The 57671-nt window shown below is 70.8% G+C and carries 43 protein-coding genes and 3 pseudogenes (2 of these 46 running past the window's edge); 32 read left to right on the top strand and 14 right to left on the bottom strand.

The annotated features are described in order from the left end of the window. Positions 1-985, top strand: the 3' portion of a protein-coding gene (locus tag LV75_RS12585) for an aldo/keto reductase (RefSeq protein WP_253887050.1). 20 nt of this gene lie to the left of the window's left edge; the window shows 985 of its 1005 coding nt (coding positions 21-1005); its start codon lies off the left edge, out of view; it ends in the stop codon at positions 983-985. Between the two features lie 227 nt (positions 986-1212). Beyond that, positions 1213-2184: a LysR family transcriptional regulator gene (locus LV75_RS12580; RefSeq protein ID WP_253887049.1), complete on the top strand. Its 972-nt coding sequence runs from the start codon at positions 1213-1215 to the stop codon at positions 2182-2184. Between the two features lie 99 nt (positions 2185-2283). On the opposite strand, the gene LV75_RS12575 is transcribed toward LV75_RS12580, so the two are convergent. Then, positions 2284-4155: an FAD/NAD(P)-binding protein gene (locus tag LV75_RS12575; protein WP_253887048.1), complete on the bottom strand. Its 1872-nt coding sequence runs from the start codon at positions 4153-4155 to the stop codon at positions 2284-2286. A gap of 363 nt (positions 4156-4518) precedes the next feature. Here LV75_RS12575 and LV75_RS12570 point away from each other — a divergent pair, with 363 nt between their 5' ends. The 3 genes from LV75_RS12570 to LV75_RS12560 all read left to right on the top strand — a co-directional run bounded on the left by LV75_RS12570 (position 4519) and on the right by LV75_RS12560 (position 6800). Then, positions 4519-5037 carry a hypothetical protein gene (locus LV75_RS12570; RefSeq protein WP_253887047.1) on the top strand — a complete coding sequence of 173 codons (519 nt, stop codon included), beginning with the start codon at positions 4519-4521 and terminating at the stop codon, positions 5035-5037. Between the two features lie 558 nt (positions 5038-5595). Then, positions 5596-6264: a CobW family GTP-binding protein gene (locus tag LV75_RS12565; protein WP_253887046.1), complete on the top strand. Its 669-nt coding sequence runs from the start codon at positions 5596-5598 to the stop codon at positions 6262-6264. Positions 6265-6374: 110 nt separating this feature from the next. Further along, positions 6375-6800, top strand: a complete 426-nt coding sequence (locus LV75_RS12560) for a hypothetical protein (RefSeq protein WP_253887045.1) — start codon at positions 6375-6377, stop codon at positions 6798-6800. Here LV75_RS12560 and LV75_RS12555 read toward each other — a convergent pair. The 3 genes and pseudogenes from LV75_RS12555 to LV75_RS35875 all read right to left on the bottom strand — a co-directional run. Further along, entirely contained in the window at positions 6784-8754 is a 1971-nt protein-coding gene (locus LV75_RS12555; RefSeq protein WP_253887044.1) for a hypothetical protein, read from the bottom strand. The genes LV75_RS12560 and LV75_RS12555 overlap by 17 nt on opposite strands. A gap of 156 nt (positions 8755-8910) precedes the next feature. Beyond that, positions 8911-9870 (bottom strand): annotated as a pseudogene (locus tag LV75_RS12550) (chitinase); the annotation flags it as partial. A 183-nt stretch (positions 9871-10053) separates the two neighbouring features. After that, positions 10054-10332, bottom strand: a pseudogene (locus tag LV75_RS35875) (carbohydrate-binding protein); the annotation flags it as partial. A 324-nt stretch (positions 10333-10656) separates the two neighbouring features. Here LV75_RS35875 and LV75_RS12545 point away from each other — a divergent pair. Then, positions 10657-11343: a response regulator transcription factor gene (locus tag LV75_RS12545; protein ID WP_253887042.1), complete on the top strand. Its 687-nt coding sequence runs from the start codon at positions 10657-10659 to the stop codon at positions 11341-11343. Then, positions 11336-12451 (top strand): sensor histidine kinase, encoded by a 1116-nt coding sequence (locus LV75_RS12540; protein WP_253887041.1) that lies wholly within the window; start codon positions 11336-11338, stop codon positions 12449-12451. The genes LV75_RS12545 and LV75_RS12540 overlap by 8 nt, the downstream gene beginning before the upstream one ends. A gap of 931 nt (positions 12452-13382) precedes the next feature. Here LV75_RS12540 and vanX read toward each other — a convergent pair. From vanX to LV75_RS12520, 4 genes are all read right to left on the bottom strand, one after another. Beyond that, entirely contained in the window at positions 13383-13991 is a 609-nt protein-coding gene (gene vanX, locus LV75_RS12535) for a D-Ala-D-Ala dipeptidase VanX (protein WP_253887040.1), read from the bottom strand. Next, positions 13988-15022 (bottom strand): D-alanine--(R)-lactate ligase, encoded by a 1035-nt coding sequence (gene vanA / locus LV75_RS12530; RefSeq protein ID WP_253887039.1) that lies wholly within the window; start codon positions 15020-15022, stop codon positions 13988-13990. The genes vanX and vanA overlap by 4 nt, the downstream gene beginning before the upstream one ends. Before the next feature lies 1 nt (position 15023). Continuing rightward, entirely contained in the window at positions 15024-16016 is a 993-nt protein-coding gene (locus LV75_RS12525; RefSeq protein WP_253887038.1) for an NAD(P)-dependent oxidoreductase, read from the bottom strand. Between the two features lie 396 nt (positions 16017-16412). Then, on the bottom strand, positions 16413-17378 hold the full coding sequence (locus LV75_RS12520; RefSeq protein WP_308210933.1) for a helix-turn-helix domain-containing protein: 966 nt from the start codon (positions 17376-17378) through the stop codon (positions 16413-16415). A 121-nt stretch (positions 17379-17499) separates the two neighbouring features. Between LV75_RS12520 and LV75_RS12515 the strand changes: the two genes are divergently transcribed. Continuing rightward, a complete protein-coding gene (locus LV75_RS12515) occupies positions 17500-18399 on the top strand; it encodes an XRE family transcriptional regulator (protein WP_253887037.1) in 900 nt (299 codons plus the stop codon). Positions 18400-18591: 192 nt separating this feature from the next. Here the strand turns inward: LV75_RS12515 and LV75_RS12510 are convergent, their stop codons facing one another. Continuing rightward, positions 18592-21468 carry a S8 family serine peptidase gene (locus tag LV75_RS12510; RefSeq protein ID WP_253887036.1) on the bottom strand — a complete coding sequence of 959 codons (2877 nt, stop codon included), beginning with the start codon at positions 21466-21468 and terminating at the stop codon, positions 18592-18594. A gap of 337 nt (positions 21469-21805) precedes the next feature. On the opposite strand from LV75_RS12510, the gene LV75_RS12505 reads away from it, so the two are divergent. Next, positions 21806-23881, top strand: a complete 2076-nt coding sequence (locus LV75_RS12505) for a tetratricopeptide repeat protein (RefSeq protein WP_253887035.1) — start codon at positions 21806-21808, stop codon at positions 23879-23881. On the opposite strand, the gene LV75_RS12500 is transcribed toward LV75_RS12505, so the two are convergent. Both LV75_RS12500 and LV75_RS34895 read right to left on the bottom strand, forming a co-directional pair. Continuing rightward, the gene (locus tag LV75_RS12500) at positions 23859-24935 is read right to left on the bottom strand and encodes a ThiF family adenylyltransferase (protein WP_253887034.1); all 1077 of its coding nucleotides are present in this window, start codon (positions 24933-24935) and stop codon (positions 23859-23861) included. The genes LV75_RS12505 and LV75_RS12500 overlap by 23 nt on opposite strands. Positions 24936-24950: 15 nt before the next feature. Continuing rightward, positions 24951-25073, bottom strand: a complete 123-nt coding sequence (locus LV75_RS34895) for a hypothetical protein (protein WP_301319100.1) — start codon at positions 25071-25073, stop codon at positions 24951-24953. Positions 25074-25204: 131 nt separating this feature from the next. Between LV75_RS34895 and LV75_RS12495 the strand changes: the two genes are divergently transcribed. The 3 genes from LV75_RS12495 (at position 25205) to LV75_RS12485 (ending at position 30879) form a co-directional block, all read left to right on the top strand. Beyond that, complete coding sequence (locus LV75_RS12495) at positions 25205-29467, top strand: nSTAND1 domain-containing NTPase (protein ID WP_253887033.1); 4263 nt, start codon at positions 25205-25207, stop codon at positions 29465-29467. Positions 29468-29859: 392 nt separating this feature from the next. Continuing rightward, positions 29860-30501, top strand: coding sequence for a DUF998 domain-containing protein (locus tag LV75_RS12490; protein WP_253887032.1), 642 nt, complete (start codon positions 29860-29862; stop codon positions 30499-30501). Positions 30502-30528: 27 nt separating this feature from the next. Beyond that, positions 30529-30879 (top strand): DUF1801 domain-containing protein, encoded by a 351-nt coding sequence (locus LV75_RS12485; protein WP_253887031.1) that lies wholly within the window; start codon positions 30529-30531, stop codon positions 30877-30879. Positions 30880-30929: 50 nt separating this feature from the next. Here the strand turns inward: LV75_RS12485 and LV75_RS12480 are convergent, their stop codons facing one another. Continuing rightward, positions 30930-31574, bottom strand: a complete 645-nt coding sequence (locus LV75_RS12480) for a hypothetical protein (RefSeq protein WP_253887030.1) — start codon at positions 31572-31574, stop codon at positions 30930-30932. Positions 31575-31880: 306 nt separating this feature from the next. Here LV75_RS12480 and LV75_RS12475 point away from each other — a divergent pair, with 306 nt between their 5' ends. The 8 genes and pseudogenes from LV75_RS12475 to LV75_RS35870 form a co-directional block, all read left to right on the top strand. After that, complete coding sequence (locus LV75_RS12475; RefSeq protein WP_253887029.1) at positions 31881-32573, top strand: hypothetical protein; 693 nt, start codon at positions 31881-31883, stop codon at positions 32571-32573. 92 nt (positions 32574-32665) lie between these two features. Next, positions 32666-33610: an NAD-dependent epimerase/dehydratase family protein gene (locus LV75_RS12470; RefSeq protein ID WP_253887028.1), complete on the top strand. Its 945-nt coding sequence runs from the start codon at positions 32666-32668 to the stop codon at positions 33608-33610. 31 nt (positions 33611-33641) lie between these two features. Next, positions 33642-34205 carry a TetR/AcrR family transcriptional regulator gene (locus tag LV75_RS12465; protein WP_253887027.1) on the top strand — a complete coding sequence of 188 codons (564 nt, stop codon included), beginning with the start codon at positions 33642-33644 and terminating at the stop codon, positions 34203-34205. Between the two features lie 174 nt (positions 34206-34379). Further along, positions 34380-35579 (top strand): FAD-dependent monooxygenase, encoded by a 1200-nt coding sequence (locus tag LV75_RS12460; protein WP_253887026.1) that lies wholly within the window; start codon positions 34380-34382, stop codon positions 35577-35579. A 73-nt stretch (positions 35580-35652) separates the two neighbouring features. Further along, on the top strand, positions 35653-36273 hold the full coding sequence (locus LV75_RS12455; RefSeq protein ID WP_253887024.1) for a VOC family protein: 621 nt from the start codon (positions 35653-35655) through the stop codon (positions 36271-36273). A 332-nt stretch (positions 36274-36605) separates the two neighbouring features. After that, positions 36606-39788: a CHAT domain-containing protein gene (locus LV75_RS12450; RefSeq protein WP_253887022.1), complete on the top strand. Its 3183-nt coding sequence runs from the start codon at positions 36606-36608 to the stop codon at positions 39786-39788. A gap of 243 nt (positions 39789-40031) precedes the next feature. Further along, the gene (locus tag LV75_RS12445) at positions 40032-40964 is read left to right on the top strand and encodes a GNAT family N-acetyltransferase (RefSeq protein WP_253887021.1); all 933 of its coding nucleotides are present in this window, start codon (positions 40032-40034) and stop codon (positions 40962-40964) included. A 1195-nt stretch (positions 40965-42159) separates the two neighbouring features. Next, positions 42160-42454: pseudogene (locus tag LV75_RS35870) on the top strand (histidine phosphatase family protein); the annotation flags it as partial. 186 nt (positions 42455-42640) lie between these two features. On the opposite strand, the gene LV75_RS12440 reads toward LV75_RS35870, so the two are convergent. Beyond that, entirely contained in the window at positions 42641-43507 is an 867-nt protein-coding gene (locus LV75_RS12440; RefSeq protein WP_253887019.1) for a LysR substrate-binding domain-containing protein, read from the bottom strand. 335 nt (positions 43508-43842) lie between these two features. Between LV75_RS12440 and LV75_RS12435 the strand changes: the two genes are divergently transcribed. From LV75_RS12435 to LV75_RS12385, 11 genes are all read left to right on the top strand, one after another. Next, positions 43843-45228: an LLM class flavin-dependent oxidoreductase gene (locus LV75_RS12435; RefSeq protein WP_253887018.1), complete on the top strand. Its 1386-nt coding sequence runs from the start codon at positions 43843-43845 to the stop codon at positions 45226-45228. 50 nt (positions 45229-45278) lie between these two features. Beyond that, positions 45279-46820, top strand: coding sequence for an ABC transporter substrate-binding protein (locus tag LV75_RS12430; RefSeq protein WP_253887017.1), 1542 nt, complete (start codon positions 45279-45281; stop codon positions 46818-46820). Continuing rightward, the gene (locus LV75_RS12425) at positions 46810-47835 is read left to right on the top strand and encodes an ABC transporter permease (protein WP_253887016.1); all 1026 of its coding nucleotides are present in this window, start codon (positions 46810-46812) and stop codon (positions 47833-47835) included. The genes LV75_RS12430 and LV75_RS12425 overlap by 11 nt, the downstream gene beginning before the upstream one ends. A gap of 3 nt (positions 47836-47838) precedes the next feature. Then, positions 47839-48711 (top strand): ABC transporter permease, encoded by an 873-nt coding sequence (locus LV75_RS12420; RefSeq protein ID WP_253887015.1) that lies wholly within the window; start codon positions 47839-47841, stop codon positions 48709-48711. Continuing rightward, positions 48708-49613 (top strand): ABC transporter ATP-binding protein, encoded by a 906-nt coding sequence (locus tag LV75_RS12415; protein ID WP_253887012.1) that lies wholly within the window; start codon positions 48708-48710, stop codon positions 49611-49613. The genes LV75_RS12420 and LV75_RS12415 overlap by 4 nt, the downstream gene beginning before the upstream one ends. Next, positions 49610-50428 carry an ABC transporter ATP-binding protein gene (locus tag LV75_RS12410; RefSeq protein ID WP_253887011.1) on the top strand — a complete coding sequence of 273 codons (819 nt, stop codon included), beginning with the start codon at positions 49610-49612 and terminating at the stop codon, positions 50426-50428. The genes LV75_RS12415 and LV75_RS12410 overlap by 4 nt, the downstream gene beginning before the upstream one ends. Positions 50429-50441: 13 nt before the next feature. Beyond that, positions 50442-51782 (top strand): NtaA/DmoA family FMN-dependent monooxygenase, encoded by a 1341-nt coding sequence (locus LV75_RS12405; RefSeq protein WP_253887010.1) that lies wholly within the window; start codon positions 50442-50444, stop codon positions 51780-51782. 104 nt (positions 51783-51886) lie between these two features. Beyond that, positions 51887-53536: an FAD-dependent oxidoreductase gene (locus tag LV75_RS12400; protein WP_253887009.1), complete on the top strand. Its 1650-nt coding sequence runs from the start codon at positions 51887-51889 to the stop codon at positions 53534-53536. After that, positions 53533-54546: an LLM class flavin-dependent oxidoreductase gene (locus LV75_RS12395; RefSeq protein ID WP_253887007.1), complete on the top strand. Its 1014-nt coding sequence runs from the start codon at positions 53533-53535 to the stop codon at positions 54544-54546. The genes LV75_RS12400 and LV75_RS12395 overlap by 4 nt, the downstream gene beginning before the upstream one ends. A 1-nt stretch (position 54547) precedes the next feature. Further along, positions 54548-55297, top strand: coding sequence for an alpha/beta hydrolase (locus LV75_RS12390; RefSeq protein WP_253887005.1), 750 nt, complete (start codon positions 54548-54550; stop codon positions 55295-55297). Positions 55298-55520: 223 nt separating this feature from the next. Then, positions 55521-56186 (top strand): S1 family peptidase, encoded by a 666-nt coding sequence (locus LV75_RS12385; protein ID WP_253887003.1) that lies wholly within the window; start codon positions 55521-55523, stop codon positions 56184-56186. Between the two features lie 43 nt (positions 56187-56229). Here the strand turns inward: LV75_RS12385 and LV75_RS12380 are convergent, their stop codons facing one another. Then, entirely contained in the window at positions 56230-57108 is an 879-nt protein-coding gene (locus LV75_RS12380) for a helix-turn-helix domain-containing protein (protein ID WP_253887002.1), read from the bottom strand. A 155-nt stretch (positions 57109-57263) separates the two neighbouring features. Here LV75_RS12380 and LV75_RS12375 point away from each other — a divergent pair, with 155 nt between their 5' ends. Then, a protein-coding gene (locus tag LV75_RS12375) for a hypothetical protein (protein ID WP_253887001.1) crosses the window boundary here: on the top strand, positions 57264-57671 show its start. Its footprint extends 1209 nt past the window's final position; the window shows 408 of its 1617 coding nt (coding positions 1-408); the start codon lies at positions 57264-57266; its stop codon lies off the right edge, out of view.

The following is a 57671-nucleotide window of genomic DNA, read 5'->3' as shown; positions in this document are numbered from 1 at the left end:
CACCAGCGGCCTGGTGGTGAGCGAGGTCGGGTTCGGCAACTGGCTCACGCACGACGGCGGGGAGAGCGAGGCGTGCGTGCGCACCGCGGTCGCGGAGGGGGTGACGCTGTTCAACACCGCCGCGGCGTGGGGAGGTGGCGCGGCCGAGGAATCGCTGGCGCGCGGACTCGCGGGCACACCGCGCGACGACGTCGTGATCAGCACCGGGGCGTTCTGGCCGGAGGAGAGCGGCGCGGCGCGCGGCGGGCTCAGCCGCAAGAGCCTGTTCGCCTCGCTGCACGGGTCGCTGCGCAGGCTGAACACCGACTACGTCGACCTGTACCACCTGCTGCGCTTCGACTACCACACACCGCTGGAGGAGACGTTCACCGCGCTGTCGGACCTGGTGCGGCAGGGCAAGGTGCACTACGTCGCCACCTCGGAGTGGACCGCCGAGCAGATCCAGCAGGCGGCGGGACTGGCCGAGCGGCACCGGGTTCCGCTGGTGGGCAACCAGCCGCAGTACTCGATGCTGTGGCGGGTACCGGAATCACAGGTCATCCCGACGTGCGAACGGCTGGGCATCGGGCAACTGGCAACGGCGGCACTGGCCCAGGGCGTGCTCGCGGGCCGCTACGGCGCGGGCGTCTTCCCCGCCGACTCGCGCGCGGCGGGCGGCGGGCTGGCCAGGGCGCTGATCTGGCCGCTGCTCACCGAAGACCTGCTCGCCAGGGTCGAGCCGCTGCGCGGTGTCGCCGGGGCGTGCGGGCTGACCATGGCGCAGCTCGCGCTGGCCTGGGTGTTGCAGAACCCGCTGGTGGCAACGGTCGTGGTGGGCGCTTCACGGCCGGAGCAGGTGCGCGAGGACACCGCGGCGGCGGGTGTTCGGCTCGACCTCGACGTGCTCGGCCAGATCGATCAGCTATTGGGAACTTTCGTGCAAACAGACCCAAGACTGACATTTGCGCCACCGCAATACCGATCAGCCGACCCGCTCACGCTATAGCGCTTCGCTATGCAAGATTGAGATAGACCACAGTGTGGGAAATGGCCTTATAGTGGACCAGCGGTCCGACCGGCCGTGATTTCTTCCTGCGAGCGGCGAATCCACCCCCCGCCCCCGGCACGCGCGTCGGGGGCACTGTCCCGGGGCGGCCGCCGTTCCGCCACGGGCGCGTCGTGCCGACCGGTCCGGCCGGGCGCGGCGCCCCGCCCTGCGGACGGAGAGAGCACATGGAGGTCGAGATCCGCCACCTGCGCGTGATCGTGGCCATCGCCGAGTCCGGCAGCCTCAACCGCGCGTCGAAGGTCCTCGGACTTTCCCAACCCGGGCTCACCAGCCAGTTGCAGCGGATCGAGAACAGACTCGGCGGTCAGCTGTTCTTCCGCGCCGAGGGGGGATCCAGTCCGACCCCGTTCGGCCACAACGTGCTCGCCGAGGCCCGCGCCGTGCTGCGCGGGCTGCAGGGCATCTGCAGCCGGGCCGAGTCGCAGGCCCGCGCCGCCACCGCCCCACCGACCAGGATGGGCGGCAACGGCGGGTTCCTGCACCTGGCGCTGAGCCGCTGGCTGGCCGGGCGGCCCTGGGTGCGCGGCATCCGGCTCACCGAGGAGACCGACCCGCGCGCCAGCATCGACATGGTCACCAACGGGTCGCTGGACCTGGCGATCGTCTACGAGTGGCCCGGCTTCACCCAGTCGCTCGGCGACAACGTCCGCGGCCAGGTCATCGTCCGCGACGAGCCGGTGCTGGTCATGGTCTCCCCCGACCACCCGCTGGCGGGCGAGCGCACCGCGCGGCTGGAGGCGGTCGCGGAGTACCCGTGGGTGGACGAACCGCCGGACATGAGCCAGTGGCCGGTGTACCTGCGCCAGGTCTGCCACCGCTACGGCGTGTCGATGGACCAGCAGCACGAGGTCCTGTTCCCGCCCACCGCGCACGAGCTGGTGGCGACCCGCGCCGCCATCGGCCCCGCCCTCATCACCGGCCAGGACATCGCGGGCCGCATCCGCCTGCGCGGTCTCGCGGGCAGCCCGCTGCGCCAACGCCTGCGGGTCGTCTACCGCCCGGACACCCCGGTGGGCGGGCACATCGAGGAGGTCTGCGCCGAACTGGTGGCCATCTACCACCGGCACGGTTCCCGCAACGACTACTTCCCCACCTGGTGGGCCGACGAGGGCAGCCACACCACCCCGACCTTCTGATGTCCACTGTGGACTCATCGGCGCGCGGTGACGAACGCCACCGTCACCCTCCGTGCCGTCGCGCACCGGCCCGGTGCCGCTGGATCACAGTGCTCAGAGTTACCCCCGGGCGGGAACGGCACCCGCGTCGGCGTCGAGAGCGAGACTGGATCGCAACTCCCGGGGCGTGACGGACACGTCGGTCAGGCGCTCGACCGCGGCCTCGTTGAGGCGCGCGACCCACCGCCGGTCCCCGGGGACGCCTGTCGCGTCGGCCAACTCCGCCTCGAACCGCGCCAAGAGCTCGTCGCGGCCCTGCAGGCCCCGTGCCGCGAGGCGGCGGACTTCCAGGTCCACCAGCGTGGACCACCGCCGCCTCAGCGGTTCCGGTAAGAGCTGCTCGGTGGGCGCCGGGTCGCTGGCGTAGCGGGTCTCCAGCTCGCGCAGGACACCCGCGGCCACCCCGATCGAATGGTTCTTGATGGCGGCCAGGTTGAAGCCGAATGCGCCGGTGCGGCCGAAGCGGACGATCTCGTCGCCCTCGCGCGGGGCACCCACCACGAAGATCGATCCGACCGGCGGCCCCGCCGCGGTGCGCAGCGCGCCGCCTTCGGTGATCTCCACGCCCCGCTGGGTCCTGCGGTGCGGGGTCGCCAACCCGGCGTCCAGCAGGCGCCGCCAGAGGGTGGAGCCGGTGTGCGCGTAGTCGGACAACCGGGCGAAGTTCGCGATGACCAGGTCCGCCAGCACCTCCTGCCCCGCCTGCCCTGCCTGCCCGTCGGAGGTCTTGACCGTCAAACGACCGCCGTCGGCGGCGCGCAGGTCCACCACCCGGCCCTTGTCCAACCGGACCTGACCGGTCCCCACCCTGGCCGAGTCGACGATCTCGGTCGTGTACGCCATCGCGCTGACCCGCAGGGTCGCGATGAGACTGCCGTACCTGTCCAGGACCGCGCGCAGATCGGCGTCGGACAGGCGCTGCACGATCGCGGGCAAGTGCTCTTCCCACGCCTTGGCCACCCGCTCGGAGATCACCGAGGGGTGCTCGTCGGGGTACTTCAGCGCCACGAACCGGCACGCCCGGTTCCACTGCACGGCCCACTGCCGCAGCAGGTCCGCGCCGCCGCGCGACGGGTCGATCACCGGCGCGGGGACGTGGACCACGCGGTGCTTGTGGTCGGCGGGATAGGGCTTCGGCGTGAGCCGCGACCGCGAGATCAGGTGGATCGCGCCCCGGTGCCCGCGGCGCAGGAGCATCGCGGCCATGTCGTACGCGCTGAGCAGACTCCCGATGACGACGACCGTGGCATCCGGACGCACCGCGTTGATCCGATCGACCGCGTCGCGGCTGTACGGGTGGCGCACATAGGCGCTGTGGTCGAGAACCGCGTCCGCGTACCCCGGGTGGCGCGACTCGGGACCGGTCGCGAGCACCACGCGATCCACCTCGAGGGTGACCACCCCGGGCGCCGGTTCCCCGCCCAGCCAACAGAACCGCTCGAACACCGCGGTCGTCCCGGTCGCCCCCGGCACCAGGTCCACGACGTCGGCATCGGCTTCGCGCAGCACCACCCCGGCGCGCGCGTCGGCGGCGGCTTCGGCCAACCGCTGGGCGAGGTAGTCGGCGAACACCCGGCGCGGGGCCGGTCCCGATTCGGTGAATGCGAAGGCGCGCCAGTGCGGCGGCCACGCGGACCGGTCCGCCTCATGGTTGCACCAGGACAGGAAATCGTCCACGTCCTCGCGGAAAACAGACATCCGCCCGGCTTGGATATTGAACACGTGGTGCCAGGGGTTGCCGTCGGGGTGATAAGCGGGCCCGGCGTGCCGGTGCGCGGGCTCGCGGTCGACCAGCACCACTTCCACCGGTTCGGTGGCGAACCGGAGCAGCCGAATGGCGGTCGCGGTACCCGCCAAACCGGCTCCCACGACGAGGATCCGACGACGCGGGGAGTCGTCCGGGTTCGGAACGCGTTTGTCATCGGTGCACATGGGATTCTCCGGCGGTACAGGCGACATCGGCCCGGTCATCAGATCGAGGGGTTTGCTGAACCTGTTACTGACCACACGACACAACAAAGACTCTCAACGCGCCGCCACATTTGGCAAGCCTTCCCACCGGCGCCCGCCACCGACCCCCGCGACCGCGGCGCTCACTGTGAGCGACGGCGGACCACCCCACTTCCACCGCGCGGCCCGCGCCGGATGATCACAGACAGTTGACCCCGCCGCGTGGCCGGATTCCGTTGGCGGACACCGCACAGGGGCCGCTGGCGTCCAACGTGGAGACGTGCTAACGGCCGCCACCGCCCGCCCGGCGGCGCGGCGGCGCGAGCGCGTCGCTACGGTCTGGTCATGACCTCGACCGGACCGTGGTGGGCCGCTCCGCTGATCGCTGTGATCGGCACGGTGAGCGGCGTCGTGCTGACCTTGCTCGTCTCCGGCCGCCGCGAGAACCGCTCGCGCTTCGGCGAGCAGAGGCGGACCGTATACGCGGAATTCCTGTCGGCGTGCGATGAACTCGCGCGAGTTGTCGTGTGGCCGACGCCGCGGGTCGCGCAAGCGGTGGACACCACGGCCGTGGTCGAGCGGATCAGGGCCGCGGCGATGCACACCGTGTTGGTCGCGCACGGCACGGTCACCAAGCGGCTCACCGCTGTCCTCGCGGCCGCCGAAGCGTTGGCGGGCACCATCGAGCAGATCCGCGCGACCGGTAAGCCGGGCCACCAGGGCGCCGTCGACGAACACCACCGCCCGCGCCACACCGAGGCATCGACGGCCTTCTTCGCCGCGCTCAACGAGTTCGCGAAGGCGGCGCGGGCTGACATCGACGTCCGCACGCCCTTCGAGCCCGTGTTCCCCATCGCGGGCTAACGGTCGGGCCAACGTTGACCGACCTGACGGACCCGGCGGCCGACCAGCCGGAATCGAGCTGGCTCACGCATGTGCCGACCCACGCCGTTCTCTTCGTCGTGCACAACGTGACATCGGCGAACCGCCTCCTCGACCTCGTGGCGATGTTCGACTCCGACCTTTCCGTGCAATTGGCCTTCACCTGTCCGGACACGGCGAAGGTGCCCAACGGGGTGAGCGATCTGCTCCGCGCGGAAGGGGCACTGGTCATCGATTGGCGCACCGCGAACCAACGGCGGTGGAATCTCATCATCACCGCAAATTCCAGCGGCGATGTGCACCGGTTGAACGGCCCCACCATCTTCGTCTCCCACGGCACTGGGTACAGTAAGACGATTCACGCCGGAAAGCCGGAAAGCCGGAAAGCCGGAAAGCCGGAAAGCCGGAAAGCCGGAAAGCCGGAAAGCCGGAAAGCCGGAAAGCCAGAAAGCCAGAAAGCCAGAAAGCCAGAAAGCCAGAAAGCCGGTCTACGGGCTGTCGGCCGAGTCGTTGGTCGTCGACGGCCGGGTGGTGCCGACGGTGGTCGCGTTGTCGCACGAGGTGGAGCGGGGGCGGTTGGCCGTCGCGGTGCCCGGGGCCGTCGACCGGGCGGTGGTCATCGGGGATCCGCGGTGGGATCGGATGCTGGCGAGCGTCGCGCACCGGCCCCGGTTCCGCGCGGCCCTGGGGGTGGGCGAGCACCAGGACCTCGTCGTCGTGTCCTCGACCTGGCGCGCGGAGTCGTTGTTCGGCAGTTGGCCCGACCTGCTCCGGCAGTTGCTCGCCGAGTTGCCGGTCGACCGGTACCGGGTGGCGGCGGTGCTGCACCCGCACCTCTGGTTCGCCCACGGCCCGCACCAGGTCCGGCTGTGGCTGGCCGATTGCCTGCGGTCCGGTCTCGTCCTGATCCCGCCCGCCGAGGGGTGGGCGGCCGCCCTGATCGCCGCTGACGTCGTCGTGGGCGACCACGGCGCGGTCACCTGCTACGGGGCCGCTCTCGACAAGCCGGTCGTGCTCGCGTCGTTCCCCGCTGAGGAGGTCGCCGTCGGATCGGCCGCGGACCGGCTCGGCTCGCTGGCCCCCGTGCTCCACCGCCGCGCGAGCTTGCGCACTCAACTGGAGAGCGCCCAGGCCGGGTTCGCACCGGGCCGGTTCGACCCCGTGGCGGAGTTGGTCACCTCGGCCCCCGCGAGGCGATCGCCCGGCTGAGGACAGCGGGCTACCGGGTGCTCGGATCGCCCGAACCCGTTGTCCCAGCGCCGATCCACCCGTTGGCACCGCCGGTCCCCGCAGTCGAACCCGACTGTCGGGGGTACCGCGTGTCCGCGACGCTGGTCGACAACCGCGTCACCGAGGTGGCCAGGTATCCCGTCGACGCCCTGCAAGCGCGGTCCACCCCGTGGCCACGGCAGTCCGACTCACACCTCGTCGTCGCGGCCGACCACCCCGTGCCCGCCCTCCGGAGTGCGGCGGACATCGTGTTCGCCCGGTGCGCGGACCCCACATGGCCCCGGACCGCCCTAAGTGGACACCCGTTCGCCGCGATGGCCGCCGCCGTGGCCGAAGACTGGTGCGTGGTCGCGCTCCGCGACGGCCCAACCCTGCGGTTGACCCACAAGGACGGCGCCGCGCTCGATCCGCTGCTAGCGGTGTCCGCCCTGTACCTGTGGCCAACGGACTGCCCGCCGACGACCTTCCACGTGGAGACCGGGCGGGCGACCGCGACCTTCACCCTGGGGAGCTGAGCCCGCGCGGGTCACCGAGCCGCAGGTAGAGCTCGAGCACCCGGGCCTGGTCCGCCTCCGCGGCGGCGCCGCACTCGATCACCGTGGCCAGCGCCGACGCCTCACCGCGGGGCGAGTCGTCGGCACGGAACAGCTCGGCCGCGCGTCGGGCGTTGTCCGAAGCGTCAGGTGCTCCGGCGAGCCGCTGTGCTTCGGCGAGCTCGTAAAGCGACTTGGCCAGGTTGTCCGACTCAGCCGTCCCGGCGAAGTACCGCAACGCCTCCGACGCGGCGGCGACAGCGGCGTCAGCGCGGCCGGCACCCCGGTGCGCTCGCGCGCGCTGCAACCAAAGCAGGGCGAGCATCCGGGGCCGCCACTTCTCGGCCACTTCCTCTGCGGCCACCTGCCAAGACCGGTCGTACCAGGACAGGGCCTCGTCCCAGTCACCGCGGCGGGCGGCGACCTTGCCGGACCACTCGAGCGCGCTCTGCTGACCGACCGGATCCGGCGCGAACCGGTACGCCTGCACGAAACACCGACCCGCCTCGTCGAGGTCGCCGACGGCGAGCAGCGCCGACCCGAGCTGCGACCACACCCGCATCCGGGCCGCGGGTTCGGCGACCTGCATGGCGGAGTCGACGCCCGCCCGGTGCGTGGCGATCCAGTCGTCGTAGTGGCCGTGCAGGTGCAGCACGCCCCACATGGCCTCGCACAGCTGCCACACCAGGTCGTGCAGCTCGAACCGGTGGGCGAGCAGGACCGCCGCGCTCAAGGTCTGCCGGTGCGACTCCAACCAGGCCAACGCCTCCGCCCGCGACGGCCCGATCGACGCGCCGTCCTGCAGCGGCGGCGGTTCCTGGTACAGCGGGCCGCTGCGGGGACGGGCGGACAGCACGCGGTCGTGGCGCACCGCCGCGGCCAGGTACCACCCGACGATCCGCGCCACCGCGGCGCGCTGGTCGGCCCGCGCCTCGCCGATGTCGGCGGACTCGCGCGCGTGCCAGTACGCGACGTCGTGGAACTCGAACCGGTCGGCCGCGACCTGGGTCACCAACTGGGCACCGGCCAGCTCCACCAGCGCCGCCCGCACCTCGGCCGCGTCCGTCCCGACCGTGGTCGCGGCGGCCTCCGTGGTCACGCTCCGGCCCGGGTGCAGCCCGACGACCAGCCGGTACACCCGCGCTGCGGCGGGCGCGACCCGGTTGTAGGCGCGGTCGAAGCTGTCGCGCACGTACTCCTGGGCGTCGCGGTCCAGCGCGCTGAGGCCGCGGCGCGACACGTCGCGCACCAGGTCGGCGACCTCCCACTCGCGCGCACCGGCGATCTGGGCGGCCGTGGTGGTGATCGCCAGCGGGTACCCGCCGCAGGCCCGGACCACCGACTCCGGCGTGACACCCGCCGCCGAGTACCACGAGGGTCCCAGCGCCTGCTCGAACAGCTCGACGCCGAACCGGTCCTCCAGCGGCTCCACCGGGGCGAGCTCGAACCCCAGGCGGCGCAACTGCGCCAACGGGGACCGGCACAGCGCCACCACCGCCGAGGTCGGCGAGTTCACCAGGAACCGCTCGACCTGCGCGGCGGAGGACACCTCCTCCAGGACCACCAGCACGCTCATGCGGTAGGTCACCGTCTTCAGCCGTCGCGCCCGCGCCTCCTCGGACACCGGCAGATCACCCGCGGGCACGCCGAGGTCGACCAGCAGGTCGCCCAGCGCCTCCCCCACCGGGTCCGGGGTCCCCGCGACGCCGTCGCCGAGCCGCACCCGCACCGAGCCGTCGGCGAAGCGCTCCGGCGCGTCCCAGAAGCACTTGTGCACCATGCTGCGCAGCCCGACCCCCGGCGGCCCGTGCAGTGCCAGGAACGCAGGCCGCCCAGCCGCCCGGGCGGCGTCCAGGCGGGCGGTCATCCACTCCAGCACGGGCACCCGGTCGACGAACACCGCGGGCGGCACGGGCAATTGCTGGACCTGCACCATGGGCCGACCCCTCCCCTCATCCCCGGGGCCCGACCCTACACAACGGCCATCACCGCCCGCAGTCGATCAGTCACCGGCCCGCGACAGCGCGGAGCCCGTCCGGCCACTGGTGTTCGGGCCGGACGGGCCCTCGGCGTCGGCACGGTCGCTACCGGGTCAGCGACCCTGCAGGGACTTGACGTTGTCGCCGAAACTCCAGCTCTTCGACCCGTCCCAGTTGAGCGACCAGGTCATCAACCCCTTGAGGTTGCCGCCGAAGCTGCCCCACGCCTGCGAGACCAGCGACGGGCTCATGTAGCCACCGCCTGCACCGGGCTGCGCGGGAAGGCCGGGGACCTGCTTGTCGTAGGGCACCTTGATGGTGGTGCCCTGGATGACCAGGCCCGCGTTGAGGCACTCGGTCTGCTTGACGAAGCCCTGGACGGTGCCGGCCTGGTACGAGTCACCCGAGCAGCCGTACATGCTTCCGTTGTAGTACTGCATGTTCAGCCACCACAGCCTGCCGTTGTCCGCGTACTTCTTGATGATCGGCAGGTAGGCGCCCCAGATGGAGCCGTAGGTGACGCTGCCGCCGGTGACGTAAGCGGTCTCCGGTGCCATGGTCAGGCCGAAGTTCGACGGCATCTGGGCCAGCACGCCGTCGATGATGCGGATGAGGTTGGCCTGCGAGGCGGAGGGCTGGTTGATGTTGCCCGCGCCCGCGAGACCGGTCTCGATGTCGATGTCGATGCCGTCGAAGTTGTACTTCTTCAGGATCGGCACGATGGTGGCGACGAACTTGTCGGCGACGGTGGCCGAGTTCAGGTCGATGCCCGCGGTCGCGCCGCCGATCGACATCAGGATCGTCTGGCCCTGCGCCTTGGCCGCGCACATCTCGGCGGGCGTGGCGACCTTGACCGTGCTGTCCATGCCGTCTTCCCACAGCGCGGTGCCGTCGGAGCGGATCACCGGGAACGCGGCGTTGAGCACGTTGTAGCCGTGCTGGCGGATCACCGGGTTGGCGATGCTCGTCCAGCCGAACGGCGGGTGCACGCCGTTGGTGGCGCCGTCCCAGTTCTCCCAGTAGCCGACGAGGACCTTGCCCGCGGGCTTCGACTTCACCGCGCAGGTCTCGCCCCCGGGGTCGGTCGTGGTCGTCGTGGTCGGCGGCGTGGTCGTCGTGGTGGTGGTTGTGGTGGTCGTAGTCGTGGTGGGCGGGGTCGTGGTCGTGGTGGTGGTAGTCGTCGGCCGGGTCGTGGTGGTCGTCGTGGTCGTGGTCGGGTTGCCGTCACAAGCACCCTGGTCGCTCCACAACGACTTGCTCGCCGCGGGGTTCCACCCGGCACCGGGCCACGCCGTGTGGGTGACCTGGGCGCTGTAGAGCCGGTTCTGGTAGGTGACCTTGGTCCCGGCGGTGTAGGTGGTGCCCTCGGCCCACGCCGGGGCGGTGCACGGCGCGGCGGCCGACGGCGCGGCCGAGGCCAGCCCGCTACCACCGACCGCGAGCGTCGTCGCCACCACAACGGCAATACTGGTAACGCCCGCGATCACCAATCTCTGGGGCCGCGTTAATCTCGATGATAAAGAAATCTTCCACATACAGTGATTATCATAAAAATCCACAGTCCGTGTCCATAGTTGCCCGCTGGCGGCTCTTGCCACAAGCCCCCGAAGTGATGGGGAAAGTGATCTAGAGGTATGCACCGCCAGGGTTTGCCGGAGCCCCTGTCCTTGGCAGGCGGGAGTCACGGAGGAAGTTTCAGCACGGTAACGCACGTCCGAATGCGGCGCACTTGACAAGTGTTGCCGGAATGGCGGGCAATTGCGTCGACCATCGAGAGATCGGACGGCGGACGATCTTGCGCACCGGCGGGTGCCAGCGTCGATACGACGACGATATGGGCGGGCTCGTAGCATCTGGGCATGCGCGTGCTGGTCGTCGAGGACGAGCTCTACATGGCCGAGGCCATCCGCGATGGGCTGCGCCTGGAGGCGATCGCGGCCGACATCGCCGGGGACGGGGACACCGCTCTAGAGCTGTTGCGGATCAACACCTACGACATCGCCGTGCTCGACCGCGACATTCCCGGGCCCTCCGGTGACGACATCGCCGAACACATCATCGCCGCCGGTAGCGGTATGCCCATCCTGATGCTCACCGCGGCCGACCGGATCGACGACAAGGCCACCGGCTTCGCGCTCGGCGCCGATGATTACCTCACCAAGCCGTTCGCGCTGCGGGAACTCGTCCTGCGGCTCAGGGCGCTCGACCGCAGGCGCGCGCACAACCGGCCCCCGGTGCGGGAGGTCGCCGGTCTGCGGCTGGACCCGTTCCGCCGGGAGGTCTACCGCGACGGCCGCTACGTCGCGCTCACCCGCAAGCAGTTCGCCGTGCTCGAGGTCCTGGTCGACGCCGAGGGCGGTGTGGTCAGCGCCGAGGCGCTGCTGGAGCGGGCGTGGGACGAGAACGCCGACCCGTTCACCAACGCCGTGCGCATCACGGTCTCGGCGCTGCGCAAACGCCTCGGCGAACCGTGGCTCATCGCCACCGTGGCGGGCGTGGGCTACCGCATCGACACGCCGCCCGCGACCGGGCCCGACCGTGGGTAGGCGGCCCGGCGCGAGCGTTCGGCTCAAACTGACCCTCAGCTACGCGGGGTTCCTGATGGTCGCGGGCGCCCTGCTGCTCGCCGTGGTCTGGGTGTTCCTCCTGCGCTACGTCCCCGAGGTGATCGACGCGGCCCTACCGGGCGCACCCGGGATGCCGGGGATGTCCATACCGGACCGCGCCGACCTGCAGGCCGCTTTTGTCCCGAAGGCGGCCATCGCGCTCGCGGTCCTGCTGGTCCTCGGCCTCCTCGGCGGGTGGGTCCTGGCGGGCAGCATGCTCGCGCCGCTGGTGCGCATCACCAACGCCACGCGCCTGGCCGCGAACGGGTCGCTCGCGCACCGGATCCACCTGGAGGGCAGGCAGGACGAGTTCCGCGAACTCGCCGACGCCTTCGACACCATGCTGGCCCGGATCGAGGCGCACGACGCCGAGCAGCGCAGGTTCGCCACCAACGCCTCCCACGAACTGCGCACCCCGCTGGCGATCACCCGGACACTGCTGGAGGTGGCCCGCGACGACCCGAACCGCGACACCGGCGCCCTGCTCGACCGCCTGCAGTTCGTCAACACCCGGGCCACCGACCTCACCGAGGCGTTGCTCCTGCTCAGCCGCGCCAACCGACGCTCATTCACCCGCGAACACGTCGACCTGTCACTGGCCGCGGAGGAGGCCACCGAGACACTGCTCCCCCTCGCCGAACGACACGGCGTGACTATTGAGACCTCCGCGGAGCTGGCTCCTACCAGCGGCTCTTACGTGCTCCTGTCGCAATTGACGGCGAACCTGGTGCATAACGCGATCGTCCACAATCTGCCTGAGCGGGGGGTTGTTTGGGTCAGCACGGATGTGTACTCCGAGGCTGTGGTGCTCACCGTTGAGAACACGGGAGCGAAGTTGAGCCCGCAGTTGGTGTCGACGCTGACGGAGCCGTTTCAGCGCGGCACTGGTCGGGTGCGCTCGGATCACGCGGGGGTTGGGTTGGGGTTGGCGATCGTGGACAGCATCGTGCGGGCCCATGACGGGACGCTCACGCTGACGCCGCGGGTTGGTGGGGGGCTGCGTGTGAGTGTGCGGTTGCGTTGTGAGCGGGAGCTCGGGCACGGTTGAGGTGGTGGAGGGGTGCGGGGTCGGCCTCGTCGCCTGGCGGCAAGCTCGGCGTCCGGTCCGCGGCAATGCGACGAGCTCGATGGGGCGAACTTGTTTTGCGCGGGGCCCCTACAACACCCGACGCAGAACCGCAAAGCAGGGGCCCAAAAGCAGGCCCTGCCGCGCGGAAACGCTACGGGTGCCGTCCCCCAACGCAAAACAAGTTCGCCCCATCGAGCATTTGGCACCAGCGACTCCGACTGTCCAGGTGCTGGGCTGGCAGGGCTGGCAGGGCTGGCGAGGGTGGGCTGGGATGGCACCGGCCGTTCCGACTGTCCACGGGCTGGGTAGGTGGGTTGGGGGCGGATCTGGCGGGGGGGGCGGGCTGGCACCGTCGGGTCCAAGTGTCCGGTGGTCGGCCAGGTGGGCTAGGGCGGACCTGACGGAAGGCCAGTTGGCACCGCAGGGTCTGAGTGTCCAAGGGCTGGGTTGGCAGGGCCGACTCGGTGGGCTGGGATTGCACCTCGGTTTCCGCGTGTCCAGGGGTCCGGGTTGGGCTGGCGAGGTGTTTGTCCACAACGTGTTCTGTTGTCCACAGGCCCCAATCGCCGCCCCGGGTTTGTCGGGTTCCCTCGGTAAGCTGTATATCAGGGGCTCTTGCGGCAGATGATCTTGCACGAGGCGGGCAGGACAACCCAGCCGCCCTGCCCCGACCGCATCCCCCGCCCCGCGCTCCGCGGAGCCGCCGGTGCCAACTGCTCGACGGGGTGGACCTGGCACCAACAATCCAAGGGTAGGTGGTTGTCCACAACGGGCTCTGTTGTCCACAGGCTGTGATCGCTGCCCCGGTTTTGTCGGGTTCCCTCGGTAAGCTGTATATCGGGGGCTCTTGGGGCAGATGATCTTGCGCATGCCGGGGCTGGGGCTCGCGGGAGGTGGGCTGGGTGCGGTACTAGCTGACGGGGAAGTTGAAGTAGGTGTTGGGGTAGGGCTCGTCGAGCAGGGTGTAGTGCCACCACTCGTTTTCGTAGGGCCTGAAGCCGCAGGCTTCCATGATCGAGCGGAGGTGGTGGCGGTTGCTCGACTCGAGGTCCCCGATGCCCGGTGCCCCGTGGTGCGACACCGGGTCCATCAGGTCGTGGTCGCCGCCCATTGCGGTGAGCTCACCGGTGGACAGGTGGTACAGCGTCAGGTCTACGGTGCTTCCTCGGCTGTGACCGGATTTCCTGGCCACATAGCCCTTCTCGAACATCTCCGTCCGGTCGATGTTCGGGTAGTGCCGTGCCTTCGTCCGGCCGTCCTCAGGTTGGGTCGACCAGCGCAGGAAGGCATCCACCGCGCGTTGTGGGCGGTAGCCGTCCCAGAGGAGCAGGCCGAAGCCGTGGGAGGCGGCCTTCTCCCGTGCGGTGCCTAGGGCCGCGCACAAAGCCGTTGTGCCGATGATCCGGTTCGCCAGGTAGCCGTCCACGGGTTTGCCGGTGAAGTTGTCCCAGGTGGCGTACTTGGCGTCCCAGCGCGTTCCGGGCAGCAGCTCGTCGACGTGGGCGAAGTCGTTGTTCACTGGGACTTGCCCGCCAGGGCCAGCGACACCATCTGGTCGATGACGTCGGTGAGCGGGATCCCAGCGGCCGCCATCATCCTCGGGTAGCGGCTGTACGAGGTCAGACCGGGCATGGTGTTGACCTCGTTGAGCACCACCGTTCCGTCTTCCTTCAGGAACATGTCCACTCGGGACAGGCCCTGGCAGCCCAGCGCGCGGAACACGGCCCGCGCGGTCGCCTGGACCAGCCAGCGCGACTCCGCCGGGATGTCGGCGGGCACGGTCACCGTCGAGTTCTCCGAGCCGCTCTCCGGGTCGCTCTCCTGGTGGATCTTGAAGAACCCGTGCGACAGGGTGATCTGGTCCACCTCACCCGCGACCGGGTCGAGGTCGGTTCCCAAGATCGCACACCCGACCTCGCTGCCGACGACGGCCTCTTCCACCAGTACCTTCGAGTCATACTGTCGTGCGAGCTCCACCGCGGCAGGCAGTTCCTCCACTGTGGACACCTTGCTGACGCCGAAGGAAGACCCCGAGCGGGCGGGCTTCACGAAGACGGGGTATGTCAACCGATCCGCGTCGAACCCGTCGCCGACGACCCAGAAGTTCGGCGTCGCGATGCCCGCGCTCCTGGCGACGGTGTAGGTGAGGGATTTGTCCATGCACAGCGCGGAACTCTGCACATCGCAGCCCGCGTAAGGGATTCCGGAGAGCTCCAGCAATCCCTGCACCGCGCCGTCCTCACCGAGCCTGCCGTGCAGGACGGGCAGCACGACGTCCAAGCCGATCGCCTCGTACCGCCCGCGGTTCAGGACCAGCAACCCGCGGTACTCGCGGTCCGGCGACAGCACGACCGGGCGGTTGCCGCTCCCCTCCCAGTTCACCCCCGGCCCGTCGCACAGCTGCCAAGCGCCGCGCTTGGTGATCCCGACCCAGAACGGCTCGTACTTCTCGGTGTCGAGGTGCTTGGCGACCTCTTGGGCCGACTTGACGGAAACGGGGTGCTCCTCAGAGGTTCCCCCGAAGACGATCCCGATCTTCACCCTGTGCATGTCACATCCTTCTTTCGAAGTTCACGCAGTTCAAGAGGCTGTTGGCGACGATGTCCCGCAGTGCGTGATCAGTGTGGTAAGCCGTGTGCGGACTGATGAGCACATTCGGCATCCCCTGCAGCTTCATCAACGCGCTCCCGAGGGGCTTGTCCCCGCAATCCGCGTAGAAGACCCCCTCTTCCCCTTCAAGGACGTCCAGCGCAGCGCCGCCCAACTCGCCGCCCTCCAGTGCGGCGACTAGGGCGTCCGTGTCGATGAGCGAACCGCGTCCGGTGTTGACGACAATCGCCCCGGGCCTCATCTGCGCGATACGACGACCATCCAAGAGGTGGTAGGTCTCGGCGTTGAGTGGCGTGTGGAGCGTGACGATGTCGGACAGCGACAGCAACTGGTCAAGTGCGGCGCGGCGCTTGCCACAAGTCATTACCCGGCAACCGAAACCACGCAGCCTGTCCACCACCGCGGCGCCGATGCGCCCCGTCCCGACCACCCCGACGGTCAAGTCGCGCAACTCCCGCCCGGGGGTGTCGTTCAACCGGTAGTCGTGGACATCCACTCGCCTGACCATCGGTGCGGCATTGCGCAGCGCCATCAACATCAGCATCACCGTGTAGTCGGCCACGCTGTCGGGCGAGTAGATGACGTTCTCCACCAGGATCCCCACGCTCGCCGCGTAGCTCACATCGATGTGGTCGAACCCGACACTCCTCGTGCAGATGTAAGCCACGCCCGCCCGGCTCAACGCGAGCACCGTCGCGTTCGGGATCCGGACCTTGTGGTCGACACTGACGCACCGGTCGCCGGACACCAGGTCGACGGTGGCCTCGGACACGGCCGCGCCGGTAATGGTCGGCACAACACCGAAGCGCGGCGACTCTGCCCGGAACAAGGCAGCCTCATCCCGGCCGCAGCCGTACACGGTGATCCCCACGTTCGGGACACCCGGGGACGCGGAGCGCCGGTCCGCCGCTCGCGCTGGGTCGCTATGGAGCATGTGCCGAGTCAAGCCAGCACGGCGTTGCGGGGTCGTATGCGGTTATTGATACGCCGACGACACACTCCGTCGCGCGACGGAGCCGTTGCCGGAACTGGCTGACCGGCGGGATTCCCGCGCCCTCTGGCGCCGGTCGGCGATGGGTACCATCACCGCCGTGCCGCGAGGGTCGTGGTAACCAGGTCGGCGCCTTGCCAGCACAGGCGTTCCAGGGAATCCCGGTAGGCGGTCAGGTCCGGCGATACCCGGTTCGATCCACAGTGGTTCCGGGCGAGGCCAGCGGCAAAGGCGGTCGTGTCGGTCGGGTTCGATGGGTCGGGGTGGCGCGCACCCGTCACTCGGACAGGACCCGACCAGCAGGCTCATCGAGATCGGCCACTGGCCAGCGGCAGCGGCTCAGACCAGGCCGCGGCGGGAGGCCTGGACACCTGCCTGGAAGCGGGTGGTGGCGTCGAGTTCGGTCAGCAGGGCGGACATGCGGCGGGTCATGGTGCGCTGGGTGATGTCGAGGGAGCGCATGATCGCGGCGTCCTTGCGGCCAGCGGCGAGCAGGGCGAGCATCTCCTTGTCGCGGTGGGTGCCGCGCAGGGCGGTGCCGATGGGGGTGGCGCGCTCCCAGAGCAGGTCGAAGCAGGCGACCAGGGTGACCAGCAGCGGTGAGCGGTGCACGACGATGCGGGCGCCGGTCTCGGACTCGTCGAAGCTGAGCGGGAGCAGGGCCACCCGCCGGTCGGCGATCATCATCTTCAGCCGGACGTCCGGGAGGGCGCGGGCCTGCTCACCGGCCTCGGTGTAGGTGGTGACCTCGGCGAGGCGGTCGGGGTCGTCGAGGACCGGGAGGTGGTAGATCGTGCGGTAGGCGACGCCGCGGCGCAGGCCTTGGAGTTCGGTGATGTTGAGTTCGGGGGCGCCGCCGAGGTAGGGCGGGCAGTCGACGATCAGGACCTCTTCCTGGGCGGCGAGCTGCAGCTGCGCGATGTGGTGGCGGACCGCGGGGCCGCCTTCGATCAGCTCGACCAGATCACCGGGGGCGCCGCGGGGCGCCTGCTCGTAGGTGCTGGCGAGCCTGCGGGCGGTCGCGCGGAGCCGGTCGAGGTCCTCGGCGCGGCGCAGGGCCAGGGCGTCGAGGGCGACCTGCGGGGGCGCGGGCACGTAGCGGGCGGGGCGGCAGGCGAGCCGGGCGACCAGGCCCGCGTCGACCAGGTTCGCCAGGGCTCGGGTGAGGCCGCTGCCGGAGAGCTCCAGTTCGGCGGCGAGGTGGCGGGCGTCGGCCCGCGGGTGCCGCAGGAGCTCCAGGTAGACGGCCCCCTCCGCCGGGCCGAGGCCGATCGGCTCGAGGAAGTCGACGTCGAGGGGGTCCACCGGGTCAGTGTAGGTCCGGTGGCCACATCTGGCCGATGGCCGGCGGTGCCCTTCTCGCGGCGCCGTCGGACGTCTACTTTGGTGGCCTTCCCCCGCCGATGGGCCGACCGGGAGTTGGGCGATGAACACCGACGTACGACGGGTGCTGCGGACCGGACCGTTCGAGGTGGCGCTGGACGCCGCCATCGAGGCGTCCGGGCTGACCCTGGAACGCTTGTGCGGCAGGTTGTCCGACCGCGGGATCACGGTGAGCCGCACCGCGATCTCGTACTGGCGCAGCGGCCGCAGCAGACCGGAGCGCGCCGAGTCGATGGTCGCGCTCAGCGCGCTGGAGGAGGTCCTGGGGCTGCCCGCCGCCTCGCTGGTCGCCCTGCTCGGCGGCCGCAAACCCCGGGGGCGCGGCACCCGGCCACCCGGCACGCTGTCGAGGCGCGAGTTGTGGCCGTCCTGCGGGCGCCTGCTCACCGGCCTGGAGGCCACCCCGGACGGGCAGCTGGACTACCTCGGCGTCAGCGACGCCCTGGTGATCGACGAGCACACCGGCGAACGCAGGCAGCGGACCCGGCTCGTGCTCCGCGCCACCGCCGACCGGGTCGACCGCTGCGTGGTGTGCCACGAGACCGACGACCCGGTGTTCGGCGCGCCCGACCTGCTCGGGGTCGCCTATGCCCGACTGGGTCGGGTCCGCGGCGCCCCGGAGGGCCGGTCGATGGTGGCGGAGTTCCTGTTCGACCGCCCGCTCAACCGCGGCGAGGACACCGTGATCGAGTACGACCTGCGCTTGGCGCAAGGGCAACCGCTCGACCACGTGTACCGCCGGTTCTCCCGCCCGGTCGGCCTCTACACCGTGCAGTTGCGGTTCGTCGGGACCCCGCCCGGTCGGGTCCGCCGCTACGACCGGGCGGGCTTGCGCGGACCCGAGCAGCACGTCGAAGACCTGTGGTTGGGGGCGGCGGGAACCACGTCGCTGGTCGCGCCCTCGGTCCGCCCCGGAACCGTCGGCGTGCGCTGGGAGCGGTAGCGGGCGGGCACCCTGGACCTCAGGTGCCCGCCCGCCCTACCCGACGCGGATCGGTGTGAATGCCCGCAGTCCCTGCCACTGCCACGACACTCCCCACCGCGCCAGGACCGAGCGCGGTGGGCCGATCCGCCACCGGAAGCCATTGTGGACAGACCGCGACCGGGTGGGAACCCGGCCGCGGTCCGGATCCGGCTAGTACTGGAAGACGAACCAGTAGAACGTGGCGCTCGCCTTGGCGCCGGAGCTGTCGGTCACCGTCACCGTCGGGTGGTAGTTCGCCCAGGTGGTCGGTGAGCCGGTGATCAACCCGGTGCTGGCGTTGATGCTCAAGCCCGCGGGCAGCCCGGTGGCGGTGAAGCGGTTGCCGCCCTTGCCGCCGCTGGCGTTGATCTGCAGGCTGACCGGCTTCCCCTTGACGCTGGTCTGCGCGTTGGGGTTGGTCACGGTGAGCGGGGTGTTGCCGCCGCCGGTGACCGTCAGGGTGTACACCGTGGTGCGGGTGACCCCGGACCGCGTGCCGCTGACCGTGATCCGGTACTCACCGGCGGCCGTGGACGCGGAGGTGCTGACCGTGAGGGTGGAGGTGCCACCCGCGCCGATCGTGGTCGGGTTGAACGACGCCGTCGCGCCCGAGGGCAGCCCGCTGGCCGAGAGGGCGATGTCGCCGGTCGGCGGGTTCGGGGTGTCGCCGATCTGCGCGTTGGCCCAGTCGCCCATGACGCCCCACAGCTTGCCGTGGGCGTTGTAGGACGCGCAGTCGGTGCGCAGCCAGGAGAACACGCCCCAGATCTTGCCGTTGAGGAAGTACGGGCCACCGGAGTCGCCCTGGCACAGGCCGGTGCTGCCGTTGCCGAAGCCGTCGCAGAACATGTAGCGGGCGTCGAACTGCGAGTTGATGTTCGCGCAGTTCTGGTCCGCCACCGTCGGCAGCACGGTCTCGCGCAGCAGCGCGTTCTTGTTGGCGTCGTTGGCGTCGGTCTTGCCGTAGCCGATCGCGGTACCCTTGCTGCCCAGCGGCAGGCTGTCGCCGGACTTGGCGATCGACGGGAACTGGTAGCCCGCCGGGACCGGGATGTCGGACTTGGTGAAGATGACCGCCACGTCGAAGCCGGTGCGCCAGCCGTCGTTGGCGTCGTAGCTCGGGTGGGTGCGGTACTCCTCGATCTCGACGCGGGTGCCGGTGTTGGTGGCGTTGAGGTCGTCACGCCCGTACACCAGGTACTTCGGGTCGCCCTGGGAGAACTTGCAGTGCGCCGCGATCAGCACGGCCCGCTTCGCCACGACCGAGCCGGTGCAGGACTGCTCCTGCGGCCGGACGCCCCCGGTGCGGTGTTGCGAGATGATGAACGGGTACTTGGCGACCGTGGTCGGCGACCCGTTGATCACGCCGGGACCCGATGCGGTGCCGGACGTGCCGTCGGTGAGGCCGTCGTTGCGTGCGCTGCGAACCGCGTTCGCGCTGATGGTCGTCGACGCCGAGGACCCGGCCGCGACGGAACCGCTGCTCGGGCTGGCGCCGAGGCTGAAGTCGTTGGGAACAGTCCCGTTGACCGTCAGACTCACGTCGGCGGTGTGGGTGGCGTCGGTGCTCTTACCGGTCACGGTGACCTTGTAGGTGCCCGGGGTCGCGCTGGAGGACACCGAGAGGGTCAGCTTCGACGAGTTGCCCGCGGTCACCGAGGTCGGGTCGAACGCCGCGGTGACGCCCGAGGGCAGGCCGCTCGCGGACAGGGCGACGCTCTGCGACGAGCCGCGCACGACCGTGGTGGCGATGGTGCTGGTCGCCGAGGCGCCCGGGTTGGCGTTGACCGACGCCGGGTTCGCCGCGATGGAGAAGTCGTTGGTCGACGGCGGCGCGCTCGGGATGTACAGCAGCCGGTTGGGCGTGCCCGCGCGGATGTTGGTCATCTTGCCGGTCGTGGCGTTGTCGACGATCCACTTCTTCAGGTCCGCGGGCGTCGAGGACGGCGCCTCGGCCAACCGCAGCGCCAGCGCGCCGGTCACGTGCGGGGCGGCCATGGAGGTGCCGGACTTCTGCCCGTAGGCGGTGTCCGAGGAGTTGATCGACGAGTCGATGTTGCTGCCCGGCGCGAACACGTCCATGCAGGCGCCGTCGTTGGAGTCACCCGCGCGCTGGTCCGACGAGGTCGAGTTGCCGGTCCGCACGCCGGTGTCGACCCGGCTGCCCGGGCCGTAGTCGCAGGAGTTGCCGCCGTTGTTGCCGGTGATCAGTCCCCATTGGACACCCGCGGCGATGGACCCCTTGATGGCGTCCACGCCGATGGTCGGGTCGTCGGCGTAGACGCTCATGTTCGCCACCGCGGGCTTCACCGCGTTCTTGGCCAACCACTCGGCCGCGACGACGATGTCGGTGTCCTTGCCGGAGGACTGGCAGCCCAGGATGCGCACGGCGAACAGGTTCGCCTTCTTGGCCACGCCGCGGGTCTTGCCGCCGACGATGCCCGCCACGTGCGTGCCGTGCCCGGCCTTGGCCGAGTCGCAGTCGTTGCCGTTGGTGGGCGGCTGCACGAAGTCCGCGGCGAACTTCGCGCGGCCCTCGAACTCCGTGTGCGTGTAGCGGATGCCGGTGTCGACGATGTAGACGTTGACGCCCGCGCCCGCGGTGTCGGAGTAGGTGTACTTCTTGTCCAGCGGCAGGTCGCGCTGGTCGACGCGGTCGAGCCCCCAGTTGACCGGGTTGGTCTGGGTCTCGGCGGCGTGCGAGGTGCCGGACTGGGTGACCGACTCGACCTCGGGGTTGGCCGCGAGGCGGCGGGCGGCCCGCTCGTCGAGGTTCTCCGCGACGTACCCGCGCATGACCCGGTCGAGCGTGTGGGTCGCGGTGCCGCCGTACTGGTCGGTCAGCGCTTGCGCGCGGCTGGTCGAGGACGCGGCGCCCGCGTAGTCCTTGAGCTTGACCAAGTACACCCCCGGGACGGGGTTCTTGGCGGCCACCCGGACCGAACCCTCGGGTTCACCGGCGAAGGCCGTTGGCGTGATCACCACCGCCGCGGCGACCGCGACCAGCGCCATGGCGGCCGCCAGTAACGTTTTCGATTTGCAGGGCATTGCTTACTCCTCTTCGTGTGGAGCTTGGAATCCGGAAATTAGTCGGCAAGCCCAACACGGTTGAAGTGTTCTGTTCCGCGTCCCTGTTACGACATTTTCCCGAAACCGACCCGCAGGTCAGAGCCGGTTTCACGAAACAGATTTCCACCGTCGGCAGCCCGTCCCCACCGACTGGACGTGGGCCGCCCAGAACGGACAGAAAGTGGACAGGGCGTGGCACCACGACAACTACCGCCGGTATCGCCCACTCCCCCATGGCGTGCTTTCCTTCCGCCGACCGGGTGGTGGACGAGCACCGGGCGGGCTCACGTCCCGGTTGTGGCACGAGACTGGGCCCGTGGGTGCGCGCAACGAGGTCGCCGGTGGCGTGACGGGTTCGGTGGTGCAGGCGACCACGATCAACCAGGTCGTGATCGGACGGCCGGACACCGTGCCGTTGCCCCGCCAATCCCCCGCCGGAGTGCGGGATTTCGTCGGCAGGGCGCGGGAATTGGCCACACTGGACGCGCTATTGGACAGCCCAAGCGCGACTGTGGCGGCAGTCGACGGGACCGCGGGGGTCGGCAAGACGACCCTGGTCGTGCGGTGGGCGCACCGGGTACAAGACCGATTCCCCGATGGGACGCTGTTCGCCAATCTGCGCGGTCACGGTCCTAGCGCTCCACTCGCGCCCGGCCTCGTGCTCTCCTCATTCCTCTATGCGTTGGGGATCGCGGAAGAGCGGATCCCGGCCGATCTGGACACCCAGACCACCTTGTACCGCTCAATGCTGTCCGGGCGGCGGGTGCTGGTCCTGTTGGACAACGCGGTGAGCCCCGAACAGGTCCGGCCTCTGCTCCCGGCGGCGCCCGGGTCGCTGGCGGTGGTGACCAGCAGACGGGCCATGACCGGGCTGGTGATCACCGAAGCCGCGCACCGGATCCCGTTGGGGCTGCTCACCGACGACGAGTCCACCGCGTTCGTCCGCGGGATCGTCGGGGCGCGCGACATCGAGCCGCGCGACCTGGTTCGGGCGTGCGCGCGGTTACCGCTCGCCCTGCGGGTCGCCGCGACCCACCTGGCGGTCCGGCCGGACCTGCGGGTCGCGGACGTCATCGCCGAGATCACCGCTGACCCGGGCGCGGTGAACGGGCTCAGCGACGGCAGCAGCGAGATCCGGACCATCTTCGAGTGGTCCTACACCTCGCTCGCCCCGCCGCTCGCGCGGACCTTCCGCAGGCTGGGCCTGCACCCGGGCACCGAGTTCAGCGTCCTGGCCGTGGCCGCTCTCACCGGACTCGGCTCCACACAAGCGACCCGGCACCTGGTGGCGCTGTCCGATCTTCACCTTGTCGAGCCGTCGGGCCGCGAGCGGTACCAGGCGCACGACCTCCTGCACGCCTACGCCGCCCAGTGCGCGGAACGCGACGAGACCGCCGAGGACCGACGTGCGGCCACGATGGCCGTGCTCACTCGGTATGCCCGAACCGCCACCGCCGCCGACCGGTTGTTGTTCCCCGGCAACGCTTCGCTCGTGATCGATCTCGCGAAGGTCGACGAACCCGCTGTCGTGCGGGACCGGGCGGAAGCCTTGACCTGGTTGAGCACCGAGCTCACCACCCTGCAGGCCGCCTTGCGGCTCACCGAGCAGCTCGAAGCACACCCGCTCACCATGGCGATCGCCGGAGCGATGCGGTTCCTGGCCACCCGACCACGCGCGACCCTGCGCGTGCGCGCGGAGGCGGAAACGGCAGGCATCGCCGCGGCACAAGCCTGCGGTGCGACCACATTCGAGATCACCTTCCGCATCCGGCGCGGCGACACCCACCAGCAAATGGAGTCCTGGGTCAAGTCCGACACCGACCACCGCGACGCCTACGCGCTGGCCGAGCGTGTCGGCGACACCATCCTGCGCGGCGAGGCACTGTGCGCGCTCGGACGCACAGCGGTACTCCAGGAACGGCATGCGGACGCCGAGCCCTACTACCGCCAAGCCCTGCCACTGCTGCGCGATGTCCGCGGCGGCTCGGTCGAAGCAGCCGTGCACGCCAACCTCAGCGTGATCACCACCAAGCTCGGCAGACACGCGGAAGCCCTCGACCACGCCGAGCACGAGCTCGCGTTCCGACTCGCCCTCGGGTCCCCACCGGGAGTGGCGCACGCGCGGCACAACATCGCGGTCGCCCTGCAGGGGCTTGGTGACCACCAGCGCGCGCTCGACCTGTGCCGGGAAGTAGAGGCCTGCTACCGCGTCAGCGCCGGGTGGGACCAAGAGCTGGCGGAGGTCCTGATGACCATGACCCGCTTGCACTACCACTTGCACCACCGCGACGAAGCCGTGCGCTGCTTCAGCGAGGCGGCGGACATCCTCCTCGCGTTCGATGCGCCGCGCCCGAGCCTGCACGACCACCTCAAGGCCGCGGATGACGGTTAGGGCAGTGCGGACTTGGCGCGTCGAGTCCCCGAACATCCCAGCCCCCGAGGAGGTTGTGACCGTAGTGGCAGTTCGTCCGGATCGCGGGAACACCGGTGATGAGGGCCTGCACCGCCTCCGCCGCCATGAGCCCGGTGATGCCCGTGCTGATCGCGTTGGCCGAGTGCGGCGCCGGGATCCCGACGCCGGGCGACCACGGCGTCTCGGCAGCGGCGGCTTGCCGGGCGTCCTGCTCGGCGTGGAGGCAGTTGTGGCACGGCCCCGCGCCCGGCCGGAAGACACCGATGCTGAGCTGGGGACCGTGGTACCCGCCACGCACCCAAGCGGTCCCCGTCTCCGCGCACACCCGGTCCACCCAGCCGGCGATCTCCCCAGGCGTGTCCGCGGCCAGCAGCAGGACGTCGGAGCGCACGGCCAGCGCGCGCACCGCCGCCGGACCGTCGACCCGGCGGAACTCGCCGCTCACCTCGATGTCGGAGTTGCGGGCACGCAGCCGCTCCACGATGACCTCGACCTTCGGCCGCCCGAGGTCCGACTCGGTGTAGAGCGCCTGCCGGTTGAGGTTGGACAGCTCCACCACGTCGTGGTCGACGCAATGCAGGTGCCCGACCCCCGAGACCGCCAGCGCCCAGGCGGCCATGCTGCCGACACCGCCGACACCGATCACCGCGACCCGCGCCTGCTTGAGCAGCAGTTGAGTCGCCCACCGGCTGGCGCGCGGCCGGTTGTCCGCCCAGTCGGCGAACGACACCCCTGCCTTGTACCGCTCCACCTCGCCCACCGAGAGCTCCGGCGGGGCCGGTGCGTCCGCGTCGAGCAGGTGGCCACGGGCCCACAGTTCACTTATCGCCGCCCGCACCGCGCTCGCGGGTCGGTCCGGAAACTGGCGGGCGAGCTCAGCGGCAACCTCGCCGACCGTGCGCGTGCCGTCCAGCAACTCCAGCAACGCCCACACCCACCCCGCGGGGTCGGCGACGGCGGCCATCCCGCCGAGGTGCACGAGGTCCGTGCCGTACCGGACCGGCCGGTGTTCGATCTTGACCTTGGGTCGCATCGGCTGTCCTCCGGCTCAGGCCTGGGTGTTGCGGGGGCAGAAGGTCAACCCAGGTTCGACCGGGCCGATGTCGAGCACGGGCACCTGACCCACCTGCTGCGCGGTGTCCGTCGTCTGGACCGCCTGCTGTTCTCCCACGTCCGCCTCCTCGGCACCGCGGCGGTCGATCCCGCCGCACTGGCCGTAAGAGTCGGGACCACCTCGGGCCCCAAAGCGGGTGCCAAGGCGGATGCGAACCCGGAATCCACAGGTCAGAGGCGGGAAAATTGGTGCTAGAACAGGGCTTGGCGACCGAGCGGGCACTGGTCGAGGTCCGGTTGCTCGGCGACGTGCGGCTGCGCTCCCGCGCCACGGGCACCGACGTCGAGATCACGGCCACCAAGGGCCGGGAGATCCTGGCCGCGCTGGCGTGGCAGTCCGGTGGGCTGGTTCCGCACAGCGTGCTCATCGAACGGGTGTGGGCCGGAAATGACCCCGCTCCGGCTACCACCACCAAGTACCTGCGCGAGCTCAACAAGGAGCTCTCCCGCGCCGGTGGCGGCGACGATCTGATCGTCGGCACGCGCGACCGGGGCTACACCCTGCGCATCAGCCAGGAACTCGTCGACTACCACCAGGTGATCAACGCCTACGGCGAGGCCAAGCGACTGGCGACCGCGGGCGCGCACGCCGACGCCGCACGGGTCTGCCGCGAAGCGCTCGACCTGGTGACCGGGCCACCGCTGACCGGAGTGGTGTCGTCGTGGGCGACGTCGGCACGTGTGACGATCCGCAGTCGCCTGGATCAGGTCCTGACCCTCTACTGCAGGCAACTGCTGATGCTCGGCGACCCCGAATCAGCCGCCGAGGCCGCCACCGCGATCCGGCACCAGATCACCGACGAATCCGCCACCGAGGGCCTGATCCTGCTGGGCGCGCATGCCCTCTCACGATCGAACCAGCAGATCCAGACGTTCGTCGACTGGGCGCTCACGCGGCTGGACCTCGGGGTCGAGTTGACGCAGCCGGGGCAGGCGGACCTCAAGCGGATCATCGCCGATCCCGGGGCCACCTACGCGATGCTGCCCCTGCCGCGCGGGACCGCGACCCCGGTGACCGACCGCCCGAAGTGCCCGTACCTGGGGTTGTCCACGTTCCACACCGAGGACGCCGACCGGTTCTTCGGCCGTGACACCGAGACCGAGGACCTGATCGCCCTGCTCAACCACCGGCTGGCCAACCCGGCCCCGCTGTTCGTCATCGCCGAGTCGGGCGCGGGCAAGTCGTCACTGCTGCGGGCCGGGCTGATCCCGGGGCTGCACCAGCGCCTGACGATCCGGGGGCGGGCGCAGGAGAGCCGCGCGGTGGTGTTCACCCCCACGGCCGACCCCGGTGACCAGCTCACGGCGGCGCTTGCGCGGTTGGCGCTGGACCCCGGGGACGTACGGGTCGTCGTAGTCGACCAGTTCGAGGAGGTCTTCACCCTCTGCGCCGACGAGCAGGAACGGCACGACTTCATCCAGGCGCTGGCAGCTCTTCCGCACAACGCCGACCCCACGGTCGTGGTCATCGGCATGCGCGCGGACTTCTTCCGCCACTGCATGGCCCACCCGGAGCTGACAGCGCCGCTGCAGAGCAACTACATCCTGCCGCGGATGAGCGTCGAGCAGTTGCGTGAAGCCATCGAGGCGCCCGCGGCGGGCATGGAGATCGAGGCCGGGTTGGTCGAGTCGATCCTGCACGACCTGGGCATCCGCGACCTCGCCGCGACCGGCCGCACGGACACCGGCGGTCAGCTCCCGCTGCTGTCGTACGCGCTGGAGGCGACTTGGCGCAACCAGACCGACAACACGCTGACCCGCCAGGGCTACCTGGCCGCAGGCGGTATCGGCGCGATCAAAGACCAGGCGAACCGCACCTACGACGACCTTGACGACGCGGGCCGGGACGCGGCGAAGCGCCTGCTGCTGTCCATGGTCGTCATCGGTGACGGCAGCGACGACACCCGCCGCCGGGTCCCGCTCGACGACCTCGCCGACGAGCCGACCCAGCAGGTGCTGCGCGAGCTCACCCGGGCCCGGCTGGTCACCGTGGACGGCAAGACGGCGGAGCTCACCCACGAGGTGCTGATCCGGGAGTGGCCGCTGCTGCGGTCCTGGATCGACGAGGACCGCGAACGGCTGCTCGCCCGCCAGCGGCTGGTCGAGGCCGCCCAGGCGTGGGACCGCGACGGCAGGCACCCGCACGACCTGTACCGGCCCGCCAAGCTCGCCGGGGTCGTGCCCTGGGCCGACACCGACCCGGAGCGCCGGGTCCTGCCCCGGGTGGCCGTGGAGTTCCTGGACCACTCGATCCAGCACGAACGCGACGCGCTCGCCGCGGCCAAGCGCAAGGTGCGACGGCGGCGCCAACTCGTCGCCCTGGTCACCGTCCTGGCCCTGGTGGCGCTCGGCGGCTCCGCGTACACCATCAAGATCCGGGTGATCACGGCCCAGACGCACGCCGAGACGGTGTCCAGGGACTCCGCGGGGTACTCGGCGAGCTTGGCCACCTCCGACTCGGCCGCGAGCGCGCAGGTGGCCCTCGCCGGGTACCGCGTCGACCCCACCATGGAGGCGCGCGGCGCGATCATGGGCGCACTGCAGGACATCTACAACACGCCGTTGCCCGGGCACACCGATACCGCGAACGCGGTCGCCTACAGCCGCGACGGCTCCTTGCTGGCCACCGGCGGGGACGACCGGACCGTGCAGCTGTGGAACCTGGACCGGCCCCGCACGCCCGTGCTGATCGGCAGGCTGGCGGGCGGTGGGGCGATCACGTCCATCGCGTTCAGCCAGGACAAGCGGACCCTCGCCGCGGGCAGTGCCGACCAGACCGTGCTGCTGTGGGACGTCGGCGATCCGCAACGGCCACCGCGCAAGGTGACCGGCCACAGCCAAGCGGTCACCTCGGTCGCGTTCGACCGGGGCGGCCGCCTGATCACCGGCAGCCTCGACGGGTGGGTGCGGGTGTGGGACATCGCGGCGGTGCCGAGGTTGGTGCGGCCGATCGAGAACGGCGCCGGGGTTCGGTCGGTGGCGCTGACCAGCGACGACCACGTGCTGGCCACCGGCGGCGCTGACGGGAACGTGCGGCTGTTCGCGATGGCGGATCCTGGAACAGCCGTCATCGCGCCGGACAACCTGGACGTGGCCACCTCGGTCACGTTCAGCCCGGACAACGGGCTGCTGGCGGCGGGCGGGTACGACTCGACCACCCTCCTGTGGGACGTCAGGGACTTCGCGCACCCGGAGAAGCTGTCCGAGAGCATCGGCGGGTGGCGGCGAACCCTGGCGGTCGCCTTCAGCCCGGACGGAAAGCTGGTGGCGAGCGCGGGCAACGACAACGCCGTCGCGGTGCGCGACATCAGCGACCCGAGGCAACCCTCCGGGCCCTTGTTCGTGACGCGGTTCGAGGGCGCGGTGCACGGGGTCGCCTTCAACCCGAAAGGCTCGACCGTGGCGAGTGTGGGGATCCGCGGCGCTGCCAAGATCTCCGGGCTGGAACGGACGGGCATGGCCGTGCACACCCGTTTGGTCGACGACGTCGCCTACAGCGAGAACGGGGCGCTCATGGCGACGGCGAGCCACGACTTCACCGTCGGCCTGTGGGACGTCCGCGATCCCCACCACCCCAAGCAGTACCCGACACGCATCCACCACGACCACAACGTCTCCTCAGTGGCCCTCAACCGCGACGGCACCCTGCTCGCCTCCGGGTCCTGGGACCACACCCTGCGGATCTGGGACGTGCGGGACCCGGCCAACCCCGTGTTGCTGCACCGGCTCGACGACCACCCCAGCCACGTCACCGCCCTCGCCTTCAACCGGGACGGCACGATGCTCGCCTCCGGCAGCGGTGACGAACGGGTGATCCTGTGGGACGTCCCGTCGTTCGAGGTCCGCCACGTCCTCATAGGACACACCGCGCAGGTGACCTCGGTGGCGTTCAGCCCGGACGGCAAGACCCTGGCGACCGGCGCCATGGACACGAAGGTCCACCTCTGGGACGTCGCGGATCCGCGGTCCCCCCGGGCGACGCTCGCCGAGCACATCGACGCGGTGAACAAGGTCGCGTTCAGCGGGGACGGGAAACTGCTGGCCTCGGCGAGCACCGACTTCACCGTCCGCCTCTGGGACCCGACCACAGCTCAACGGGTCGGCCTGATCGGCAACATCGATTCCATGTGGGCGGTGGCCTTCAACCCGACCAACCCGCGCCAACTGGCGACCGGTGGCATGGACAAGGGGGTCTTCCTGCTCGACGTGTCCGACCCGGGCGCCCCCACCATCACCGCCGCCCTGCGCGGCAACGGCGGCCGGATCTCCGCCCTCTCCTTCCGCGGCGACGGCCGGGTCCTCGCCTCCGGCAGCCACGACACCAGCGCCCGCCTCTGGGACGTCGACCTCGACCTGGCCATCGAGCGGATCTGCACCGAAACCGCGGGCCTCGACCGCGCCGACACCTGGCGAACCCGCTTCCCCGACGACCCCTTCACCCTCGGCTGCTGACCCCGTACCCCCGTGGACGCCAGCCATTCCCCGGAAAGCCCCGCCACAGCAGGCCTCCGACGCTCCCCCACACCAGCACCACAGCCCAGCGACGCCACACCGGGACCGCCAACCACACCAGCACACAAACGCCGACAACCAGCGCCGCAACCGCAAACGCCACGCGCCGTGCCCCCACCCGAACCCGGGGGGCGTCCCCAGGCCCAGTCTACCAGTGCCCCCGCCTCGAACCAGGGACCGCCGAAGTCCGTGGACAACTCGCGGGGTTGTGGACAACTCACCGCCGAGGTCAGGGCCGAAGCGCCCCGGGAAGATCACCCGATCGGGCATTCCCTGTCACATCGGCCCGGGCGACGGGTGGGCAGGAACCGCCGATCGAAAGGGTCACCGCCATGACCGCCACCCAGGCCCCCACCCGCCCCGCGACGACCATCAACCGCAGCACGACCACCCGAGCCCTGCTCACCTGCGGCGCCGTCGCCGCACCGCTGTGGGCGGCGGTCTCCCTGGCCCAGGCCGCGACCCGCGCGGGGTTCGACCTGACCAGACACCCGCTCAGCCTCCTGTCCACCGGCGACCTCGGCTGGCTGCAGATCCTGAACTTCGTCATCGCGGGCCTGCTCACGGTCCTCGGCGCGAGCGGGCTGGCCCGAGCACTCAGCAGCGTGTGGGCGCCCAGGCTGATCCGCGTCAACGGCATCGCGATGATCGCCGCCGGGGTGTTCACGATGAGCCCCGGCAACGGCTTCCCGCTCGGCGCCGGACCGGGCGTGCTGACCTGGCACGACCTCGGTCACATGGCAGCGGGGTCGATCGCCTTCATCTCGCTCATCGCCACCTGCTACGTCCTCGCCCGGTCGTACTCCCGGGCCGGCCGCCGCGCGCACGCCGTGCTGTCGCTGGTCGCGGGCACGGCCCTGCTCGTGGGGGACCTGTGGGCGATGTCGGGTGGCCCTGCCGGCAGTCTCACCCTTGCCATCGGCGCGATCACCGCCATGGCGTGGGTTTCCACCGTCGCCGCCGAATCGCGCTGACGCCGACCCCCGAGAGGACACCGGATCATGACCACCGTCGCCGAGTACAACGCCACGTTGCCCGCACACCTGCAGGAGATCGCCGACGAGCTCGCGGCGCTGATCGAGACCGTCGTGCCGGGCACCGGCGCCCTGTGGCACGGCCACCCCGTGTGGAGCCTGGGGGCGGCCCCGGGCAAGCAGCCGGTCTGCCTGGTCAAGGCCTACACGAAGTACGTCACCTTCGGCCTGTGGCGCGGGCAGGAGGTCACCGACCCGTCCGGGCGGCTGGTCGCGGGCGCCCAGGGCATGGCCTCGGTCAAGATCGCCGCGCTCGCCGAGGTCGACGAGGAGCTGTTCACCGGCTGGCTGCACCAGGTGCGCGAACTGCAGTCCTGAGACAGCGGCAAGGCAGGCCCACCGGACGTGGGCCTGCCTTGCCGGGCGTTTCACACGCAGGGCGGCTGGTACCGGTCGATGCGAAGACCTTCGAACTTGAGTTTGTTGGCCGTCTTGCCGACGAAAACAAATCCGCGCGCCTCACTCAGCGCCGAAGCGAAAGTGTGCGACGGCTTGCCCAATTCAGGCAGCCAGGTCCACTTGTCCGGTGTGAACGGGAAGAACTTCCGGACAACCTTGCCGCGGGTCGACGGCACGAGCGTCAGCCATTTGTCGCCACCGCTCCACTGGGACGCCGGGCGGAGTTGCACGTAGAGGTCGTCGGTGGCGCTGTAGGTCATCCAGAAACCGGACGACCTGGTGAGGTCGGCCTGCGCCTCGAACTTGTTGCCCAGCCAGACGACGAACACGTGCCACTCGGCGTTCACGAAGTCGATCTTGGCGACGTGGCCGCGACCCTCCCGCACGAGCAGGCTCCCGGTCGCCGGGACCGTCGTCCCCTCACCGGAGGCGAGCCACTGCTGGAACCGGTCGATCGACGGGGTCGCGCACTCGCACCCCCGCCCGGCGCCGGAGTCGGCCGCCTGGGCGACCCCGGGGGAACCGACAAGGGAAAGCGCCAGCACGGAAATGAACGCCGCGAGCGTCCTGGCGAATGCGGTCTTCGCGCGACCGGATATCGAACCTATGCGCATTCCGCGGAAGGTAGCACAATCCCCGAACAAGAAGATCTTCTCATTGCCGAACCTCTCACCCGTCAACTATCTCGCCCACGCGAGACGACCCAGGCGAAGCACCCGAGGCCGACAAAGTCGACATCGCCCGGACGCATATCCCGATCCGGCCACCGCAACCCCGCGAGCCCGTGTCGCATTCTTGCGAGGCCGATTTCTGAATTAATTCATTCGTGGGCGGAATCACGGGGGCAGTCCGCGCACGGGCGTAATCTTCTGCCCCTCGGGCGAGAAGATCGGGAAAACCGCGCACCCCCTGGAGTCGACATGGCCGATCCCGACCCCGCCCCGTCCGGCACGAATCGCGAAGGCGAGGCGCACGAGGCCACGATCAAAACGTGGCGGATCAACCGGTGGATGATCGCCGTCGCGGTGTTCGCGGCGCTGTGCACCGCGGTGGGCTTGATCATCGCCACGCCGGACCCACCGGCCGAGGGCGTCGCGCAGGGCGACAGCGGCGTCAACAGCGGCGGCACCGGCAACAGCCCCAGCCAGTGCGGTGTCGTCGGCGCGGGCGCCTCCTGCCAGATCCTCGAACAGGCCAGGTCCCACCCGGAGCAGGCGGCCGATGCCGACGACACCGGGGTCAGGGCCGAACTGCGCGCCCGCCCCGAGGCCAACCGGCCGCCTGCCGAACCCGGCCCGTGGGCCTACGCCGTCGTCGACACCGGCGCGCTCGGCCTGTTCGCCCGCACCACCCCGACCATCGAGGCCGCCCGGGTCGGCAACGCGGGCAACCTCGACATCGTCTGGGCCGACTGCGTCGCCACCAGCGACTTCACCCCGCAGGCCCTCAAGGAGACCAACAACGTCGGCCCGAAGTGGGTCAAGGCCCACTGGCGCCACCTCGACGCCGGCATCACCCGCGGCCTCTCCGAACGCGACCAGCCCACCACCGCCTACTTCTACCTCGGCTTCCTCGAGCCCCTCGGCCACAACGGCGACATCCCCGCCTGCTGAGCGTTCCCTCAGCGGACCCACCGAGCCGGTTGACACCGGCAAAGTGTGAGTGGTTAATTACTCCTATCACTCCGCCGCTGGAAGGACACCCCATGACCACCTCGAAACCGCACGTCGTGTTCGGCACCGGCCCGGCCGGGCTCACGCTGGTCGACGAGTTGCTGGCGCGCGGGCACCGGGTCCGCGCGGTCAACCGCAGCGGGTCCGCCCCGGTCCCGCCGGGGACCGAACTCGTGGCCGCCGACGCCACCGACCCCGATGCCATGCGCGAGGTCTGCGCGGACGCCGCGGTGATCTACCACTGCGCGCACGCCCCCTACCAGTACTGGGGTGAGCTGCTCCCGAAGCTGCAGGCCGGTTTCCTCGCCGGGGCCAAGAGCAGCGGGGCCCGGCTCGTGGTCACCGACACGCTCTACATGTACGGCCCCACCGGTGGTGCGCCGATGACCGAGCAGACCCCGAACCGCGCCACTGCCCACAAGGGACGGTTGCGCGCCGAGATCGCCGAGGAGTACCTGCGGGCCCACACCGACGGCGAGGCCCAGGTGACCATCGCCCGCTCCGCGGACTTCTACGGCCCGCGGGTGGTCAACTCGGCGCTCGGCGGTGCGGTGTTCTTCCCTGCCCTGCAAGGACATCCGGTCTACGCGCTCGGCGACATCGACCTGCCGCACGCCTACAGCTACATCGGTGACGTCGCCACCGCGCTCGCCACGCTCGGGGCGCACCAGGAGGCGCTCGGCCGGGTCTGGCACGTGCCCACCACCTCCGACCGCACGACCCGCGAGGTGCACACCCTCATCGGGCAACGACTCGGCCGCGAACTCGGCCAGGACGTCCTGGCCGCCCCGATCGAGCACGCGTGGGGGCCGTTCGACGAGACGATCATGCGCGAGTACGCCGAGCTGTTCTACCAGTACCTCGAGCCCCAGGTCTTGGACTGCCGGGCGATCGACGACGCGTTCGGGCTGCGCCCGACGCCGATCGAGCTCGGGCTCGACGCCACCCTCGACTGGTACCGGGGGCTGGTCGCTTGACATGGTGGCGGGTGAGTGAATGATTAGTCACATGGCGCGTTCGACGAGCAGGCAGCTCTCCACGGCGGCGGAACGCCGCGAGGTGGTGTTGCGCACCGCCATCGGCACGTTCGCCGCCCGCGGCTACTACGGGACCACGACGGCCGAGGTCGCCAAGGCGGCGGGCATCTCGCAGGCCTACGTGTACCGGCTGTTCCCGGACAAGGAGTCCCTGTTCGTCGCCGTGATCGAGTACTGCTCGGTGCGCATGCGGGAGGCCTTCGCCGACGCCGCGGCGAAGGCGACGGGCAGCGACCCGGGGACCGTGCTCGAGGCCCTCGGCGAGGCCTACGCGCGGCTGATCGTCGACCGGGACCTGCTGCTGGTCCTCATGCAGGCCACCTGCGCGGCCAGCGAGCCCGCCATCCGCGACGCGATCCGCGCCTCCTACGCCCGCGAGGTCGAGTACGTGCGGGCCGTCTCCGGCGCCTCCGACGAGGCCGTCCAGCACTTCGTCGCCCGGGGGTTCCTGTGCAACACCCTCACCGCGATCCGGGCCGACGAGGTCGACGCGCCGTGGGCGCGCATCCTGCTCACCGGCATCCGGCACTACTGACCGCCCCGGTCTCCGGCTCGTCGCGGGAGGAATCGCTCAAAACGGGGCATCCGTGTTGTGCCGTGTGGTTGACGGTGGTGTCCTGCACGGCGAGCCGGATTCGCCGGTAGCTGGCTGGTCAGTGGACCACCGTAGGATCCGGGCCGAGATCCGGACGGGTGAGCAGGGGGCTCGGTGAGCGGTATCAGGGTGTTGGTGGCGGGGGCGAGCATCGCGGGGCCCGCGCTGGCCCACTGGTTGCGGCGGCGGGGAGCCGAGGTGACCGTGGTGGAGCGGGCCCCCGAGCTGCGCCCCGGCGGGCAGGCGGTGGACGCGCGCGGGGTGGCCAAGGACGTCATCGAGCGCATGGGGCTGGACGCGGCGGTGCGCGCGGCGTGCACCGACACCGAGGGCGCGTACTCCGTGGACGCCGACGGGCAGGTGCTGGAGACCTTCCGCGCCGACGACGACGGTGGCGACGGGTTCATCGCGGACATCGAGATCCTGCGCGGGGACCTGTCCCGGGTGCTCTACGACGACACCCGCGACGGCGTCGAGTACGTCTTCGGCGACCGGATCGCCGAACTCACCCAGGACGCGGCCGGGGTCGACGTGACCTTCGCCAGCGGCGACCGGCGGCGCTTCGACCTGGTGGTCGGCGCGGACGGGCTGCACTCGGGGCTGCGGGCGATGGTCTTCGGGCCGCACGAGCGGTTCCTCCGCCACCTCGGGCAGGTGCTGGCCTTCTACAGCGTGCCCAACGAGTTCGGGCTGGACCGCTGGCTGCTCGAGTACCAGGACCAGGCCACCGGGCGCTCGGCCCTCCTGCGCCCGATCCAGGACGCCACCCGGGCGATGGCGATGTTCTACTTCCCCTCGGCCGACTTCGACGTCGACTACCGCGACGTCGCGGCCCAAAAGGCGCTGCTGCGGGAGCGGGTGGCGGGCCTGGGCTGGTTGACCCCGGGCATCCTCGCGCACCTGGACGACACCCCGGACTTCTACCTCGACCAGGTCGCCCAGGTGGTGATGGACCGCTGGTCGAGCGGACGGGTGGCGCTGCTCGGCGACGCGGCGTTCAGCTCGTCGCCGATGTCCGGGCAGGGCACCGGGTTGGCCCTGGTCGGCGCCTACCTGCTGGCCGGTGAGCTGGCCGCCGCCGGGTGGGACCCCGACGCCGGGTTCGCGGGCTACGAGGCGCGGATGCGCTCGTTCGTCGAGGCCAACCAGGAGATCGGCAGGCTGAACGCGCGCAGCCGCGCCGTCCCCGGGCCGGAGGCCGAGCCGATGCCGGACTTCGCGGGCGACTGGTTCATGGAACTGGTCGGGCGCGCGATCAACGGCGTCGAACTGCCCGACTACGCGGGGCTGCCGGACTCCGGGGCCAAGCCGTAGGCCACCGAGCTGCCAGCGGACCGGTCACGAATGGAGAAGCACCGGTCAGGGGCTCGGTTCTAGCGTTATCGGCATGACCTCAATCAACAACATCACCATCGAGGCGGCCGACACCGCGGCCGCCGAGCGCTTCTACGCCGCCGCCTTCGGGCTGGGCGACCTGGTCCGGGTGCGGGCGGCGCAGGGGCCGAGCACCGGCTTCCGCGGGTTCACCCTGTCGCTCATGGTGGCCCAGCCCGCCGACGTGCACGCCTTGGTCGACGCCGCCGCGGCGGCCGGTGCCACGGTGGTCAAGCCCGCCGCCAAGTCGATGTGGGGCTACGGCGGGGTAGTGCAGGCTCCGGACGGGACGATCTGGAAGGTCGCGACATCCGCCAAGAAGGACACCGGGCCCGCGACCGGGCGGGTCGAGAACATCGTGCTGCTGCTGGGTGTCGCGGACATCGTCGCGAGCAAGCGGTTCTACGTGGAGCAGGGCCTCACCGTGGGCAAGAGCTTCGCCCGGATGTACGTCGAGTTCGACTCCGGGAGCAGCCCGGTCAAGCTGGCCCTGTACCGGCGCAAGGCCCTGGCCAAGGACGCGGGCGTCGCCCCCGACGGCACCGGGTCGCACCGGATCACCATCAGCGGCGGCCCGTTCACCGACCCGGACGGGTTCGCCTGGGAGCCCGCCGTGCTGACCGCCCGGTCCTGACGATGTGCCTGTCCCCCGTCCCGGGCATCGTCGCGGCCCTTGCCCGGGACCTCGCGGACCCACCCACAAACCGCGACACCACCCCCGTCGACGCCACCCCGCCGGTGGGTGGCGAACTCCCGGAGGACGGACCTGCCGCGAGTATCCGACGAGATCCAGACCTGTCCAGTCTGTTGGCCGTGGATTCCCCGCCCGCGCGCTAGCCTCCCGACCCGGGGTCACCGTGGCTGAGCTCCGTCACGGTGCCCTGAGGTACGGCGCGACTTCGGCGAGTCCAGCGGAAAGGCGAGTAGTCCTACTTGGACATCTTGGGGAGACACCTGAAGCAACGCGTGGACGCCTTCTTCGACGAGGAAGATGTCGCCGGGCTTGACGCGCCGGACACGCGGCGGATCGCCGAGGAGCTGTGGGAGCGCCTCAGTGCGCACGATCCGCGGGACACGAACAAGGACACGATTCTCGCGCGGATGCGGCTCGGGAAGTTCCACCTGGTCCGACACAGCGTCAGCGGGGAGGACCGGCGGCTGGTCGAGTTGGCCCGCGCGGTGGTGTGCTTCCTCCCCTACGCCACCTCGACAGACCTCTTACCGACCTCGTTGCGGACGTTGCTCCACACAGACGGGGACGTCGACGCCCAGGTGAGCTTCGGGTCCCAGTTCTTGATGCACTCGAAGCGCGCGCCCAACCCCGAACTGCTCGATGCGGGCATCGCACTGCTCGTTCCGGCGATGGCGACGCTGCCAGCGGACGATCCCGATCTGCTCAACGGCTTGTCCAACCTCTGCCTGGCCTACAGCAGCCGGTTCGAGCGCGACGGTGACGCCGAAGACCTGCGGTTGTCGATCGCCGCGGGTGAGCGGGCCGTGCGATTGCCGCAGCTGCACGACATCGACCCGGTCGGGCCCCGGTTCAACCTCTCCACCGCGTACTGGAACCGCTATCTCGACCAAGGCGAGCGTGCCGACGTCCTGCGCACGATCGACCTCCTGGAAGAGATCGCGGGGCTGTTCGGTCCGGGTCCCGAGCGGGCGGGCTGGCTGACCGAGGTGTCTCGCGCCTACCTCGGACTGCACAGGGTGGACAGCGACCCAACGGCGCTGACCCGGGCGATCGCGACGGGCGAGCAGGCCGTCGCGGGGCGGCCCGGTACGCCGAAGGGGATGGCCTCGGCGCTGTTCGCGCTCGCCGCCGCCCTGCACGGCCGCTACCAGCGCGACAGTGCGACCGATGACCTCAAGCGCGCGGTGGAGTTGGGTGAGCGGTGCCTGGTGGTGCTACCCCACGACGACCGCTCGCGGGTGGGGTTCCTGGTCGACGTCGTCCAGTTGCACCAAGACGGTTACACCGCGGGACTGTTCCCGGACGGGCTCGACCGCGCGCTCGACTTGAGCGAACAGGCCGTGGCCCTCGCACCCACCAACCCGCGCGCGCTCACCGCCCTCATCGGCGCACTCCAGGAGCGCCACCGTCTCGTTAGGACACCAGAGCTCAACGGGACCACCCGCGATCTCGACCGCGCGATCGACCTCGGTGCCGCCGCGCTCGACAGCGGCGCAGACCACCCGCGGTTGCGGGCGGCCGTGGCGGGCGCGCACCTCGCCCGTTTCCAGTACCAGGGCGTGCTCGCCGACTTAAACCATTCGATCGCCGAGTTCGGCGCCTTGCTCGATTCCGGCGAAGGCACAGCGGACAGCCGCCGGAACTGGGCGTCGTTCCTGGGCAACGCGTACCAACTGCGCTTCACCAGCACGCACGACCTCGCCGACCTCGGGCTCGCGCTGGACCACGGTGAGGCGTCCATCGCCCCGGTGAGCAGGCTCGACCCCGGCCTCGGCGACCGGTGCGCCAAGCTCGCCATCGCCTACCAGGTCGGCCACGACGTCGGGCTCGGGGAGGACTACCTGGCTCGGGCGATCGAACTCGGTGAACTGGCCATCTCCGTCACGCCCGAGAAGCACCCGGACCGCGGGGCGTGGCTGGGCAACCTCGCCAGCGCGTACACCCAGAACAGCGTGGTGGCCGACAACGCGCGCGTGGACCTCGACCGCGCGGTCGACCTGCACGAACAGGCCGTCGCCGAGTACCCGCCGGGACGGTCGGGACGCGTGCGGGTGGTCGCCAACCTGGCCGCCGCCTACCGCGACCGGCTGGTGCGCGGCGGGCCGGGGGTCAGCGGGGAGCGGCTGCGGGAGCTCGCCGGGGAGGTCGAGGGCGACGCGATCCCGGTGGACCAGGTGTGGGGGCGGCACGCGGTCGGGTCGCTCGCGCTCGTCTCGGGCGCGCACGAGCTCGCGGTCGCCGCGCTGGACGCGGCCATCGCCCTGCTGCCGACCGTCGCGCCGGGGCACGCCGGGTGGGCGGACCAGCAACTGCGCGTCAGCGAACACACCGGGCTGGTCAGCGCCGCGATCGCCGCGCACTGCGCCGTGGGGGACGCGGTGGGCGCGGTGCGGGCGGCGGGCCTCGGCCGCGGGGTGCTGCTGTCCACGCAGGCGGGCACTCGTCACGCCGGGCTCGACGGGCTGCCCGCGGGCAGCGCGCTCGTGCTGGTCAACGCCGACCGGTACCGCAGCGACGCCGTGATCATCCGCGCCGACGCGGAGCCCGTCATCGTCGAGTTGCCCGGTCTGCGCCACGAGGAGGTGCCGCGGTGGGCCCTTGAGCTCGGCGAGGTCACGCTCGAGGAACTGACCACGTTCGCCGCCCTGCGGCGGCGCACCCGCGTGCTCCAGGACGTCCTCGGCTGGCTGTGGGACAGCATCGCGGCCCCGGTGCTGGCGGCGGTGGGCGTTTCGCGGATCTGGTGGATGCCGATCGGCTACCTCAGCGTGTTCCCCTTGCACGCGGCGGGCCATCCGGGTCAACCGGGCGTCCTGGACGCGGTGGTCTCGTCGTACGCGCCCACCTTGAACGTCCTCCAGACCCGCGGCCCAGCGGCACCCCGCCGACAACTCGTCGTCACGATGACCCGCACCCCAGGCCACACAGACCTTCCCGGCGCCGCGAAGGAAGCCGCGGGCCTGCACGCTGTGCACGCCGGAACCGCCCTGACCGACGAGTCCGCGACCGCCGACCGGGTGCTGGCGGCCCTGCACAAGGCCACCTGGGCGCACTTCGCCTGCCACGCGACCGCCGACCTCCTCTCCCCCGCCAACGGCGGCCTATGGCTCCACGACGGCCTCCTGGGGCTGCCCGACATCGGCGCCCTCCGCCTCCCCGAGGCCGAACTCGCCTACCTCTCAGCCTGTTCCACCGCCCACAACAGCGGCCGCCACGCCGACGAGGCCCTCCACCTCGCCTCAACCTTCCACCTGGCCGGGTTCCGCCACGTGATCGCGACCCTCTGGCCCCTCAACGACCACCTAGCCGCCACAGCCGCCCACACCTTCTACGACACCCTTGGCCCCACCCCCACAAACGCCGCCACGGTGCTGCACAAGACAACCCTCGCCCTACGCACCGCCGAACCGGACCGACCAGACCTCTGGGCAACCCTCATCCACAGCGGCCCCTGACCCATGGCGGACGCGGGACTGTCTGGCGGACGTGCACGACAGCATGGGCGACCCAGCTGGTCGGGAACCCGTGACTCCGGATATCGAGTTGCGGTGCGGGGGACGTGCCCGGTAAACCTGGCGGCCGGACCTACGAGGAAGGAGGACTGAGCCATGTACGCAGTGCACACCGCGCTCGTGTCCTCCCGGGGAAGCCAGTCGCGCTGAACCGGAGAGGGCTGGGCGCCTCCGATGGAGATTGCCTTGACTCTGCACGACCCCGACCTGACCCTGCGCCCGATCAGCGGGCCTGACGAGTTGGACCTGTTCAACGGATTCCCCTACGTCCTCAACGACGAGATCGGCAACGACCTGGCGGCCCGGCGGCGGCGGCCGGAGTGGTTGTGGGTGGCGCTGCGCGGTGGTCGCGTGGTGGCCCGGGCGGGCTGGTGGTCGCGCCCCGGCGACCGGCACCCGCTGCTGATCGACATCTTCGACGTCGACGGCGACGCGGAGGCGGGCCTGCGGTTGCTCGAAGCCGCCCTCCCGACCGTCGTCCCCGCGGGCACCACACCGCCCGCCTACAGCCGACACCTCCCCACCGGCTGGCGCGACTACCCACTCACCCGCCAAGCCGTCGACGACCGGATGGCCGTCCTCGAACGCGCGGGCGCGAAGCTGCTCGTCGAACGACTGCGGCTGGAGTGGCGCCCCGGCACACCGATCCCCGAGCCCACCGGACGACTCACCTTCCGGCCGGTCCGGGACCCGGACGACCTGATCGACCTCATGACCCTCGTCCTGGACGGCACCCTCGACGCCCACAGCCGCGAAGACCTGACCCGCCTCTCCGCCCGCGAGGCGGCGCGGGAGCAGTACGAGGACGAACTCGAGAACTACGCCAGCCCGCGCGAGTGGTGGCAGATCGCAACCCTCCCCACCGGCGCCCCGGTCGGCTTCGTGATCCCCGCGCACAACGGCTACAACCCGGTCATCGCCTACATCGGCGTGGTCCCGGCCCACCGCGGCCAAGGCCACATCCACGACCTGCTCAACGCGGGCACCCGGCTACTGGCCGCCCAGAACGTCCCCCGGATCCGAGCCGCAACCGACCTCGGCAACATCCCCATGGCGGCCGCTTTCGCGAAGGCGGGCTACGCCACCTTCGAGCACCAGATCACCATGACCTGGCAATAGCCCGGTCTGCGGGTTGGCAGGACACTCCCCTGCCAACCCGCTTCGCCTTCAGCGGCCGAACACCCCTGGTTCGCCCCACAACCAGCCATCGCCGTACCGGCAGGTTCGATCTTGGGAGCCCCCGAGGATCCCGACCCAACTCTGGCCACCGGACATCAAGAACCACCGGTATCACCCCGACCTCCGCCAGCCCCTCCCGGCCAGCCCTTGGAACCTAGGACGCTTCGGTGCCATCCCAGCCCACCGAGCCAGCCCTGGCACCCGGCCACCGGACACTCGGAAGCAGCGGTGCCAACCCAGCCCCCGTCAGATCCGACCCCAACCCGCCTAGCCAGCCCCTGGACACTCGGAACCCGTTGGCACCATCCCGACCCACCGAGCCAGCCCTGCCACCGGACACCCGGAAGCAGCGGTGCCAACTCGCCCCCGCCAGGTCCGCCCCAACCCACAGTGCCAACCCGTGGACACTCGGAAGTCCCGGTGCCAGACCGGCTTCCGTCAGGTCCGCCTCAGCCCACCTACCCAGCACCTGGACACTCGGACCCAGCGGTGCCAACCCGCCCCCCGCCAGGTCCGCCCCAACCCACCTACCCAGCCCCGCGCAGTCGGAGTCGCTGGTGCCAGGCCTGCTCGATGGGGCGGACTTGTTTTGCGTGGGGGGACAACACCCGTAGCGTTTCCGCGCGGCAGGGCCTGCTTTTGGGCCCCTGCTTTGCGGTTCTGCGTCGGGTGTTGTAGGGGCCCCGCGCAAAACAAGTTCGCCCCATCGAGCTGCACGCATTGTCGCGGATCGGGCGCCGAGGTCGCCGCCAGGCGACGAGGCCGTCCACCGGAGCCGAAGGCGGAGGCGCCGAAGTTCTTGCCCCGCACTCCCAACCCGGCCTACGCCAAGATCAACCTGATCGAAAGCCCCCAAATACACAGCTTACCGACGCGCACCGACAAACCGGGAGCAACGACCAGCGCCCTGTGGACAACCAGAACCGTTGTGGACAAACACAACCAGCACAACAAGATCATCTGCCACAAGAGCCCCCGATTTACAGCCTACCGAGCGGCACCGACAAACCAGGAGCAGCGAGCAGGACCTGTGGACACCCGAGCACGTTGTGGATAACCAACCACCGCAGGGCGCGCCCGCACCTAGAGGCCCAAACGACCCCCAGCAGCGACCCGAGCGCCTGATACTCAACCCATGCCCACCAAGATCGTCCTCGTCCGCCACGCCGAAGCGGTTGTTCCGCGCGCAGGCGGACCCGACGACCACCACCGCCCGTTGTCCGCGACGGGAATGGCTCAGGCTTCGCTCCTCGTCGACCAGTTGGCAGAGATATCACCCCTCCAGTCCATACCTGCGAGCGATCCAGACCGTTGAGCCGTTCGCGCGGAGTGTGGGTTTGCCGATCCGGGTCGAGGAGAGGTTGCGGGAATGGGACTCCGGCCTTGAACGAACTCCCGACCTTGCGCGGCCAGCCGGGGAGAGCCTCACCCAGCTCACCCGCAGAGCGACCGCGGCACTCACCTCACTCGCGCAAGAGTGTCCGAACGGCACGAGCCACCTTCATCTCCCGTGTCCTGGCGGGCGCGGATTGGCTGTACAGCCAAGGAATGCCGATGCCCGCCATCTACCGCCTCCAGTTCGACGACGGCAACTTCGAAGACGAGCAGGACCTCGATCACGCTCCCTTGGCGAGGTCGGTCGGGGTGAGCAGCAGTTGGCGCATGGAGGTGATGGCGTGGTCGGAGACCTCGGCGTCGAGGCCTTGGCGGTGCCAGATGTAGAGCGGGAGGGGGGCCAGGGGTGGGAGGTCGTCTCGGGGGATGAGGCCTTCGGGGGTGGTGCCGAAGGTGGCGAGGACGGCCACGCCGAGGCCCGCGGTGGTGGCGGCGTGGACCCCGGCAAGCTGGTTGGCCTCGGCGCCGATCTCAGCCGGGATGTTGTGGGCGGCGAGGGTTTCCAGCGCGCTGGTGCGCAGCGCGCACGGACTGTCGAACGCGACGAGGGGGACTCGGCCGTCGGGGCGGGTCCAGGTGGGGGCGGAGTACCAGGTGAGTTCGAGCTCACCGACCGGGGTGGCGCGGGGGTCGTCGGTCGCGCCGAGCAGCAGGGCCAGGTCGAGGCGGCCGGTGCTGAGGGCCTCGCGCAGGGCCGTGCCGCGGTCGAGGCGGTAGCGGACGCGGTGATCGGGTAGGCACGCCTCCAGCGCGGCGGTCAGCGGCGGCAGCAACTGCGCCGCGGCGTGTTCGGTCGAGCCGATCGCCACCGCCGCCTCGGCCTCGACGCCGAAGCCGCGCAGGGATTCGTCGTGCAGGGCGAGGATCTGCCTGGCGTAGCCGAGCAACCGGTTGCCGTCTGCGGTGAAGCGCGAGCGCCTGCCGTCGCGTTCGACCAAGCGCCTGCCGGTGGCGGCCTCGAGCCTGCGCACGTGCTGGCTGACCGCGGCCTGGCTCAGGTGGAGGTACGTGGCGGCGCGCTGGAAGCCGCCGCGGTCGGCCACCGCGACCAGGCTGCGCAGCGGCACGATGTCCATCACCTTCTCCATGGTCGCGAAGCTACCCGAGCAACCATCACCGATCGCGATGTATCCGCATCATGAAACATCGTTGGACACCCTTGTGCGCAGCGGTCATGCTCGGTGCCATGAACCAGCCGACTGCCGCGATGAGCCTCCTGCTCACCTGCCGCCGTTGGCTGGACAACGCCCGCTGCGGCACCGCGATCTGTTCGCCCAGCCACTAGTCGGTCACCCGCGGCTCCAGTCCGCCACGCCGCCGCCCCGATCGGGGCCGCGCGGCCACCACCGCACCATGACGCCCCACCATGACGCCCCCACCCGCGGGGCGTGCCTTCAGCCTGCCCACACGAGAACGGATCACCATGTCCCGTCGCACCCTGAAACTGGGCGCCGTACTACTCGGGGTCGGCGGCCCCGGCCAGCACAACACCTGGCTCAACGCCGAGATCCCGGCCAACGCCAGTGTGGACGTCGACTGGTACATCGCCCGCGCCAAGGAGGCCGAGGCGGCGAAGTTCGACCTGGTGTTCATCGTGGACAGCCAGTTCATCACCGAGAACTCCCCCCACCACTACCTCAGCCGCCTGGAGCCGCTGACCCTGCTGTCCGCGCTGGCGGTCCACACCAGACACATCGGTCTGGTCGGGACGGCGACCACCTCCTACAACGAACCGTTCAACCTGGCCCGCCGCCTGTACTCGCTCGACCACATCAGCGGCGGCCGGGCGGGCTGGAACGTGGTGACCAGTGGCGACGCGGGCACAGCCGGTAACTACAGCCGCGACGAGCACTACGACTACGCCACCCGCTACAGCCGCGCGCTCGAACACGTCCAGGTCGCCCAGGGCCTGTGGGACTCCTACGAGGCCGACGCCTTCCCCCGCGACCGGGAGTCCAACACCTTCTTCGACCCGACCAAGCAGCACGCGCTCAACCACAAGGGCGAGCACTTCTCGGTGGTCGGCCCGCTCAACCTGGAGCGCTCGGCGCAGGGCCAGCCGGTGATCTTCCAGGCGGGCGACTCCGACGAGGGCCGCGACCTGGGTGCCGCGATCGCCGAGGTGATCTTCACACACGCCCCCACGCTGGAGAAGGCGCAGGCGTTCCGCACGGAGCTGCGCGAGCGCGCCGCGGCCAAGGGCAGGAACCCCGAACACGTGCTGATCCTGCCCGGCATCGGCCTGGTCATCGCCGACACCGACGAGGAGGCCAGGGCCAAGGAGGACGCCCGCCTCGGCGCCAAGAGCTTCGAGCGCGCGCTCAAGGAGCTGGGCCGCCCGTTCGGCTGGCACGACTTCACCCAGTACGACCTGGACGCCCCGTTCCCCGACGTCGCCCACCTCGGCGAGCGCAGCTTCCGCACCCAGGCCGAGGGCATCACCAAGCTGGCCAAGGACAACGCCTTCACCCTGCGCCAGGTCGTCGAGCACCTCAGCGCCGCTGGCCGCTCGCCGTTCGTCGGCTCGCCCGAGACCGTCGCCGACACCATCCAGCTCTGGTTCGAGCAGGGCGGTCTCGACGGCCTCAACATCGTGGTCAACGCGCCGAGCGAGTTCGCCCTCTTCACCGACAGGGTGCTGCCGATCCTGCGCGAGCGCGGCGTGGTCCGCAGCGAGTACGAGTCGAGCACCCTGCGCGGCAACCTCGGCCTCCCGATCCCGCCGAACCGGCACACCGCGGCCCGCGAGCAGGCACAGGCACAGGCCGAGCAGCCCGAGCCGACCGACCAGCCCGCCCTCGTTCCGTAGGCCCCGTGAACCCCGTGAGTTCCCCCTCCCCGCTGAGAGAAAGACAGGACATGTCCGTGCGCACCACCGCCCGCCGTCTGCGCGGCGCCACCCTCGCTCTCGCCGTCACGGCGACCTTGGCGTCCACCCTCACCGCGTGCGGCAGCGGCAGCGGCGCGTCCGCGGCCGCGTCCGGCCCCACCACGCTCAAGTGGGCGTCGTCGTACTTCCCCACGCACTGGGATCCCGTGGTCAGCGGTAGCGGTGCCCAGTTCAGATTGCTGTCGCTGGTCTACGCGTCGCTGACGAGAACCGACGAGAACGGCAAGGCGGTACCCGACCTCGCCGAGAAGTGGGAGTACAACACCGCGGGTGACCAGGTCACCTTCCACGTCCGGTCCGGGCTGAAGTTCTCCGACGGCGAGCCGGTCGACGGCACCGCGGTCAAGGCGGCCATCGAGCGGGCGAAGACGCAGAAGAACTCCGCGCTCTTCGGCGACCTCACCTCCATCAAGGAGGTCACCGCCAGCGGCCAGGACGTCGTGGTCAAGCTGAGCCAGGTCGACCACCAGATCCCGCAGCTGCTCGGCCAGCGGGTGCTGCAGGTGGCCAGCCCCAAGGCGGCGCAGGACCCGGCGAAGCTGGACCAGACCCCGGTCGGCGCGGGCCCGTTCGTGGTCACGCAGCTGGTGCCGGGCACCAAGGTGGTGCTGAAGAAGAACCCGGACTACTGGGACGCGGCGAACATCCACATCGACAACGTGGAACTGGTGTCCGCCCCGGACGCCTCGACGATCGTCTCCGGCCTGCAGACCGGCGTCTACAACTTCGCCGACCTGGCCCCCGCCCAGGCGGACGCGGCCAAGAAGGCCGGGCTCGACGTGTTCGTGCAGCCGGGCTTCAACGCCGCCAACATCAGCCTCAACGTCAACAAGGCGCCGTTCAACAACCCCAAGGTCGTCGACGCGGTGCGGCACGCGGTCAACCGCAAGGAGTTCGTCGACAAGCTGACCTTCGGCCTGGGCGAGGCGACCGACCAGCCGTTCCCGGAGAAGTACATCGCCTACGACCCCGCCTCGAAGAACCGCTGGCCCTACGACCCGGAGAAGGCCAAGCAGCTGCTGGCCGAGGCCGGTTTCAAGCCCGGTGACATCAAGCTCGACCTGGTGATCCCGGACGCGACGCCCGCCGCGGAGATCATCCAGTCGCAGTTCGCCGCGATCGGCATCACGCTGACCATCAAGGTCGACAAGAACTGGTCGAAGCCGTTCTTCGCCAAGGAGCTCACGGTGTCGGTCTACGGCACCACCGGCCGCGACTCCGCCGTGCAGACGCTGACCGCGCACTTCGGCCCGAACGGCCCGCTCAACCTCAGCACGCCCTACCAGCCCGAGGGCTTCGAGGCCGCGGTGGCCAAGGTCCGGCAGACGCCGCTGGACGCGCCGGAGTACCCGGAGGCATTGCGGGCCGCCACCCGCGCGGGCCTGGAGAGCAGGGCGCTGGTGTTCACCTACTCGGCGCCCAACCTGCTCGCCAAGAGCAAGTCGATCTCGGCGCTGCCCGCCAACCCGGCGCACATCGACTGGACGGGTGTGCGGATCAGTGGCCGCTGACCTGGCGATACCGGCCCCTGCTCGCGCGGTCCGCGCGAGCAGGGCCCGCCGGTCCACCGTGCGCGTGCTGGCCATCTTCGGCCGGTCGGTCGCGATCTTCATCCCGGTGTTCTTCGTGGCCACCTTCGTGACCTTCGCCCTGCGCGCCCTCAGCGGGCTCTCCCCCGCGCGGATCCAGCTCGGCGAGAGCGCCACCACCGAGGCGATCGCCAACATCGAGAGCCAGTGGGGCCTGGACCGGCCGTTCCTGGTGCAGTACTGGGACTGGTTCACCGACGTGCTGCACGGGCAGCTCGGGACGAGCTGGGTCAACGGCGCCGACATCTCCACGCTGATCGGGCTCGGCCTCGGGGTGAGCCTGTCGGTGGCGATCCTGGCGCTGGTGCTGGGCACCGTGCTGGGGTTCGTGCTCGGCACCACCGCCGCGCTGCGCCCCGGCACCCTGCTGGACCGGGCGATCACCGGGTTCGTCACGGTGATCTCGGTGATGCCCGCGTTCGTGGTCGGCATCGTGCTGGTGGAGATCTTCGCGGTCGGGCTGGACCTGCTGCCCTCCGGCGGCTACGTGCCCCTCGAGGAGGGCGGCGTCGGCCTCTGGCTGGCGCACGTGATCCTGCCCGCGCTGGCGCTGAGCTTCGACGTGGTCGCCGACGTGGCCAGGCAGCTGCGCACCGGGCTGGTGTCGGCCTACCGGGAGAACTACGTCGTCGGGGCGCTGGTGCGCGGCCTGAGCCCGCGCCGGATCTTCTTCCGGCACGTGCTGCGCAACGGCATGGGCCCGGCCCTGGCCACGCTGGGGATCAAGTTCCCGTCGCTGGTCGGCGCCGCCGTGGTCACCGAGTGGATCTTCGGCCTGCAGGGCTTCGGCCGCTTCGCCAACGACTCCGCGCAGGCCGGTGACGTGCCCGCGGTGCAGGGGGTGCTCGTGGTGTCGGTCGCCATGGTCGTGACCTTCAACCTGCTCATCAACATCGTCCTCGGCCGGGTAACCCCCGCCTCGCAACGAGGGGTGTGACACGTGGTCCGCCGTGTGCTCTCGCTCGCCTCCGGCCGCCTCGCCGTGGGGATCCTGCTGGCCATCGCCCTGCTGGCGATCCTGGGACCGCTGCTCGCGCCCCAGGACCCGCTGGCGACCAGCGACAACTCGCTCACCGGCCCCTCGGCCGCGCACTGGCTGGGCACCGACTACCTGGGCCGCGACGTGTTCAGCAGGCTGCTGGACGGCTCCCGGGTCAGCGTCGTCGGGGCGCTGGAGGTCACCCTGATGGCGCTGGTCGTCGGGGCGGTGCCCGGCATCCTGTCGGTCTACCTGGGCCGGGTGTTCGAGTGGTTGACGCTGCGGATCGCCGACACGCTCATCGCCCTGCCGTTCCTGCTGTTCGCGGTGGCCGTGACGGCGCTGCTGGGCAACGGCATCACGCAGGCGATGCTGGTCACCGGGGTGCTCGTGTCGCCGCTGTTCTACCGGGTGTCGCGGGCGGCGACGCTGGCGGTGGCCCGGTCGCAGTACGTCGAGGCGGCGCTGATCTCGGGCGCCTCGCTCGGCTGGGTCATCCGCAGGCACGTGTGGGCGAAGGTGCTGCCGCCCATCGCGGTCGCGCTCGCCCAGACGCTCGGCGTCGGCTTCATCATCGTCTCCAGCCTGTCGTTCCTGGGCATCGGCGTGCAGCCGCCGGAGCCGACCTGGGGCGGTCTGCTCGCCTCCGACCTGGGCTACCTCGACTACCGGCCGTCGGCGCCGTTCGTACCTGCGCTGCTGATCATGGCGACGGTGTGGGCGAGCAACCTGCTCGCCGACGCCATCCGCGACGTGTCCGGCGAGTCGGGCCGCGCCCTGGTCAACACCCGCAAGGCCAAGGCCAACCAGCTCGCCGCCGGAGGTACGGCATGACCACCCTCGCCAAGTCCACCCTGACCGGGACCGATCCCACCGAGACCGGCCCCACCGAGAGCCCGGAGACCGGTGCGGCAGCCACCACCGCCGAGCCGGTGCTCGCGGTCCGCGACGTGCGCATCCGCAGCCAGGTGGACGACCGGGAGATCGTCAAGGGGGTCAGCTTCGAGCTCACCCCGGGCAAGGTCGTCGGCATCGTCGGCGAGTCGGGCAGCGGCAAGACGCTGACCTGCCGGGCGGTGCTGGGCATCCTCCCGCCGCACTTCGAGGTGTCCGCGGGCACCATCCACGTGGCGGGCGAGGACGTCGCCACGCTGGAACCGCGGCAGCTGACCGCCATGCGCGGCTCGACCATCAGCGCGGTGTTCCAGGACCCGGCGTCCTACCTGAACCCGTCGATCCAGGTCGGGCCGCAGATCGCCGAGGTCATCCGGGTCAAGAAGGGCGCCAAGCGGCGCGAGGCGCGGCGGCGAGCGGTCGAGCTGCTCGCCGCGGTGCACCTGCGCGACCCGGAACTGGTCTACACCCAGTACACCTACGAGCTCTCCGGCGGGATGCTGCAGCGGGTGCTCATCGCGGCCGCGATCGCCGCCGACCCCCGGGTGCTCATCGCCGACGAGGCCACGACCGCGCTGGACGTGACCGTGCAGGCCGAGATCCTCGACCTGCTCGCCGACCTGCGCGACAACGCCGGGCTCGCCCTCGTCGTCGTCTCGCACGACCTGGCCGTGGTCGCGCAGCTGTGCGACGAGGTGCTGGTGATGCGCGAGGGCGAGGTCGTCGAGCAGGGGCCGACCGAGCAGGTGCTCTACCACCCCCGGCACGACTACACCCGGCTGCTCATCAGCGAGCACGAGCAGTACGGCCTGGAGAAGTTCCTCACCCGGGAGCAGTCATGACGGTACTGGAGGTCACCGGCCTCGACGTCCACTACGGACTCCGGCGGCAGCGCAGGCAGGCGCTCGCCGGTGCCTCGCTGGCGGTCGAGCGCGGGGAGGTGGTCGGGCTCATCGGCGAGACCGGCTCCGGCAAGTCCACCCTGGCCCGCGCCGTGCTCGGGCTGGTGCGCCCGTCGGCAGGTCGGATCGTCATCGACGGCGAGGACGTCAGCGGCTACGGGGAGCGGCAGTGGCGCTCACTGCGCCGCCGGGGCGTCGTGCAGTACGTGTTCCAAGACCCGCTGCGCAGCCTGGACCCCGATCTGTCCATTGCGGACTCGTTGGTGGAACCGCTGCTGATCCAAGGTGTTCCGCGCGCCGCCGCCGAGGCCAAGGCGCGCACGTTCCTGGCCAAGGTCCGCCTCGACGAGGAGCTGCTCCCCCGGCTGCCCGGCGAGCTCTCCGGCGGGCAGCGCCAGCGGGTCGCGGTCGCCAGGGCACTGGTCACCGAGCCCAAGCTGGTGATCCTCGACGAGCCGGTCAGCGCGCTCGACGCGGCCAACCGGGTGCAGGTCCTGGAGATCCTCAAGGACCTGCGCGCGGCGGGCATCGCCCTGGTGTTCATCTCGCACGACCTCGGCTCGGTCGCCGGGATCGCCGACCGGATCGCCGTGCTCTACCAAGGAGAACTGGTCGAGGTCGGCTCAGCGCGCGACATCGTCGTCACCCCCCAGCACCCGTACACCCGTCTGCTCATCAGCTCCGCGCCCACGCTGAGCACGGCCTCCGCGGGCCGCGCCGAACGCGAGGCGTTGCGAGCGCTGCTCACCGCGTGAAGGGAAACACCCGATGACCCGCAAGCTCCACCTCGCGCTGCACCCCTACGGGGTGGGCGGTCCCGGCCACCACGGCCTGTGGAAAGACCCCAGCATCGCGAAGAACGCCAGCATCGACATCAACTACTACATCCAGCAGGCGCAGGCGGCCGAGCACGCCCTCTTCGACGCGCTGTTCATCGTGGACAGCCAGTTCATCAACGCCACGTACCCCTCGCACTACCTCAACCGGCTCGAGCCGCTGACGCTGCTGTCGGCGGTGGCCACCCACACCAAGAACATCGGCCTGGTCGGGACCGCGAGCTCCACCTACAACTCGCCGTTCAACCTCGCGCGCCGGTTCGGCTCGCTCGACCACATCAGCGGCGGCCGCGCCGGGTGGAACGTGGTGACCAGCTTCGACACCGGGACCAGCCGCAACTACGGCCTGGAGGAGCACCTCGACTACGCGACCCGCTACGGCCGCGCGCTGGAGGCGGTCCAGGTGATCCGCGGCCTGTGGGACTCCTATGAGGACGACGCCTTCCCCGCGGACGTGGAGCGCAACGTGTTCCTCGACCCGGCGAAGCTGCACGCGCTCAACCACGTCGGCGAGCACTTCCGCGTGGACGGGCCGCTGAACCTGTCGCGGTCGCCGCAGGGGCACCCGGTGATCTTCCAGGCTGGCGTGTCCGAGGAGGGCAGGAACCTCGCCGCGCAGGTCGCCGAGGGCATCTACGCCCCGGGTGGTTCCCTCGAGGACGCGCAGGCGTACTACGCCGACATCAAGCGGCGCACCGCGGAGGCGGGCCGCGACCCCGACCACATCAAGATCTTCATCCACGGCGGCCCCGTCGTCGGCAGCACCGATGAGGCGGCGCGGCAGCGGGCGAGGGAGATCTTGGCCGAGGACAACGACTTCGACCGCAACGTCGGCCTGCTCGGCCGGGCGTTCGGCGCGCACGACTTCAGCCAGTACGACCCGGACGCGCCGTTCCCGGACGTGGCGCACCTGGCCGAGCGGGGCGGGCGGACCGGCGCGGCGCGGATCATCGCCAGGGCCGAGGCCGGTGGGCTGACGCTGCGCCAGGTGGTGGAGACGTTCAACGACCACCGCACGTCGCCGTTCGTCGGGGCGCCGAAGACGGTGGCCGACACCATCGAGCAGTGGTTCGCCGCGGGCACCTTCGACGGCATCAACCTGGCTTTCCGCAACAACGCCGACCTGGCGCTGTTCGTCGACGGCGTGGTGCCGCTGCTGCAGGAGCGCGGCCTGTTCCGCACCGAGTACGAGGCGGACACGCTGCGCGGCAACCTCGGGCTGCCGATCCCGGCGAACCGCTACGCCGCCGACCGCGACCTCGTGGACGCCTGATGGCGACCACAGCACCCCCGGGGACATCCCCGGCGACATCCACTGGGGCATCCACTGGGGCATCCCCGGCGACGTCACCGACGGGCGGCCGCGACGTGCACACCGTGCGCTTCCCGGTCGCCACACCGCCGGAGCGGGTCGACGTGCTCGTCGTCGGCGCGGGCCCGGTGGGGCTCTCGGCCGCGCTGGAGCTGAGCGGGCGCGGCGTCGAGGTGGCCGTGGTCGACCGGGCCGAGAGCGCCACCCTGGTCCGCGCGGGCGCCATGGGGCACACGCCCCGGGTGGTCGAGCACTTCCGGCGCTGGGGTGTGCTGCAGTCGATCCGCGACGAGTGGACGTTCCCGCCGGAGTGGAACCAGGGCATCCGCCTGGTCACCTCGCTGGTCGGCCACGAACTGGTGCCCAACCGGCGCCCGGCGTTCACCGGCGCCGCCCGGCACTCGGCCGAGGAGGCGCTGCGCCGTCCGCAAAGCGCGCTGCAGCAGGTGTTCCTGCGCCACCTCGCGCAGCGCGGGGTGAGCGTGTCGGGCGGGGTGGCGCTCACCGAACTGCGCCAGGACGCCGAAGGGGTGGACGCGGTCGTCGGTGGCCGCACGATCCGGGCGAAGTACGTGATCGGCGCGGACGGCGGCAGCAGCACGGTCCGCGCGCTCGCCGGGATCACGCGTGAAGGTGAGCGCGCGACGGAGAAGCGGCTGCGGCTGATCGTGCGCACCGGCGACATCTCCGCGCGGGTCGGTCCGGCGCCCAGCGGCACCAACATCGTGTTCAACCAGAACGCGGACGGCTTCCTGGCGGCGGTCAGCACCCGCGAGTGGCGGGTGTACGCGGGGCCGTTCCCGCTCGAGCACGAACCGTCGGAGGCCGAACTGCTGGCCACCGCCCAAGCCGCGTTCGGGTTCGAGCTGGACCTGGAACTGCGGTCCGCGACGACCTTCTACCACGCCACCCGCATCGCCGAGAACTTCCGCGCCGGGCGGGTGCTGCTCGCGGGCGACGCCGCGCACGTGCGGACCCCGGGCGGGAACCTGGGTGAAGGCTTCGGGGACGTGGTCAACCTGGGCTGGAAACTCGCGGCCGTGCTCGCGGGCCGGGCCTCGGAGTCCATCTTGGACTCTTACGACCGGGAGCGGCGCAGGCACAACTGGCGCATCGCCGACCACGCCCTCGACCGCTCGCGCCGGGGACAAGCGACGCTCGCGCAGATTCGCGAGATCGGCGTCCCCGACGACGCCGACGACAGCGCCGACGCCCAGCGGCGCCGGGCCGAGATCGGTGCCCGCATCGGCGCGGGCCGCTCGGGTGCCGACGGGGTGACCTTCGACGAGCGCTACGACGACTCCCCGGTGATCTGGTACGAGGACGGGCAGCTCGACGCGGAACCGCCGTGGCGACCGGACGTGTACACCGACGACCCGCGCCCGGGGCACCGGGCGCCGAACGGCCTGGTCGACCCCTACGGCGGCACGCTCTACGACCGGATCGGCAACGACCTCGCGCTGCTCGTGCTGACCGAGGACCGCGCCGTCGAGCAGGAGTTCGCGGCCCAGGCCGCCGCGCGCTCGCTGCCGTTCACCGTGGTCCACCTGAGCGACCCCGCGGCGCGCGAGCTCTACGGGGTCGACAACGTCCTCATCCGCCCCGACCAGCACGTCGCCTGGCGCGGCACGGCCCTGCCCGACGGCGGTGCCGCGGCCGTGCTCGACCGGGTACTCGGCGTGCGGGTCGCCGAACTCGTCGGGAGCCCGGCATGAGCTTCAGATTGGGGTTCCTCTCCCACGTGCAGGGTCGCGACCACGACGCGGCGCGGACCTACCGCAACGCCCAGGAGCTGTTCGTCGTCGCCGACGAGCTGGGCTTCGACATCGGCTGGGTCGCCCAGCACCACGTCGCGGGCGGTGGCGGCGGCCTGCCCTCGCCGTGGCCGTTCCTGGCGCACGCCGCCGCCACGACCAAGCGGATCCGGCTCGGCACGGCGATCACCATCCTGCCGCTGGAGGACCCGATCCGGTTGGCCGAGGACGTCTCGGTGGTGGACACCCTCAGCGGCGGGCGCGTCGAGCTCGGCATCGGCAGCGGTGGCAGCGAGGCGGAGTACGCCGCGTTCGGCCGCGACATCGAGCGCAGGCGCGAGCTGACCACGCAGAACCTGGCGGTCCTGCGCGCGGCGCTGGCCAACGAGGAGGTCGGCGCGTCCGGCTTCACCATCCAGCCGCCCGCGGCCGATTTCACCGACCGGATCTGGCAGGGCGTGTTCAGCGGTGCGGGCGCGGAGTACGCGGCCGCGGCCGGGTCCAACCTGCTGATCAACCGCGCCGCCTACGGCTACGAGGAGCCCACCGACGAGGTCCAGCGGCCGTGGGTCGACGCGTACCTGGCCGCGTGGGACACCCCGCGCACGCCGCGGGTCGGGCTGTCGCGGTTCGTCTTCCCGGCCAAGGACAAGCGGACCGCGCTGGAGCAGATCGGCGACGACGTGCACCGGGCCGCGGTGCGCTTCGGTGAGCGCGGTGGTTTCCGCGCCGGTCTCGGCGTCGAGGAGGCGCTGCGCCGGTTCCACTCGTTCTACGGCCACCCCGAGGAGATCGTCGCGGAGCTGCGCCAGGAACGGGTGCTGCCGGTGGCGACGGACCTCATCACGCAGTTCAACCCCGCCATCCCGGATCAGGACGCGGCGATCCGGGCCCTGGAACTCATCGCGACCGAGGTCGCCCCGGCCCTGGGCTGGAAGCCCGCGGCCGCACCCGAGCTGGAAGGAGTGTGAGGTGAGTCGGCACACCGACTTTCCCGGTCCCGAGGGAGCGCGCACGCGCGGCACCGTCGTCGTCGTACCCGGCCGGGGCGAGACCCGGGCCAGCTACGCGCGCCTCGGTGCCCGCCTGGCCGCCGAGGCCTACCGGGTCCGCGTGATCGACGGCCCGCAGGTGGGCACCGACGACGTCGAGTCCTCAGTGGACCGGTTCGCCGCCGAGCTGTCGGACGCGCTGCCCGAGCTCGTCCGCCCGCTGGTCCTCCTCGGCGCCGACACCGGCGCGGCGGTGGTCGAGGCGCTGCTGGAACGCCAGGACACGACGGCGCCCTGGTGGCCGGAAGCGGCCGTCCTGGCCGGGCTCCCCGGTCCCGGCACCGCCGCGACCGGCACCTGGGACGAGGAACTCGACGTCCGGACCACCTGCCCGGTGCACCGCGAGGTCCTCACCGCCGACTCGGGTGTCGAGCGCGGTGCCCTCGCGGTGGCCCTGCCGGACGCGTTGACCGACCTCACCGCGGGCGCTGCGGTCGAGGTCCCCCGGCTCGTCCTCGTCGGCGACGAGGACCCGCTGGCGGACCGGGCGGGCTTGACGAGCGCGGTGAAGGCGTGGCCGCGGGCCCGGCTGTCGGTCGTGCGCGGCGCGCACCACGACGTGCTCAACGACCGCCAGCACCGGTCGGTCGCCGCTGAGGTGGTGAGCTTCCTGGAGGTGCTGGGCAACGAGCTGGTGCCGGTGATCTCCGTGGAGTCCAGCACCTGGTGACGTCTTCCGCACTCGGCCGCGCCCCCACCCGGGGGCGCGGCCTTTTTACTTTATACGGATTCGACCGGAAACGGGCTGGTCACACGGATGCCGCTCAGCCAACTGTTCTATTCACACGCTTGAGAGGCCGTTGTCGGCGTGCTTAAAGTCGGCGACACGCCCACTCCGGGCGGCGATTCATCGAGTCACCCTGCGATTTCCACCCTGACTCCTAGGAGAATCCGTGCGTACCAAGAAATTACTCGTCGGCCTGCTCGGCGCGGCCGCGGTCGCGCTGACCGGCGCGGCGATCCCGGCCGCCGCGTCCCCGGCGCAGCCCGCGATCATCGGCGGCGGCTCCGCGCAAACCGGCCCGTGGGCGGTCGCGATCATGGTCAACGGCCAGCAGAACTGCTCCGGATCGATCATCGCGGCCCGCTGGGTGATCACCGCCAAGCACTGCGCCAACAGCGCGAACCGGTTCCACATCGGCAACGTCGACCGCACCGCGGGCCAGCAGCGCACCGCGGTCCGGTCGATCTCGCACCCGTCGGCCGACATCATCCTGTACCAGCTCAACAGCCCGGTGAGCACCACGTACGCGGCGCTGACCACCACGCAGCCCTCGGTCGGGAGTTCCGAACAGGTCTACGGGTTCGGCCGGACCGAGTCGGCCCGCGACTCGCGCTACCTCAAGGTCGCGACGATGCGGATCACCCGGGTCAGCAGCGGGTTCATCGACGCCACCCAGGGCAACGGCTACACCGGTCCCGGCGACTCCGGCGGCCCGGTGTTCCAGAACGGCAAGCTGATCGGCGTGCACTCCTACGGTGACACCAACGCGGGCACGTCCGGCCACGTGAACGTCTACACCTACCGCCAGTGGATCCTGTCGAACGCCACTGGCTGAGCTGTCCCCGGAGGGCGCGCCCCGGTGCGCCCTCCGGGGTCGGTCACCAATCCCAGTGCACCGCGTAGGTGCCGGGCTCCGCACCGGAGACGGCGAACTGCGCGGTGTTCGCCTTGTCCAGCCGCAGCCCGCCACCGCGCGCGACGCCCGACCCGTCAACGATCCGCCACCGGCACCGGGCGGGCACGAGTTCGGCCGCGAAACCGACCTCCACGAAGTACTCCCGCACCGGGAAGCGCAGTTTCCGTTCCGCCCGCACCGAAGGCGGCGCCCCGACCGGGTTGACCACCTCGTACTCGACCATGATCACCTCACCCCGGTCGAGCTCGCGGTCGAACACCAGCGAGGCCACCAACGACCCGAACTCCGGCAGGTACCGCGTCTCCCCCACCGCGCAGTGCCGCACCGGCCGCACCCACTGCCCCGTCGGGTGCGGCCCGTCGAGCACCGACACCACCGGCAACCGCGACACCCCGGACCGCGCCGCCCGCAGCACCAGCCGCACCAGCATCGACACCTCGGCCCCGTCCGCGCCCATCCGCACCACGTCCTGGTGGCTGAGCCGCACCAGGAACTCGTCCTCCCCGTCGACCTCCCCCAACAGCGGCGGCACCTGCGGCTCCCCCGGCCACACCACATCCGCCGCCACCCGCCGCTGCTGCCGCGGCCCACGCGACCTCGGCGGCCCCAGCACCGCGGCGAGCGCGCCCGCCGGGACCGCCAAGACCTCTTCGAGAACCGCGACCGCGTGCAACGACTCCTGCCGCTCCGGCCTCCGCCTGCCGGACTGCCAATGGCTCAAGGTGGCCACACTGACCCGGCACCCACGCTGCGACAGGTGGTACCGGATGCGCTCCAACCCCAACCCACTGCGCTCGATCGCCGCCCGCAGCACCCGGTGGAAGTCGCCGTCCGAGGTCATCAGGACACCCTGCCACCGGTCCCCACCTCCGACAATCCCCACGCGAACGAGCACCACCCGCTGTGCGGTCGAGGGCTGTAACGCCACTGGGGCACGAGGTGATGATGTTGGTACCAGACCCGGGTGGGTCACCTCGTCCAGCGGGAGCGGACCGGATGCGCGACGAACGCCCTCTCGGGTGGTACAACCTCCAGGGGACGGCGTATGTGTCGTTGGACGTGATCCGGGACCCGACCACGCTGACGACCGTGCTCAACCACGAGAAGACCCACTTCACCCTCGCGGCCACGACACCTTATGGACTTCTGCAGCAGGCGATAGAGACGCATCTTCACCTGCCGTGGGACAAGGAGCGGAGCTCACGTCTGCCGCACTGCCGCAACCTCTTGTTCGACGCGAGTCGACTCGTGCAGGAAGCGGCTGCCACGAGTTGCGGACTGGCTGGGCTGGACGGGGAGGAACTCAACACCGCTGAGAAGTCGCTGCCCCCGTTCTACCAAAAGGCTTACCGGATCTTCGAGGATCTGCTTCCGCGAGATGGCACGGACAGGCAGGCGAGAACT

Origin of the sequence: Actinokineospora diospyrosa, from assembly GCF_024171925.1 — a bacterium.
GTDB lineage: Bacteria > Actinomycetota > Actinomycetes > Mycobacteriales > Pseudonocardiaceae > Actinokineospora > Actinokineospora diospyrosa.
This window is presented reverse-complemented; position numbering and strand designations above follow the sequence as displayed.

Coding starts and splice junctions, on each gene's coding strand:
- LV75_RS12580 (WP_253887049.1), top strand. CDS start 1,213: ATGGAGGTCGAGATCCGCCACCTGCGCGTGATCGTGGCCATCGCCGAG.
- LV75_RS12575 (WP_253887048.1), bottom strand. CDS start 4,155: ATGTGCACCGATGACAAACGCGTTCCGAACCCGGACGACTCCCCGCGT.
- LV75_RS12570 (WP_253887047.1), top strand. CDS start 4,519: ATGACCTCGACCGGACCGTGGTGGGCCGCTCCGCTGATCGCTGTGATC.
- LV75_RS12555 (WP_253887044.1), bottom strand. CDS start 8,754: ATGGTGCAGGTCCAGCAATTGCCCGTGCCGCCCGCGGTGTTCGTCGAC.
- LV75_RS12545 (WP_253887042.1), top strand. CDS start 10,657: ATGCGCGTGCTGGTCGTCGAGGACGAGCTCTACATGGCCGAGGCCATC.
- vanA (WP_253887039.1), bottom strand. CDS start 15,022: ATGCACAGGGTGAAGATCGGGATCGTCTTCGGGGGAACCTCTGAGGAG.
- LV75_RS12525 (WP_253887038.1), bottom strand. CDS start 16,016: ATGCTCCATAGCGACCCAGCGCGAGCGGCGGACCGGCGCTCCGCGTCC.
- LV75_RS12515 (WP_253887037.1), top strand. CDS start 17,500: ATGAACACCGACGTACGACGGGTGCTGCGGACCGGACCGTTCGAGGTG.
- LV75_RS12510 (WP_253887036.1), bottom strand. CDS start 21,468: ATGCCCTGCAAATCGAAAACGTTACTGGCGGCCGCCATGGCGCTGGTC.
- LV75_RS12500 (WP_253887034.1), bottom strand. CDS start 24,935: ATGCGACCCAAGGTCAAGATCGAACACCGGCCGGTCCGGTACGGCACG.
- LV75_RS12490 (WP_253887032.1), top strand. CDS start 29,860: ATGACCGCCACCCAGGCCCCCACCCGCCCCGCGACGACCATCAACCGC.
- LV75_RS12485 (WP_253887031.1), top strand. CDS start 30,529: ATGACCACCGTCGCCGAGTACAACGCCACGTTGCCCGCACACCTGCAG.
- LV75_RS12480 (WP_253887030.1), bottom strand. CDS start 31,574: ATGCGCATAGGTTCGATATCCGGTCGCGCGAAGACCGCATTCGCCAGG.
- LV75_RS12475 (WP_253887029.1), top strand. CDS start 31,881: ATGGCCGATCCCGACCCCGCCCCGTCCGGCACGAATCGCGAAGGCGAG.
- LV75_RS12470 (WP_253887028.1), top strand. CDS start 32,666: ATGACCACCTCGAAACCGCACGTCGTGTTCGGCACCGGCCCGGCCGGG.
- LV75_RS12465 (WP_253887027.1), top strand. CDS start 33,642: ATGGCGCGTTCGACGAGCAGGCAGCTCTCCACGGCGGCGGAACGCCGC.
- LV75_RS12455 (WP_253887024.1), top strand. CDS start 35,653: ATGACCTCAATCAACAACATCACCATCGAGGCGGCCGACACCGCGGCC.
- LV75_RS12440 (WP_253887019.1), bottom strand. CDS start 43,507: ATGGAGAAGGTGATGGACATCGTGCCGCTGCGCAGCCTGGTCGCGGTG.
- LV75_RS12435 (WP_253887018.1), top strand. CDS start 43,843: ATGTCCCGTCGCACCCTGAAACTGGGCGCCGTACTACTCGGGGTCGGC.
- LV75_RS12430 (WP_253887017.1), top strand. CDS start 45,279: ATGTCCGTGCGCACCACCGCCCGCCGTCTGCGCGGCGCCACCCTCGCT.
- LV75_RS12415 (WP_253887012.1), top strand. CDS start 48,708: ATGACCACCCTCGCCAAGTCCACCCTGACCGGGACCGATCCCACCGAG.
- LV75_RS12410 (WP_253887011.1), top strand. CDS start 49,610: ATGACGGTACTGGAGGTCACCGGCCTCGACGTCCACTACGGACTCCGG.
- LV75_RS12405 (WP_253887010.1), top strand. CDS start 50,442: ATGACCCGCAAGCTCCACCTCGCGCTGCACCCCTACGGGGTGGGCGGT.
- LV75_RS12395 (WP_253887007.1), top strand. CDS start 53,533: ATGAGCTTCAGATTGGGGTTCCTCTCCCACGTGCAGGGTCGCGACCAC.
- LV75_RS12380 (WP_253887002.1), bottom strand. CDS start 57,108: ATGACCTCGGACGGCGACTTCCACCGGGTGCTGCGGGCGGCGATCGAG.